General features: G+C 70.6%; 54 protein-coding genes (1 of these 54 only partly in view). 28 read left to right on the plus strand and 26 right to left on the minus strand.

Translation table 11 applies throughout. The features are described 5' to 3' along the window. Positions 1-61 precede the first annotated feature (61 nt). Positions 62-1,321 carry a mannosyltransferase family protein gene (locus ABZ906_RS08695; RefSeq protein WP_361379248.1) on the plus strand — a complete coding sequence of 420 codons (1,260 nt, stop codon included), beginning with the start codon at positions 62-64 and terminating at the stop codon, positions 1,319-1,321. Positions 1,322-1,383: 62 nt separating this feature from the next. Then, positions 1,384-2,895, plus strand: a complete 1,512-nt coding sequence (locus ABZ906_RS08700) for a DUF4246 domain-containing protein (RefSeq protein ID WP_361379251.1) — start codon at positions 1,384-1,386, stop codon at positions 2,893-2,895. Positions 2,896-2,914: 19 nt separating this feature from the next. Here the strand turns inward: ABZ906_RS08700 and ABZ906_RS08705 are convergent, their stop codons facing one another. From ABZ906_RS08705 to ABZ906_RS08715, 3 genes are all read right to left on the minus strand, one after another. Further along, positions 2,915-3,724, minus strand: coding sequence for a hypothetical protein (locus ABZ906_RS08705; protein ID WP_361379254.1), 810 nt, complete (start codon positions 3,722-3,724; stop codon positions 2,915-2,917). Continuing rightward, a complete protein-coding gene (locus ABZ906_RS08710; RefSeq protein WP_361379257.1) occupies positions 3,721-4,089 on the minus strand; it encodes a TraR/DksA C4-type zinc finger protein in 369 nt (122 codons plus the stop codon). Before ABZ906_RS08710 ends, ABZ906_RS08705 begins: the two co-directional genes overlap by 4 nt. A gap of 69 nt (positions 4,090-4,158) precedes the next feature. Beyond that, positions 4,159-4,485 carry a TraR/DksA C4-type zinc finger protein gene (locus ABZ906_RS08715; RefSeq protein WP_361190231.1) on the minus strand — a complete coding sequence of 109 codons (327 nt, stop codon included), beginning with the start codon at positions 4,483-4,485 and terminating at the stop codon, positions 4,159-4,161. A gap of 340 nt (positions 4,486-4,825) precedes the next feature. On the opposite strand from ABZ906_RS08715, the gene ABZ906_RS08720 reads away from it, so the two are divergent. From ABZ906_RS08720 to secD, 3 genes are all read left to right on the plus strand, one after another. Beyond that, positions 4,826-5,779: a HAMP domain-containing sensor histidine kinase gene (locus ABZ906_RS08720; protein ID WP_361379260.1), complete on the plus strand. Its 954-nt coding sequence runs from the start codon at positions 4,826-4,828 to the stop codon at positions 5,777-5,779. Further along, positions 5,776-6,441: a response regulator transcription factor gene (locus ABZ906_RS08725; RefSeq protein WP_361379263.1), complete on the plus strand. Its 666-nt coding sequence runs from the start codon at positions 5,776-5,778 to the stop codon at positions 6,439-6,441. The genes ABZ906_RS08720 and ABZ906_RS08725 overlap by 4 nt, the downstream gene beginning before the upstream one ends. Positions 6,442-7,101: 660 nt before the next feature. Then, positions 7,102-9,327 (plus strand): protein translocase subunit SecD, encoded by a 2,226-nt coding sequence (secD, locus tag ABZ906_RS08730; protein ID WP_361379266.1) that lies wholly within the window; start codon positions 7,102-7,104, stop codon positions 9,325-9,327. Positions 9,328-9,353: 26 nt separating this feature from the next. On the opposite strand, the gene ABZ906_RS08735 is transcribed toward secD, so the two are convergent. Continuing rightward, positions 9,354-10,133 carry an NAD(P)H-dependent oxidoreductase gene (locus tag ABZ906_RS08735; RefSeq protein ID WP_361190244.1) on the minus strand — a complete coding sequence of 260 codons (780 nt, stop codon included), beginning with the start codon at positions 10,131-10,133 and terminating at the stop codon, positions 9,354-9,356. Positions 10,134-10,272: 139 nt separating this feature from the next. Between ABZ906_RS08735 and ABZ906_RS08740 the strand changes: the two genes are divergently transcribed. Both ABZ906_RS08740 and ABZ906_RS08745 read left to right on the plus strand, forming a co-directional pair. Then, positions 10,273-11,130, plus strand: a complete 858-nt coding sequence (locus ABZ906_RS08740) for a helix-turn-helix transcriptional regulator (RefSeq protein ID WP_361379269.1) — start codon at positions 10,273-10,275, stop codon at positions 11,128-11,130. Positions 11,131-11,260: 130 nt separating this feature from the next. Next, entirely contained in the window at positions 11,261-12,301 is a 1,041-nt protein-coding gene (locus ABZ906_RS08745) for a polysaccharide deacetylase family protein (RefSeq protein ID WP_361379272.1), read from the plus strand. A gap of 76 nt (positions 12,302-12,377) precedes the next feature. On the opposite strand, the gene ABZ906_RS08750 is transcribed toward ABZ906_RS08745, so the two are convergent. The 8 genes from ABZ906_RS08750 to ABZ906_RS08785 all read right to left on the minus strand — a co-directional run bounded on the left by ABZ906_RS08750 (position 12,378) and on the right by ABZ906_RS08785 (position 19,345). Then, positions 12,378-13,076 (minus strand): polysaccharide deacetylase family protein, encoded by a 699-nt coding sequence (locus ABZ906_RS08750; RefSeq protein WP_361379275.1) that lies wholly within the window; start codon positions 13,074-13,076, stop codon positions 12,378-12,380. After that, positions 13,073-13,426: a hypothetical protein gene (locus ABZ906_RS08755; protein ID WP_361379278.1), complete on the minus strand. Its 354-nt coding sequence runs from the start codon at positions 13,424-13,426 to the stop codon at positions 13,073-13,075. The genes ABZ906_RS08750 and ABZ906_RS08755 overlap by 4 nt, the downstream gene beginning before the upstream one ends. A 62-nt stretch (positions 13,427-13,488) precedes the next feature. After that, positions 13,489-14,337: a class II fructose-bisphosphate aldolase gene (locus tag ABZ906_RS08760; protein WP_361379281.1), complete on the minus strand. Its 849-nt coding sequence runs from the start codon at positions 14,335-14,337 to the stop codon at positions 13,489-13,491. Positions 14,338-14,383: 46 nt separating this feature from the next. Then, the gene (locus ABZ906_RS08765; RefSeq protein WP_361379284.1) at positions 14,384-15,157 is read right to left on the minus strand and encodes a DeoR/GlpR family DNA-binding transcription regulator; all 774 of its coding nucleotides are present in this window, start codon (positions 15,155-15,157) and stop codon (positions 14,384-14,386) included. Further along, entirely contained in the window at positions 15,147-16,169 is a 1,023-nt protein-coding gene (locus ABZ906_RS08770) for a D-2-hydroxyacid dehydrogenase (RefSeq protein WP_361379287.1), read from the minus strand. Before ABZ906_RS08770 ends, ABZ906_RS08765 begins: the two co-directional genes overlap by 11 nt. After that, positions 16,166-17,017: a carbohydrate ABC transporter permease gene (locus ABZ906_RS08775; protein WP_361379290.1), complete on the minus strand. Its 852-nt coding sequence runs from the start codon at positions 17,015-17,017 to the stop codon at positions 16,166-16,168. The genes ABZ906_RS08770 and ABZ906_RS08775 overlap by 4 nt, the downstream gene beginning before the upstream one ends. Before the next feature lie 43 nt (positions 17,018-17,060). Continuing rightward, positions 17,061-18,014 carry a sugar ABC transporter permease gene (locus ABZ906_RS08780; protein ID WP_361379293.1) on the minus strand — a complete coding sequence of 318 codons (954 nt, stop codon included), beginning with the start codon at positions 18,012-18,014 and terminating at the stop codon, positions 17,061-17,063. Positions 18,015-18,043: 29 nt separating this feature from the next. After that, positions 18,044-19,345 carry a sugar ABC transporter substrate-binding protein gene (locus tag ABZ906_RS08785; protein ID WP_361379300.1) on the minus strand — a complete coding sequence of 434 codons (1,302 nt, stop codon included), beginning with the start codon at positions 19,343-19,345 and terminating at the stop codon, positions 18,044-18,046. A 201-nt stretch (positions 19,346-19,546) separates the two neighbouring features. Here ABZ906_RS08785 and ABZ906_RS08790 point away from each other — a divergent pair, with 201 nt between their 5' ends. Then, a complete protein-coding gene (locus tag ABZ906_RS08790; RefSeq protein ID WP_361379303.1) occupies positions 19,547-19,873 on the plus strand; it encodes a hypothetical protein in 327 nt (108 codons plus the stop codon). 94 nt (positions 19,874-19,967) lie between these two features. Here the strand turns inward: ABZ906_RS08790 and ABZ906_RS08795 are convergent, their stop codons facing one another. Together ABZ906_RS08795 and ABZ906_RS08800 are read right to left on the minus strand one after the other, a co-directional pair. After that, entirely contained in the window at positions 19,968-20,726 is a 759-nt protein-coding gene (locus ABZ906_RS08795) for a DeoR/GlpR family DNA-binding transcription regulator (protein ID WP_361379306.1), read from the minus strand. Between the two features lie 167 nt (positions 20,727-20,893). After that, entirely contained in the window at positions 20,894-21,502 is a 609-nt protein-coding gene (locus tag ABZ906_RS08800; protein ID WP_361379309.1) for a hypothetical protein, read from the minus strand. A 235-nt stretch (positions 21,503-21,737) separates the two neighbouring features. Here ABZ906_RS08800 and ABZ906_RS08805 point away from each other — a divergent pair, with 235 nt between their 5' ends. The 10 genes from ABZ906_RS08805 (at position 21,738) to ABZ906_RS08850 (ending at position 33,204) form a co-directional block, all read left to right on the plus strand. After that, on the plus strand, positions 21,738-22,781 hold the full coding sequence (locus tag ABZ906_RS08805; RefSeq protein WP_361379312.1) for a hypothetical protein: 1,044 nt from the start codon (positions 21,738-21,740) through the stop codon (positions 22,779-22,781). An 81-nt stretch (positions 22,782-22,862) separates the two neighbouring features. Further along, complete coding sequence (locus tag ABZ906_RS08810; protein WP_361379315.1) at positions 22,863-24,065, plus strand: saccharopine dehydrogenase C-terminal domain-containing protein; 1,203 nt, start codon at positions 22,863-22,865, stop codon at positions 24,063-24,065. 84 nt (positions 24,066-24,149) lie between these two features. Next, positions 24,150-25,316, plus strand: a complete 1,167-nt coding sequence (locus tag ABZ906_RS08815) for an SIS domain-containing protein (RefSeq protein WP_361379318.1) — start codon at positions 24,150-24,152, stop codon at positions 25,314-25,316. 53 nt (positions 25,317-25,369) lie between these two features. Then, positions 25,370-26,305 (plus strand): BadF/BadG/BcrA/BcrD ATPase family protein, encoded by a 936-nt coding sequence (locus tag ABZ906_RS08820; RefSeq protein ID WP_361379321.1) that lies wholly within the window; start codon positions 25,370-25,372, stop codon positions 26,303-26,305. Positions 26,306-26,422: 117 nt separating this feature from the next. Continuing rightward, complete coding sequence (locus ABZ906_RS08825) at positions 26,423-27,796, plus strand: hypothetical protein (RefSeq protein WP_361379324.1); 1,374 nt, start codon at positions 26,423-26,425, stop codon at positions 27,794-27,796. Between the two features lie 34 nt (positions 27,797-27,830). Beyond that, the gene (locus ABZ906_RS08830) at positions 27,831-28,679 is read left to right on the plus strand and encodes a fumarylacetoacetate hydrolase family protein (protein WP_361379327.1); all 849 of its coding nucleotides are present in this window, start codon (positions 27,831-27,833) and stop codon (positions 28,677-28,679) included. 87 nt (positions 28,680-28,766) lie between these two features. Continuing rightward, positions 28,767-30,413 carry a dihydroxy-acid dehydratase gene (ilvD, locus tag ABZ906_RS08835; RefSeq protein WP_361379330.1) on the plus strand — a complete coding sequence of 549 codons (1,647 nt, stop codon included), beginning with the start codon at positions 28,767-28,769 and terminating at the stop codon, positions 30,411-30,413. Between the two features lie 156 nt (positions 30,414-30,569). Further along, positions 30,570-31,250, plus strand: coding sequence for a HEAT repeat domain-containing protein (locus tag ABZ906_RS08840; RefSeq protein WP_361379333.1), 681 nt, complete (start codon positions 30,570-30,572; stop codon positions 31,248-31,250). 3 nt (positions 31,251-31,253) lie between these two features. Next, entirely contained in the window at positions 31,254-32,267 is a 1,014-nt protein-coding gene (locus ABZ906_RS08845) for a MerR family transcriptional regulator (RefSeq protein WP_361379336.1), read from the plus strand. A 166-nt stretch (positions 32,268-32,433) separates the two neighbouring features. Beyond that, on the plus strand, positions 32,434-33,204 hold the full coding sequence (locus ABZ906_RS08850) for an oxidoreductase (protein WP_361379339.1): 771 nt from the start codon (positions 32,434-32,436) through the stop codon (positions 33,202-33,204). 42 nt (positions 33,205-33,246) lie between these two features. Here the strand turns inward: ABZ906_RS08850 and ABZ906_RS08855 are convergent, their stop codons facing one another. Both ABZ906_RS08855 and ABZ906_RS08860 read right to left on the minus strand, forming a co-directional pair. Then, complete coding sequence (locus ABZ906_RS08855) at positions 33,247-34,113, minus strand: LysR family transcriptional regulator (RefSeq protein WP_361379342.1); 867 nt, start codon at positions 34,111-34,113, stop codon at positions 33,247-33,249. A 67-nt stretch (positions 34,114-34,180) separates the two neighbouring features. Next, a complete protein-coding gene (locus tag ABZ906_RS08860; protein ID WP_361190306.1) occupies positions 34,181-34,768 on the minus strand; it encodes a helix-turn-helix domain-containing protein in 588 nt (195 codons plus the stop codon). A 71-nt stretch (positions 34,769-34,839) separates the two neighbouring features. Between ABZ906_RS08860 and ABZ906_RS08865 the strand changes: the two genes are divergently transcribed. After that, entirely contained in the window at positions 34,840-35,733 is an 894-nt protein-coding gene (locus tag ABZ906_RS08865) for an NADP-dependent oxidoreductase (RefSeq protein WP_361379345.1), read from the plus strand. 100 nt (positions 35,734-35,833) lie between these two features. On the opposite strand, the gene ABZ906_RS08870 is transcribed toward ABZ906_RS08865, so the two are convergent. From ABZ906_RS08870 to ABZ906_RS08895, 6 genes are all read right to left on the minus strand, one after another. After that, positions 35,834-38,266, minus strand: a complete 2,433-nt coding sequence (locus ABZ906_RS08870) for a beta-L-arabinofuranosidase domain-containing protein (RefSeq protein WP_361379348.1) — start codon at positions 38,264-38,266, stop codon at positions 35,834-35,836. Between the two features lie 205 nt (positions 38,267-38,471). Then, positions 38,472-39,686 carry a D-mannonate dehydratase ManD gene (gene manD, locus ABZ906_RS08875; protein WP_361379351.1) on the minus strand — a complete coding sequence of 405 codons (1,215 nt, stop codon included), beginning with the start codon at positions 39,684-39,686 and terminating at the stop codon, positions 38,472-38,474. Positions 39,687-39,735: 49 nt separating this feature from the next. Continuing rightward, positions 39,736-40,599 (minus strand): carbohydrate ABC transporter permease, encoded by an 864-nt coding sequence (locus ABZ906_RS08880; RefSeq protein WP_361379354.1) that lies wholly within the window; start codon positions 40,597-40,599, stop codon positions 39,736-39,738. Then, entirely contained in the window at positions 40,596-41,555 is a 960-nt protein-coding gene (locus tag ABZ906_RS08885; RefSeq protein WP_361379357.1) for a sugar ABC transporter permease, read from the minus strand. The genes ABZ906_RS08880 and ABZ906_RS08885 overlap by 4 nt, the downstream gene beginning before the upstream one ends. Beyond that, the gene (locus tag ABZ906_RS08890; RefSeq protein ID WP_361379360.1) at positions 41,555-42,871 is read right to left on the minus strand and encodes a sugar ABC transporter substrate-binding protein; all 1,317 of its coding nucleotides are present in this window, start codon (positions 42,869-42,871) and stop codon (positions 41,555-41,557) included. The genes ABZ906_RS08885 and ABZ906_RS08890 overlap by 1 nt, the downstream gene beginning before the upstream one ends. Before the next feature lie 221 nt (positions 42,872-43,092). Then, positions 43,093-43,917: a FadR/GntR family transcriptional regulator gene (locus ABZ906_RS08895; protein WP_361379363.1), complete on the minus strand. Its 825-nt coding sequence runs from the start codon at positions 43,915-43,917 to the stop codon at positions 43,093-43,095. Positions 43,918-44,086: 169 nt separating this feature from the next. Between ABZ906_RS08895 and ABZ906_RS08900 the strand changes: the two genes are divergently transcribed. Both ABZ906_RS08900 and ABZ906_RS08905 read left to right on the plus strand, forming a co-directional pair. Then, positions 44,087-44,647 carry a hypothetical protein gene (locus tag ABZ906_RS08900; RefSeq protein ID WP_361379366.1) on the plus strand — a complete coding sequence of 187 codons (561 nt, stop codon included), beginning with the start codon at positions 44,087-44,089 and terminating at the stop codon, positions 44,645-44,647. A 193-nt stretch (positions 44,648-44,840) separates the two neighbouring features. Further along, the gene (locus ABZ906_RS08905) at positions 44,841-45,629 is read left to right on the plus strand and encodes a hypothetical protein (protein WP_361379369.1); all 789 of its coding nucleotides are present in this window, start codon (positions 44,841-44,843) and stop codon (positions 45,627-45,629) included. Here the strand turns inward: ABZ906_RS08905 and ABZ906_RS08910 are convergent. Continuing rightward, entirely contained in the window at positions 45,599-46,324 is a 726-nt protein-coding gene (locus ABZ906_RS08910; RefSeq protein WP_361379372.1) for a DUF998 domain-containing protein, read from the minus strand. The two genes, ABZ906_RS08905 and ABZ906_RS08910, sit on opposite strands and share 31 nt — an antisense overlap. A gap of 339 nt (positions 46,325-46,663) precedes the next feature. Then, the gene (locus tag ABZ906_RS08915; RefSeq protein WP_361379375.1) at positions 46,664-47,185 is read right to left on the minus strand and encodes a hypothetical protein; all 522 of its coding nucleotides are present in this window, start codon (positions 47,183-47,185) and stop codon (positions 46,664-46,666) included. Positions 47,186-47,344: 159 nt separating this feature from the next. On the opposite strand from ABZ906_RS08915, the gene ABZ906_RS08920 reads away from it, so the two are divergent. Next, entirely contained in the window at positions 47,345-47,965 is a 621-nt protein-coding gene (locus ABZ906_RS08920; RefSeq protein ID WP_361381347.1) for a hypothetical protein, read from the plus strand. A 64-nt stretch (positions 47,966-48,029) separates the two neighbouring features. On the opposite strand, the gene ABZ906_RS08925 is transcribed toward ABZ906_RS08920, so the two are convergent. Beyond that, positions 48,030-48,224 (minus strand): hypothetical protein, encoded by a 195-nt coding sequence (locus ABZ906_RS08925; protein WP_361379378.1) that lies wholly within the window; start codon positions 48,222-48,224, stop codon positions 48,030-48,032. 414 nt (positions 48,225-48,638) lie between these two features. Between ABZ906_RS08925 and ABZ906_RS08930 the strand changes: the two genes are divergently transcribed. From ABZ906_RS08930 to ABZ906_RS08940, 3 genes are all read left to right on the plus strand, one after another. Next, complete coding sequence (locus ABZ906_RS08930) at positions 48,639-49,550, plus strand: LysR family transcriptional regulator (protein ID WP_361379381.1); 912 nt, start codon at positions 48,639-48,641, stop codon at positions 49,548-49,550. Positions 49,551-49,654: 104 nt separating this feature from the next. Continuing rightward, positions 49,655-51,016: a histidinol dehydrogenase gene (gene hisD, locus ABZ906_RS08935; RefSeq protein ID WP_361379384.1), complete on the plus strand. Its 1,362-nt coding sequence runs from the start codon at positions 49,655-49,657 to the stop codon at positions 51,014-51,016. 232 nt (positions 51,017-51,248) lie between these two features. Beyond that, complete coding sequence (locus ABZ906_RS08940; protein WP_361379387.1) at positions 51,249-52,643, plus strand: amino acid permease; 1,395 nt, start codon at positions 51,249-51,251, stop codon at positions 52,641-52,643. An 18-nt stretch (positions 52,644-52,661) separates the two neighbouring features. On the opposite strand, the gene ABZ906_RS08945 is transcribed toward ABZ906_RS08940, so the two are convergent. Beyond that, positions 52,662-53,660 carry a LacI family DNA-binding transcriptional regulator gene (locus tag ABZ906_RS08945; RefSeq protein ID WP_361190348.1) on the minus strand — a complete coding sequence of 333 codons (999 nt, stop codon included), beginning with the start codon at positions 53,658-53,660 and terminating at the stop codon, positions 52,662-52,664. 313 nt (positions 53,661-53,973) lie between these two features. Between ABZ906_RS08945 and ABZ906_RS08950 the strand changes: the two genes are divergently transcribed. From ABZ906_RS08950 to hisD (ABZ906_RS08960), 3 genes are all read left to right on the plus strand, one after another. Further along, entirely contained in the window at positions 53,974-55,113 is a 1,140-nt protein-coding gene (locus ABZ906_RS08950; protein ID WP_361379390.1) for a cupin domain-containing protein, read from the plus strand. Positions 55,114-55,118: 5 nt separating this feature from the next. Further along, a complete protein-coding gene (locus ABZ906_RS08955) occupies positions 55,119-55,859 on the plus strand; it encodes an alpha/beta fold hydrolase (protein ID WP_361379393.1) in 741 nt (246 codons plus the stop codon). A 68-nt stretch (positions 55,860-55,927) separates the two neighbouring features. Continuing rightward, positions 55,928-56,134, plus strand: partial view of a histidinol dehydrogenase gene (hisD, locus tag ABZ906_RS08960; RefSeq protein WP_361379396.1) — the start only. Its footprint extends 1,104 nt past the window's final position; 207 of the gene's 1,311 nt are visible here — the first part of the coding sequence; the start codon lies at positions 55,928-55,930; its stop codon lies beyond the right edge, outside the window.

Here is a 56,134-nt window from a genome sequence, read left to right on the forward strand (position 1 = left end):
GTCGAGCCGCACCGCAGCGTCCTTCCCTGACACCCCGTGACCCGGCGGGCGCCACCGGCCGATGCCGCATGCCCGCACACACCCTGAAGAGTCCCTTATGACCCCTTTTATACCCGCATCGGCCACGCGACCGTACGAGCGCCCGGTCACCCCCGTACAACCCGTGGAAGGCAACAGGCCGTCGCCCTCAGCCCGGCTGTCCCCCGCTGACCGCGAAGTACTGTGGCTGTATCTGCTGACGCGCCTGGCCATCTGGATCACCGCCTACTGCGCCCGCTGGCTCTTCCCCGCCGACCCCGACACCCGGCAGCCCGCCGGCGTCTTCGCTCCCTTCCAGCACTGGGACTGGGCCCACTACGTACACATCGCGCGCGACGGCTACTTCCCCGACGGAGCCGGTCCCGCGCTCGGCGGCTGGGACAACCGGGAGGCCTTCTTCCCCGGCTTTCCGCTCCTGCTGCGCGCCGTCCACGTCGTGGTGCCGCACTGGACCGCGGCCGGACTCCTGATCTCCTTCGCCGCCGGGGCCGTCGCGGTCCTCGCACTGACCCGGATCGCCCGCCTCCACCTGCGGCACCCGTCCGCCGGCCGACGCGCCGCCCAGTTCCTGCTCCTGTCGCCGTGCGCCGTGTTCCTCGCCGTCGGCTACACCGAGGCCCTCTTCCTCGCCCTGGCACTGCCCGCCTGGCTCGCGGCCCAGCGAAACCACTGGCCCCTGGCCGCGACGCTGACGACCCTGGCCTCCACCGTCCGGGTCACCGGGCTCTTCCTGGCCGCGGCCATCGCCCTGCACTTCCTGCTCACCGCCCGCGCCCACCGGCGCTGGACCGCGTTGCCGTGGCTGGCCCTGCCCGCACTCCCGGCGGCCCTCTACAGCTGGTACCTGCACGCACACACCGGTGACTGGATGGCATGGCAGCACGCTCAGGAACGCGGCTGGCACCGCACCTTCCACGCGCCGTGGGAGGCGTGGTCTCGCACCTGGGACGCGGCCTTCTCGCACACCCAAGCCACCGGATACGCCGGTATGTTCCAGGCCGAACTCCTCGCCATGGCCGCGGGTCTCCTCCTGCTCGCCCTGCTGATCCGGCGCCGCCGCTGGCCCGAGGCCCTCTACCTCGCCCTCAACCTCTGGGCGCTCGGCACCTCGTACTGGTACATGTCCATCCCCCGCGCCACCCTCGTGTGGTGGCCGCTGTGGATCGCCCTGACCGCCTGGAGCCTGCGCCGCCCGCGGCTCACCACGATCTTCCTGTGCCTGGGCGTCCCGCTCACGACCCTCGTCACCCTCACCTTCATGACGGGACGCTGGGCCGGCTGAGGTGTCAGTGGGCTGAAGTACGCTTCCCGGCACTGCACTTCAAATGTGAGGACCACGAGAAGTTGACTGATCTGACTGCCTTCCCGCTGCCCTTTTCCGGAGCGGATTCCACCCCTGGTTCCCGCGGAGGGTCCCTCGCGACACCCCGAACTCTGCGCGAGTTGCAGATGATGGAATGCAGCGCCGCGATCCGGGAAAAGCCGTCGTGGTTCGACAAGATGAACGACCCCGAGATCGCCGCCAGATGGACGCGGGAAGCGACCGCGCAGGGCATGACCGAAGCGCAGGTTCGTTATGTCCTCGACGAACTCGCCCACTACGCCGGGCTGCGCGACGCGCGTACGGGCATCGAGGTGTCCGGTGTCGACGGGGTCTGGCAGTCGGACAAGCTGGTCGACGATGAGCTGAGGTCCCGCCTGCGTGAAGCGGTACGGGTGCTGGAAGAGGTCCCCGAAGGAGAGAAGGACTGGCATCCGGGGTCCGCCGGGCAGGTGCTTGACTTGGTTCACCCCTCGCTGTTCTGCCTCGTACGCGAAGTGAGCGGTGCACCCGAGCGGGCCTGGCAATTCACGCCGAATTACTGGTCGAAGCACGAATTCTCGGAGAAGTTCCAGTGGCTGCCCACGGATGTGCGGGTCGGCGACGACGGCGACGTGTCCTTCCTTTCGTACGTCAACAACGTTCACCCCGAGGCCCATCGCGAACTCGCCTCCGTGCTGCCTGCTCTGTTCGCCCGCATGCGCCCGCTGTGGGAGAACGTGCTCACCGATCTGCGCCATCCGCGTCCTCTGCGGATCAAGGCCAATCCCTACTCGTGGTACGAAGGCACTGAGCCGGTCGCACCCGATACCGACGATGACGACGCCCACGACGCCTATGAAAGGGCCATGGACGACTGGTGGGACAACCGCATCCCGGCCGTCCCTGACGCCTCGCCCTTCACCCCGCCCGCCTCACCCGACGACTCAGCCCGCGTCGACCTGCGCGGCCGTCGCCTCCAGGTCATCGTCAAACTCGCCACGATTCACCTCACCCCGGAGAAGCCCGAGTACGAGGGCGGCTCCTGGCATGTCGAGGGAATGCTGAACGAGCGCATCGTCTCGACCGGCATCTACTACTGGGACAACGAGAACATCACGGAAAGCAGGCTGAGTTTCCGCGCGGCCCTCGACGACCCGGATTACGAGCAGAACGACAGCGCCGGCATGAGTGAGGTCTACGGCCTGGACGACGAAGACGCCCTGAACCAGGTCCTCGGATCGGCGCCGACCCCGGCGGGTCGCTGCCTGGCGTTCCCGAACGTCCTGCAGCACCGCGTCGGGCCGTTCCGCCTCAAGGACCCCAGCCGGCCGGGCCACCGAAAGATCCTCGCGTTCTTCCTGGTCGACCCATCGCAGAACATCGTCTCGACCTCCGACATACCGCCGCAGCAGCCGTGGTCCTCCGACACCTCGACCATGACGCTGGAGCAGGCCAAGGCATACCGCGAACAACTCATGCAGGAACGCAAGTTCTTCGTCGACGAGCACAACGAACGGCTTTACGAGCGCGAGTTCTCTCTCTGCGAGCACTGAGCAGGCGACGTCACTGGAGTTACCGGCGTGCGTAACCCATCGCGGAGGGGTGGGTGTGGGCGGACTGCAGGAGTTTCGCCGCGCCGCGGACCGCCGCGGTGTGCGGGGCCGGGACCGTGCGGACGGGGGCGTGCAGTTGGTCGGTGAGCGGGTAGATGATCTCGGGGCGCAGCGCGCCTCCGCCTGCGAGGAGCGGGCCCCGCTGAAGGGCGTCGAGCGTCTGGGAAGTGAGGTCCTGCTCCAGCATGGTGGTCGTCATCGCGACGACCGCCTCGGTGATCCGCGCGGGCGCGGTGCGGCTGTCCAGGTCGCTGGTGCCCAGGGCGGTGTGCCGGGCGTCGAACACCGCGCCGTCGGCGAGGAGCGTGACCTCGGTGAGGTGGGCGCCGATGTCCACGACAAGCAGGGGGTGGGCCAGGTCGGCGTCCGCGGCCATGGCCACGGCGCGCGCGGCGGGGACGGTCAGTACCGAGCGCGGGCGCAGGATTTCGACCGCGGTACGGGCCTCGGCGCGGTAGGCGACGCCGCCCAGTACGGGCGTCGTCAGGATGAGCAGAGGGCGGCCGAAGCGAGGCAGGCGGTTGCCGAGCAGCCGGTCGAGCATGCGGGAGGTTCCGGGGGTGTCGACGATGGTGCCGCGCTGGATGGGGTACGCGGCACCGGCGCCGGGGAACGTGACCGTGGGGACATCGAGGATCATGCGCCGCCCGGACGTCCAGGCCCGGGTGCGGGCACTGCCCAGATCGAGCGCGATACCGGAGCACCGCCGGCACCAGGGCCACGAACGGTGGCGGGTGGCGAAGGCGCCGGGACTGGATGGCGTGGTCACCGGCCGGCCTCCCTGACCTGCTGGCAGCGTGCGCAGTAGCGGGCCTGCGGCACGATCATCAGCCGCTCCCGGGCGATGGGGCTGCGGCACAGGTGACAGGCACCGTAGCTGCCGTGGTCCATCCGCTCGAGAGCTGCTTCGACGTCGGACAGGACCATGCGGGCCGAGGCGGCGAGCTTGACGCGGACCTCGAGCTGGGAGGAGGCCTGCCGAGCGCGCGCCGCGTCGATGCGAGGCGTCGCGGCGCCCGAGAGCTGCTGCAGCTGTTCCTGGCGGAAGAGCCGTTGTTCGTGGAGGTTCTCGCGCAGTGCGGCGAGGATCTCGATGGACAGTGTGGTCTCGCGGTCGATGATCTGGTGGTTCACCGATTCACCCCTTGGGCAGGGCGGGAAGAGGGGGTTGTCAGGGCGGGACGGCGTAGCGGACTTCGGCCGTCAGGCGACTTTGCGCTGGCAGGGAACGCAGAACGGGGCGTACGGCAGGATCTCCAGGCGCTCGACCGGAATGGCTGTGGTGCAGTTCCGGCAGAGGCCGTAACTGCCGTTCCGTACCCGGGTGACGGCGGCCTCGACTTCGTCCAGGACTCGCCGGATGGCTTCTTTCTGCATGGACATCATCTGTTCCTCCGCCTCCGACCCGGCCTCTTCGACGGCCTGCAGCTGTGTGAGGCGGGTGGCGCGCTCGTGTTCGAGGCGCTGGAGGGCCTCATGTGCCGTCAACCGCTCGACGGGGGCTTCGGTCCGGGGCACATCGAGGGACATGGCGGTTCCTTCTTTCAGCGGGTGGGTCGCGCCGGGCAGGTAAGTCGGGAGCCTGGCCGGGAAGTCGGCAGGAGTCGCGGGTTGCGCTCCATGCCTCCACCCTGGCCGCATCGGCGCGTGAATCCCATCGGGCGCGATACCCATCTGTGACGGTCCGGAGATCCGGGACGCCGCAGGTCAGATCCGGGAAATGGGCACTGGAGCCCATCGACGAACCCGCCGGGAGCGGGCAACCTGGACAGCAGTCCGGTCAGAACCAGCGGCTGTGGTTCACGCTCTGGGTGCGCGGTGACCGACAGTAGAGACACAACCGCGTCACACCGAGAAAGGCGTCATCCCGTTGTCCCTGTTCTGGCGGATCTTCGCGCTCAACGCCGTGGTGCTCGGAGGCGCCACGGCACTGCTGCTGTGGGCGCCGGTGACCGTCTCCGTGCCCGTGGTCCTTACCGAGGCCGTCATCCTCGTGGGCGGCCTCGGCGTCATGCTGGTCGCCAACGCGGCTTTGCTGCGCATCGGCCTCGCCCCACTGGACCGGCTCACCCGGCTGATGCACACCGTTGACCTGTTGCGCCCCGGACACCGGCTTCCGGAGCAGGGCAGCGGTGAGACCGCCGAGCTGATCCGTACCTTCAACGCCATGCTCGAACGGCTCGAGCAGGAACGGGCTGCCAGCAGCGCCCGCGTCCTGCTCGCCCAGGAGTCCGAACGGCGCCGCATCGCCCAGGAACTGCACGACGAGGTCGGCCAGACCATGACGGCGGTCCTGCTGTCCCTCAAGCGGGCGTCGGACGAGGCGGACGAACCGCTGCGCGGGGAGCTGCAGCAGGCGCAGGAGATCACCCGGGGGAGCCTGGACGAAGTACGCCGGCTGGTGCGCAGACTACGGCCGGGCGTACTGGACGATCTCGGTCTGATCAGCGCCCTGACATCCCTGACCACGGAGTTCGCCACACACGCGGGGCTGCGTGTGGTGCACCGCTTCGCGAGCAGCCTGCCTCCGCTGGGGCCTCAGGCGGAACTCGTCCTGTACCGCGTCGCGCAGGAAGCCCTGACGAACGCGGCCCGCCACGCCGAGGCCGACCAGGTCGAGGTGAGCCTGGAGCACACCGGCGATGCGGTGGTCCTGTCCGTCGTCGACGACGGCCGCGGTACCGGAGTCGCCCGCGAGGGGGCGGGCATCCGCGGAATGCGGGAGCGGGCCCTGCTGAGCGGGGCCACTCTGGACGTCATCTCCACCCCGCGGGCCGGTACGACGGTCCGGCTGACCGTGCCCCTCCTCAGGAAGCAGCCATGACCCAGCCCCACACATCCGCGATCCGTATCCTCCTCGCCGACGACCACGCGCTGGTACGTCGCGGGGTGCGGCTCATCCTCGACCGGGAGCCGGACCTGGAGGTCGTCGCCGAGGCCGGTGACGGCGCGGAGGCCATCGACCAGGTCCGCGCCCACGAGGTCGACCTGGCGGTGATGGATGTCGCCATGCCCCGGATGACCGGCCTGCAGGCGACCCGCGAACTCCTCGCGCTGAAGCCCGATGTGCGGGTGCTGATGCTCACGATGCACGACAACGAGCAGTACTTCTTTCAGGCGCTGAAGGCCGGCGCCAGCGGATACGTACTGAAGTCCGTGGCCGATCGTGACCTGGTGGCGGCATGCCGGGCCGCCATGCGCGACGAGCCTTTCCTGTATCCGGGCGCGGTCACGGCGCTCATCCGCAAGCACCTCGACCGTGTCCGCCAGGGTGAGGAGCCGCCCGAGCAGGTGCTGACCGCGCGCGAGGAAGAGGTCCTCAAACTCGTTGCCGAGGGCCACTCCTCCAAGGAGATCGCCGAGATGCTCTTCATCAGCATCAAGACCGTCCACCGCCATAGGGAGAACCTGCTGCACAAGCTCGGCATGCGTGACCGCCTCGAACTCACCCGCTACGCGATCCGCGTGGGTCTCATCGAGGCCTGAGCCGCCTGACTGCCCCAAGTCTCCGACCGCTTACTCCCCGGTCGGGGACTTGGGGCTCCGGACTGAATGGGGAGGGAGGGGGATGGCCCGCTTCGCACGCACCGCTTCACGCGTCCGTGGCCCGGCAGCAGCGATGCAGGCCGTCCTGCTCGCCGTCCTCATCGCCTTGCTCGGCCCCTCTGCCCTCAGCGGCGAGCAGCCCCGCGTGCCGAGCGGCACAGTGGCTGCCGCCCATACCGCCGCGTCCGCAGGGAGCGCGCCGCACGCGGATGACTCGGCGGGGAGCACGCCGTACGCGGATGACTCGGCAGGGGGCGAGCCTCACGCGGATGACCCGGCAGGGGACGAGCCTCGCGCACAGAGCGCAGTACCCGGCCTCTCCCCCGTCACCGTGCGAAGTCATCGGGACGCCACCGGGGAGCGTCATGTTCCGCCACTCTCCGCCGTAGGCACGTCACGCGGCACCGCGGTCGGACCGCTCCCCCGCACAGTGGCGCCGCGATCGTCGGCGCCCCCGTCCGCGTCGGCGCACCCGGCACTGGGTCACGGGATGCGCGCGCCGCCCCCGCTCTCCGGCATCTGACGTCTCCCTCTCCTCTCTTGCTCCCTTCTTGACCGCGGTCACTGCTCTGGCCGCGGTGTGCCTGCCGGAGGCCTGCTGTGCACCGATCCACGCGCATCAGAGGGCTGATCGCCCTCGTCGCTGTCGCTCTGTCCCTGTATGTAGCGCTCACCGTCCCCGTCCACCTCGGACTCGATCTCCGGGGCGGCACCCAGATCGTTCTCGAAACCCGTCCCACGGCCGACGGCGATGCCGACGACGAGGCGACGGACCGCACCATGGAGGTGCTGCGCGGCCGTATCGACGCGCTCGGTGTCGCCGAACCCACCATCGCCCGCTCCGGCAGCGACCGGATCGTCGTCGAACTGCCCGGTCTGCAGGATCCGCGAGAGGCGGCCGACGTGCTCGGCCGCACCGCCCAGCTCACCTTCCACCAGGTGCTCGGCGCGGCAGCACCCGACGACAAACCCGGACGACTGCCCGAACGGGCCCGCGAACAGGTGCTGGACGATGAGTCCGGCCGGCCTCTGCGCCTCGAGGCCGCGTCGCTGACCGGGAAGGACGTCGAGAAGGCAGCCGCCCGTCTCGATCAGCAGGGTGGTGCCGGATGGCATGTCACCGTCGACTTCAAGGGCTCGGGCAAGGACGGCTGGGCCCGGCTGACCGGTGAGGCCGCCTGTCATGCGGCCGGGGATCCGGCCCGCAGGGTCGCCATCGTCCTCGACGACAAGATCATCTCTTCGCCGCAGGTCGACCCGTCGGTCGCCTGCCGGTCCGGCATCAGCGGTGGCTCCACCCAGATCACCGGAAGCTTCGACGACAGCGAGGCCAAGGAACTGGCTCTGCTCATCAACGGCGGCGCTCTTCCGGTACCGGTCGAAACGGTCGAGCAGCGCACCGTCGGCCCCACCCTGGGAGCGGAGGCCATCACGGCCAGCGCCTGGGCCGCCGTCATCGGCACCGCCCTGACCTCGCTGTTCATCATCGCCGTCTACCGGATCATGGGCGCGCTCGCCGCCGTGGCCCTGGCTTGCTACGGCCTCATCTCCTACGCCGCCCTCGCAGCGCTCGGCGCCACCCTCACCCTGCCGGGACTCGCCGGGTTCGTCCTGGCCATCGGCATGGCGGTCGACGCCAACGTGCTCGTCTTCGAACGCGCCCGCGAGGAGTACGCAGTTCGTCATCGCCCCACCCCGCGGTCATCGGTGACCGCCGGATTCCGCAGAGCCTTCAGCGCGATCGCCGACTCCAACATCACCACCCTCATCGCCGCCGGCCTGCTGTTCCTCCTCGCCTCCGGCCCCGTGCGCGGGTTCGGCGTCACGCTGGGCATCGGCGTCCTCGCCTCCATGGTCAGCGCCCTGGTCATCACCCGCGCCCTCGCCGACTACGCCGTCTCCCGCCCCGCGCTGCGCCGCCGCCCCCACCTCACGGGCATCGCCCACACCGGAACCGTCCGCGACCGCCTCGGCCGCAGCAATCCGAGCCTGATGCGACACCCGCGCCGGTGGCTGGCCGCCTCGGCGGTCGCCCTCGTCGCGGCCGCCTCCGGTATCGCCGTGCGCGGCCTCGACTTCGGTGTCGAATTCACGGGTGGCCGCCTCATCGAATACACCACCGCCACGCCCGTCGACGCCGACCGGGCGCGCGCCGCGCTCGCCGACGCCGGATTCCCCCGGGCCGTCGTGCAGACCTCCGGCGAGAACCAGCTCAGCGTCCGCACCCACCAGCTGAGCAACGCCCAGGCAGCGACCATCACCGACACCATCAGCGACCTGACGCACCAAACGGACAAGATCCGCGACGAAGCCATCGGGCCCAGCCTCGGCAAGGAGCTGCGCCAAGGCGCCCTCATCGCTCTCGGTGTCGCCCTCGGCGCCCAGCTCATCTATCTCGCGGCACGCTTCCGTTGGCTCCTCGGAACCTCCGCGGTCGCCGCCCTCGCCCACGACGTCGTGATCCTCGTCGGCATCTTCGCCTGGCTCGGCAAGCCCGTCGACGGCGTCTTCCTGGCCGCCCTGCTGACCGTCATCGGCTACTCCGTCAACGACTCCGTCGTCGTCTTCGACCGGATCAGAGAACTCGCCCGCGCCAACCGCGGCAAACCCTTCGCCCGCATCGCCGACCAGGCGCTCCTGCAGACCCTGCCCCGCACCGTCAACACCGGCATGGGCGCCGCCTTCATCCTCACCGCGCTGGCCGTACTCGGCGGCGATTCGCTCACCGACTTCGCCCTGGCCCTGCTCATCGGCCTCGTGGTGGGCACGTACTCCTCGATGTTCACCGCCACACCACTGGCCGTCGAACTACACCGCCGCAGCTGAGGGACGTCCTCGGCGAACCCCCGCGGTCAACTCCGCACGTGCAGCCCGAAACCCGTGCGGCCCGCGGGCTCCAGCCCCTCCTTCAGATGCAGGGAGGGAATCTCGTAGTCACCGAAGTTCTGCTGCCGGAACGCGAGCGGCTCGGTCGTCTCCAGGGTGAGCAGCCGCTGCTCCCAGGCCTTGGCGACGACCGGGTACTCCTCGTGGGTCATCCGGTCGCTGCCGTACAGCACGAACGGCGGCAGCACCTCGATGCCGGGGTAGTAGAGGATGCCGTGCTGGATCGGGAACAGCAGATCGTCGATGGGGCCGTTGATCCCGCGGGCGGCGTAGTGCGACTCCGGACCGCCCGTGGTCACCGACAGCAGGGCCCTGCGGCCCGCGAGGGTTCCTTCGCCGAAGCGCTCGCCGTACTTCGTGTCGCTGTGCTCACCGACGCCGTACGCGAAGTGGAAGGTGAACACCCGGTCCACCCAGCCCTTGAGGATCGCCGGCATCGAGTACCACCACAGCGGGAACTGGAAGATGATCGTGTCCGCCCACAACAGCTTCTCCTGCTCGCCGCGGACGTCCGGTGTGAGCGCCCCGGCGTCGAAGGCCCGGCCCGAGTCCCGCGCCACTTCCAGCGGACTCGATGCGTGCGGGCCGTAGTCGGCCGCGTCCGCGACCGCCTTCCAGTTCATCGCGTACAGATCGCTCACCCGCACCTCGTGCCCGGCGTTCTCCAATGTGGATACCGCGAGGTCCTTCAGCGAGCTGTTGAGCGACTTCGGCTCCGGGTGGGCGTGGACGATCAGCGTCTTCATGAGAACTCCTTCGGATCGGATGCCTTTGAGTCTGGGCACCGCGCCGCCCGGTGTTCAGGGGCGCCGCTTCCGTCGGACCGGACTTCCTGGTAACGGCAGTACCACCTTCGCGCGCCCCGCCGAGGCCATACTGGGAGGCATGGACGATCTCGCGGGCTTCCTGCGGACCCGGCGTTCCCGGGTCGACCCGAAGGCCGTCGGCATCCCCGCCGACAGCCGCCGCCGGGTCGAAGGGCTGCGCCGCGAAGAGGTCGCGCACCTGTCCGGAGTCAGCGTCGATTACTACGTGCGCCTGGAGCAGGGCCGCGCGACCCAGCCCTCCGAACAGGTCCTCGACGCGCTCGCCCGCGTCCTCGGCCTGGACGAGACCGAACGAGAGCACCTCTCCCGGCTCGCCCGGCAGCGCCGTGGGCGCGCGAAGGCGCCGGGCGGGCGTCTTCGGCCGGAGGTTCTGCGCGTCCTCGACCTGGTCACCGACGCACCCGCGCTGATCATGGATCATCGCCTTGACGTGCTCGCCGGCAACCGCCTCGCCGGGCTCCTCTTCGACCGGCCGCTGCCGGGCCTGAACACCGCCCGGCACATCTTCCTCGAGGAGGCGGAGCGCGGTCTCTACGCGGAATGGGAGAGCTGCACCCTCGACGTCGTCGGACACCTGCGGCTGGCCGCCGGCAAGTATCCCGAAGACCCCCGCCTGGCCTCGCTCATCGGCGAGCTGGCGATGGGCAGCGAACGCTTCCGCCGTCTCTGGGCCCGTGCTGACGTGCGGGCCCGCACGCACGGTCGCAAGGTGTACCGGCATCCGCTGGTCGGGCTCCTTGAGTTGCACCAGGAGAACTTCGCGCTGCCCGACGAGTCAGGCATGGAGCTGCTTGTGCTGTCCGCGGCCGCCGGTAGTCCCGCCGCGGACGGGCTGCGCCTGCTGGCGGGGCTTGGTGCAAGGGACGCGGGCAGCGGCGACTTGCTTCCCGCGGTGGAGACGCACGTCCGCGAGTAGCGGAGAGGGTCAGGCGTGCGGCGAGCTCACTCAAGTGAGCAATTTCAGTCAACATCTGCGCGTTATTGCCGCAGCTCGCGCGAACCAGCACAGTGACAGGGTCCGTTGATCTCGGCAGTGAGGATCCGCCATGTCGCACCACCTCCCCGCGTTCACCCCGCACGAGGCTCTGGAGGCCAGCCAGGACCTGGTGACACGGCGCCGGGGCGTGCCGATGTTCGTCTCCCTGCGTTCCGCGCCGTCCTCCGGTGACCCGCACCGCGAGGCCGGCCATCCACCCCGTACGCCCGCACGGCCCGCCGATCTCGAACTCGCCGACACCTTCTCCGCGTTCCGCGACCGGCTCCGAGCGGGCAGCGAGGAGGAGACCGTCATACGTGCGTTGCAGTCCCTCGCCTACGCCGGCCTCGGGCCCGACCGCGTCCCGCCCGGAACGTCGGCGCCGGACGGCCAGGCCCCCGACGCGCACCGGCAGCTGTCCTCCGACCCCGGCATCAGCGCGGACAGCACCGAAGCCGATCTGCGCGCGGGGCACTTCCTGCGCGTGGTGAACTACCACAACACCCCGGCCGGCTGGAAGGACGAGCTGGTCGCCGAACTGCGCGGCTACAAGGAGGACTTCGAGACCGTCGATCTCGCCGATCTCGAGCGATTCGCGCGCACCGGGGTGTGGCACAAGCCGCGCCCCGGACTGCTGCCCGTCTTCTACGAGGGCTACCGGGACAACTTCGACGTCGCCGCGGCCGCATGCGAGGAGGCCGGGGTCATCGGCTGGTTCTTCGTCTGCACCGCCTTCGTGGACACCCCGGTCGAGGCACAGTACGACTACGCACTCGCCCACCGGATCAAGCTCGTGCCCGAGAACCCGCGCGGTGAACGGCTCGCCATGAACTGGGCGGAGATAGGAGATCTGCACCGGCGCGGTCATGTGGTCACCCCGCACACCGCCTCGCACGCCCCTGCCCGCCAGGTGCTCGCGCCGGAGGACATCGAGCGTGAGGTGATCGAGCCGAAGCGGCTGATGGACCGCGCCACCGGCGGTTCCGCGCTGTGCACCGCATGGCTCGAAGGCTCCGCCTGGACCGGCGAATCGGCCGCCGACCAGGCCTTGGTCGAGGCCGGCTACCGCTTCGTGTTCAGCAACACCATGGTGCAGCGGCTGCCCGGCTGACGCGGACGGAGAGAGGGGCGGCACACCCGCGTGCCGCCCCTCTCTCCGTCCCGCTCCATGCCTCTACTCGATGCCTCTACTCGATGTGCTGGATCATCGTGTTCCCGAACTGGTAGCGGTAGCCCGCGTCCCGCAGCGCCGCGTCCACCGTCGGATTCGCTCCGTACGGCGTGCCCCACAGGAACGCCGTGCACGCGGCGTCCTGGCCGGTGACCTCGTCCATCCGGCGCTTGGGCTCGAAGATCTCGCGGTCGAGGTCCGCGCCGGTGAGCAGGGAGGCGGCCTCAGAGTGGTTCGCGGTGTGCGGGGTGACCACGTGGCGCCGGCTGAGCTCCGCGACGTCGTCCCAGGTCATGGCGAGGCGCTCGCCCTTGGCGTTCTCCTGGACCAGGTCGATGTTGTGCGCGTTCGCGTAGTCGTACTGGTCCGCGACCGGCACGTCCAGGAAGGCGGTGCAGATGAAGAACCAGGCGGTCAGGCCCACTTCCTCGGCCAGCGGTGCGGCGACCTCCGCGTTGTTGCGGTAGCCCTCGTAGAAGACCGGGATGACTCCGGGGCGGCTCTTGTGCCAGCGGCCGGTGGACCGGAACTGGTCCAGGTCCTCCAGCGTGACGGCGGAGAAGTGTTCCGCCAGCGTCTTCAACTCGCCGCGGATCTTGTCGGTGTCGGCGTGCGGGGTGTTGTGGTAGTTCACCACGCGCAGGTACTGGCCGGACCTGAGGGCCTGCTCCTGGCCGGAGAAGGACGGAAGGCGGGTCTGAGGGGTCGCGTTCACTGCTGGGTCTCGTCCTTCTGTGCGACACGGTCCTGCTGCTGTGCGGAACGGTCCTGAGGGGTGAAGTGGGCTGCCCCCATGAGCTGGAGGACTTCGATCAGGGCGGGTTCGGCGTCGTCCGGGGCGTCGGGAGCGAGGATGTCCCGGTAGTGGCGCAGGAGCCCGGCGAGTTCCTCGCCCTCGGCGTCGGCCCGAGCCGGTTCCGGGGTCCGGGCGCTGTCGCGCGAGGGGACCTGGAGGGCCAGGAACATGGGGATGCCCTCACGTTCGAGGACCCGCTCCCCCAGTGCGTCGAGCCGGGCTCGGGGGTCGGGTACGGGTTCGTGGCGGCGGGGTGCTGGAGTGGTCACGTACGGGCTCCTGTGACGTCGGTGCTGAGGGGGCTCTTCGTGATCAAGGGATCTTTTCGTGATCAGGGGGCGGCGGGCTCGGGGGCCAGGAGCCGGAGTTGCTGTTCCGTGGCGGCGGCGACCGCGTCGCGGCCCGCCGCGAGATAGCGCCGCGGGTCCACGCCGGTGTAGTCGTCCAAGGCGGTGCGGACGGCGCGGGTGAAGGCCGCGCTCAGATGCGTACCGAAGTTGATCTTCCGCATGCCGTGGGTGATCGCCGATCGGAGGTCCTGGTCCGGCACGCCGGACGAGCCGTGCAGGACGAGCGGTACGTCGACGGCGTCGCGCAGCGCGGCGATGAGGTCCTGGTCGAGCGAGGCGTTGCGTTCGGTCATCGCGTGGGAGCTGCCGACCGCCACGGCCAGTGCGTCGACTCCGGTGGCCCGTACATAGTCGGCCGCTTCGGCGGGGTCGGTGCGCGCGGTGGCGGAGTGGACGCCGTCCTTGCCCCCGATCTCTCCCAGTTCGGCCTCGACCCAGATGCCGTCCTCGTGGAGGCGTGCGGTGACCGCGGCCGTCCTGGCGATGTTCTGTTCGTGGGGCAGCCGGGAGGCGTCGAACATGACCGAGCCGCAGCCCAGTTCCCGTGCCCGCAGCACGAGGTCCTCGTCCTCGACGTGGTCCAGGTGCAGGGCCAGCGGAGCCCCGCTGCCACGGGCGACCGCGGCTGCGGCGGCGAGCAGCGGCGCGGGGTCGTCGCCGTGGTAGCGGACCGCGTTGTGGCTGACGGCGATGATGGCCGGGGAGTTCGCGGCCTCGCATGCCCGGGCGATGGCCTCGGCGTGTTCGAGGGTGACGATGTTGAAGGCGAGGACCGCGGATCCTTCGCGTACGGCGTGGTCCATCAGGCTGGCGGTGGGAACGAGCGGCATGGGGCACCTCTGGGCGGCTGTGGGTTACGGGCGTGGACGATGCGGATCAGGCGCTGACGACCGTGCTGCCGCGGCCCCCGACGGCGCGGCACACGGGGTGTTCGGGTCCCGCGTCGGTGACCAGGGTGGCCACGCGGTCCAGCGGGGTGAGGCGGACCGGTCCGCGGCGGCCGAGCTTGGACTCGTCGGCGAGGACGGTGATGGTGCGGGCCGCCGCGAGGAGGGCGCGGTCCGTCTGGGCCTCGTCGACATGGGCGCCGGTGAGCCCCGCGTCGACGTCGAGCCCGAAGGCGCTGGTGATGATCTGGCCGATCTGCAGTTCGTGCAGCGCGCGCTCGGTCAGGTGGCCCAGGAGGGACTGCTCGCGGTGGCGCAGGACGCCGCCGAGCACGATGACGTCGACGGACGAGGTGGCCGACAGGACCTGGGCGATCGGCAGCGCGTTGGTCACCACGGTGAGGCCGCGGCGCTCCCCGAGGCGGGCGGCGAGGGCTTCGGTCGTCGTGCCGCCGCTGATGAGCACGGTGCTGTGGTCGGGGATCAGCCGCAGCGCGGCCTCGGCGATGCGGCCCTTCTCCTCCAGCTGGGTCGATGCCCGCTGCGGCTGGTCCGGTTCGAAGGCTCCGTCCACCGTGGTGGCGCCGCCGTGGACGCGGCGCAGCATGCCCTGGAGTTCGAGGTCGCGCAGGTCGCGGCGGACCGTGGAGGCGCTGATGCGCAGCAGGTCGGAGAGTTCCTGGACGTTGACCGTGCCGCGGCGGCGCAGCCGGGTGAGCACGGCGTGCCTGCGCTGGGGGGCGAGCAGGTAGTCAGTAGCCACGGGACCGGTCCACCAGGTTGATCAGTTCGCGGTCGGCGAGGAACCTCTCGACGTTCGCGCTGACGAGTTCGAGGGTCTGCTCCTCGTAGTCGGGCGCGAAGCCGGCGACGTGCGGCGTGAGGATGACTCCGGGCTCGTTCCACCAGTGGTGGTCCGCGGGCAGGGGTTCCTCGTCGAAGACGTCGAGCGCGGCGCCCGCGATGCGGCCCGAGCGCAGTCCGGCGCGCAGGGCGTCTTCGTCGACGATGCCGCCGCGGGAGACGTTGACGACCATCGCGCCGTCCTTGAGGGCGTCGAGGGCAGCGGCATCGATCATGCCGCGCGTCTCGTCGGTCAGCGGGCAGGTGACCACGAGATAGTCGCAGCGGCCCAGGAAGGCGTGGAGTTCGTCGGGGGTGTAGAGCTCGGTCGCGTCCGCCGGGTCCGCGGCGGGCGTCCCGAAGAAGTCGCCGGTACGGGTGGCGCGGCCGCGCTTGAGGCCGAGCACGGTCATGCCGAACTGTCCGGCCAGGCGGCCTATTTCGCGGCCGATGCGGCCGTAGCCGACGACGCCGACGGTCGCGCCGCGCAGCCGGCGCGGCATGAGGGTGTTCCAGCGTTCGCCCGGCGAGGGCCACGTGCCGCTGTGCTGCACCTCGACGGCGCGGGGCAGCCGGTGGGCGAGGCCCAGCAGCATCATCATCACGTACTCGGCCATGGGTACGGGCGAGATGCCCCCGATGGAGGTGAGCGGCACGGGGAGGTCCCATACGCCGGTGTCCTTCAGATGGTCGGCGCCGGAGGTGTCGAGCTGGATCCAGCGCAGGTCAGGGGTCGTGCCGGGGGTGGCCGGGAACACGGCGCCGGTGTGCAGGATCTGCGTGCGGCGCCACACCTCGTCGGGCACGTCCGCCGGGGAGACGGCGGGCACCTGGGTGACCGTGAGCCGCGGGTGGCGTGCGCGCAGCTCGTCGAGCCACCAGTCGGGGAAGGAGAGGGTGCTCAGGTAGTGGACGGGGGTCGGAGAGGTCACTTGATTCCCGATCGTGCGAAGCCCTGGACGAAGTACTTCTGGAAGCAGAGGAAGAGAACGACCATGGGCAGTACGGAGAGGAGAGCGAGCGCCATGATGGCGCCGTAGTCGGCGGTGTACTGGCCGTTGACGAACTGCATGCCGACGGCGAGGGTGTACAGCCGCTCGTCCTTGAGGACGGTCAGTGGCCAGGCGAAGTCGTTCCACTGGTAGAGGAACGTCAGCAGGGAAAGCACCGCGATGAGGGGCTTGCACAGCGGCAGGACCACGGTGAAGAAGGTGCGCAGCTGTCCGGCGCCGTCCATCCGCGCGGCCTCGATGACCTCGTCGGGGATGCCGAGCATGAACTGCCGGGCAAGGAAGACCCCGAAGGCGGTGGAGGCCGCGGGGACGATCACGGCCCAGAAGCTGCCGAACATGCCCAGGGCGCTGACGAGTTTGAACTGCGGCACCATCAGCACCTGCACGGGCACGGTCATCGTGCTGAGCAGCAGCAGGAAGAGCAGGTTGCGGCCGCGGAAGCGCATCTTGGCGAAGGCGTAGCCGGCCAGCAGGTTGCAGGAAACCGTGATGAGGACGACCAGGCAGGTGATCACGGTCGAGTTCATCGCCCAGGTCCCCACCGGCAGCCGGAACACACGGCGGAAGTTGTCCAGGGTCGGCGCGCTGGGCCAGAAGCGCAGCTGCGAGGTGTGCAGGTCCGCGATGGGCGAGAAGGCGACCAGGATCATCCAGAACAGGGGCAGGGCCATGGCCAGACCGATGATCACCGCTGCGGCCACGCGCAGCGGGCGGTGGCGGTCGCGTCGTCTCGGAGGTGTCTGACTGGCTGAGGAGGTGACGGACATGAGTGTCCTTCTGGGAGGCGGGAGGGATGCGGCGGGCGCGAGATCAGCCGACCGTGTCCCTGTTGCGGCTGAAGCGCCACTGCAGCGCCGTGAAGATCATGACGATGACGTAGAGGACGATGCCGATGGCGGCGGCGTAGCCCTGCTGGCGTCCTTCGAAGCCGTTGCGGTAGGCGTAGGTGATCATGACGTCGGTGGCGTGTCCCGGCCCGCCGAGGGTCATCACGTAGACGGTGTCGAAGACCTGGAACGAGTAGATGACGTTCATGATGAGCAGGAAGAACGTCGACGGGCCGAGCAGCGGGACGGTGATGTTGCGCAGTCGCTGCCAGGGCCCTGCGCCCTCCACTTCGGCCGCCTCGTACATCTCGGGCGAGATGCCCTGCAGACCGGCCAGGTAGATCACCATGTTGAAGCCGATCCGCATCCACAGCGTGATCAGCACGACGGAGACCATGGCGGTGCTGCCGCTGGTCTGCCACGGCGCCGCGGGCAGTCCGAAGGTGGCGAGCAGCTTGTTGAGCAGGCCGATGTTCTGGTCGAACATCAGGGTGCCGATGAGGGCGGTGGCCACGCCGGAGATGACCATGGGCAGATAGACGAGGGTGCGCCACAGCGGGCGTGCGGGCATCACCTTGTTGAACAGCAGGGCGACGCCGAGCCCGAGCGCCATCTCCACGGGCACGGTCGCCACGCAGAAGACGGCGGTGTTCAGCACCGTGCGCCAGAAGACGGGATCACCGGCCAGCTGGCGGTAGTTGGCGAGGCCCGCCCAGGTGGGTGAGGTGAGTCCGGTGCTGTACTGGAAGCTCAGTACGAGGGCCATGACCAGCGGGACCAGCAGGAAGACCGTGACGAGGACGAGATTGGGGCCGAGCGTGCAGTACGCGATCAGCGTCTCGCGGAAACGCGCGGCTCTGCGTTTTCGCGGGGAGGGCGTTGCGGGCGCCGGGGCGGGCGGGCGCACGTCGCGCGGCGACGAGGCGATGGTGGCCATGGCAACTCCTGTGTGCGGTAGGGAGGGCCTTACGCGGAGGCCAGCGCGGTGCGGGTGGATTCGGCGATGTTGCGCAGGGTCACGTCGGCGGGCTGCCGGTTGACGAAGGCGGCTTCCAGTTCGTCCTGCAGCGCGGAGTTGATGCGGCCGAAGCCGGGCACGGCGACCTGCGCGGTCATGGCCGGGGTGAGCGCGGTGGCCTGTTCCGCGTACACGGGCATCAGGTCGGGGCGCACCGCGTAGTCGAGGGGCTTGTCGAGCAGTGACTTGCGGGTGGGCAGTACGACGCACTGCTCGCAGAAGCGGGCCATGTTCTCCTCTTCGGCGAGGAACTTGAGGAAATCCGCGGCCAGTTCGGGGTTCTCGGTGTCGCGCGTGGCGACGACGGCGTTGCCGCCGAGGTCGGTGGCCGCCTGGCGTCCGCGTGGCTGGAAGGTGACGCCGTACAGGTCCTTCTTCAGTGCCGGGTCGATGGTCGGCAGCAGGAAGTCACCGGCGAAGCTCATGGCGACGGTGCCCGCGGTGAACAGGGCGTCGGGGAACGCGGCGCTCTTGATCGAGCTGTTGGGCGGGACGAAGCCCTGCCGGAAGAAGTCCTGCGTGAAGCGCAGGGCGCGCAACCCGGCCGCGGACTCGATCGCGGGGGCGGTGCGGCTCTCGTCGAGGATGCGTCCGCCCGCCTGCCACAGCCACGTCAGCCAGCGGAACGCGCCGGTCTGCTGCCAGCCGTAGACGAAGGGATAGACGCCGTGCAGCTTCTTGCTCAGTCGTGCGCAGATCTCGGTGAACTCGTCCCACGTCCAGGCCTCGTCCAGGGAGGCGGGCACCGAGGTGATGCCCGCGGTCCGGAACATGTCCTTGCGGTACAGGACCGCCGTGGTGTCGGTGTGGTGCGGGACGGCGTACGGCTTGCCCTCGTGGCAGACGGCCTCCCACAGGGCGGGCAGGAAGGCCTTGCGGTCCTCATCGCCGAGGTAGGGGCTGAGGTCGAGGAGCTGGCCGCTGGCGCTGTACATGCCCAGGTTCGCGTAGTCGCAGCGGAACAGGTCGGGGGCCCGGCCGCCGGCGAGCAGCGCGTCCATATTGGTGTACATCTGCTGGTAGGACTCCATCCGGATCTGCACCCGGATGCCGCTGTGGCGTCGTTCGTACGCGCGGGCCAGTGCCTGGAAGGCCGCGATCTCGGTGTCGGCGCCCCACAGCGAGAAGGTGAGTGTGTCCGCTCCTGCCGAGCCCGTGTTGGAGGGCGAGAAACCGGACCGCCGGGCGAAGCCGACCGCGCCGGCGCCTGCCACGGCGGCGCCAAGGAGCGCTCGTCTGGCGACAGCCATGGTGCACAACCTCCGTCGTCAAGGGGGAGATTCGGCCGCATGGGCCTTGATGACTGCTTTTTAGTCGCCACAACCAAGCTCAGTCAATAACAAGCAAGCCTTGATTTTTATTGCTCATTTTTTCTTGACCGGCTTCAGGGGCGCGCTTAGCCTCGGCCCGGCACCCGCCTCTGCCCCGCGCCATCGAGAAGGAGCACCCGTATGCCCGTGATCCAGGTGACCGCCCCGAAGGACGCCGACCACGAACGCGACGCGGCCCGGCTCAAGCAGTTGTGCGGCCGGGTCGCCGCAGCACTCGGCCTGCCGCCTTCCGGGGTGGTCGCGGTGCTCTGCGAGGCAGTCATGACCAGCACGGGCCAGGGGATCGTGGCGGCCTGGCCGCTGGCGGTCGTGCACGGATCCGACCGGGGCGAGCGTGCGACGCGCCGGGCCCTGGACGCGGCGGGCGAGGCGCTGGCCGAGGGGTGGGGCGTGCCGCGCGAGGAGGTCTGGGTCGAGTGGGCGGGGCTCCGGCCTGCGGGAGCGTGACCGGCTCCACCCAGACCGGTACGACGTCGGCTCAGAGGTGTACGACGTCGGCGCGGACCTATTCGACGTCGGCTCGGACGTGTACGTCGTCCGTTCAGACCTGCACGACGTCGACCCCGGCGGCGCGCAGCGCCCCCAGCTCGTCCTCGGGCGCCGAGCCGTCGGTGATGACCCGGTCAAGCTTGCCGGCCGGAGCGATCCGCACCGGGCCCGAGCGGCCGAACTTCGATCCGTCGACCAGGGCCGTGATCCGCCCCACCCGCGAGAGCAGCCAGCGGTCGGTCTCCGCCTCGTCGACGTGCGCACCGCTGATCCCGGCCGCCGTGATGCCGTAGGCACCCACGAACGCCTCGTCCACCTGTAGTTCTTCCAGTGCCTGGCGCGTCAGGTGACCCAGCAGGGACATCTCGCGGTGGCGCAGATAGCCGCCGAGCACGACGGTGCTGATCTCCTCGAACTGGGCGAGTTCCCCGGCCAGGTGCAGCGAGTTGGTCACGACCGTCAACCGCTCGATCCCGTCGAGCAGCGGCACCATCGCGGCCGTGGTCGTACCGCCCGTGACGAGGATCGTGGCACCGGGAGCGACGTGCTCCACGGCGGCGCCTGCCAGCTTGCTCTTCTCCCAGGACGCGACTCCGCTGCGCTGCGGCCGGTCGGGCTCCTCCGCCTGGACGGCCTCGACCATCGCCCCGCCGTGGGTGCGGTTCAACAGGCCCTGGGCCTGCAGCGCGGACAGGTCCCTGCGGATGGTCGAGGGGCTGACGTCGAGCCGCTCGGCGAGCGTGCCCACATGAGCGACGCCTTCCGCGCGCACCGCGTGAAGCAGCCTCTTCCTTCGCTCGGCGCCCAGCATGGCCTGGTCTCTCTTCCCCTCGGCGTGGACGCGACGACCGGCTCGGTCTCGCCCCGTGACATCGTCGACCGGCGGTGGTCCGCCTGCCGCACCCGGAAGCTTACTGGGGATGCTCATCCCTGCGGGAAGTTGACTCCTCGGCCCAGGGGCGGACGCCGCGCGGGCGCTCACGTGGGTCGCGCCGCCCACGGGCGCAGTGCCCCGAGCACGGTGTCCCGGCCGACCGGCGCGTCCAGCAGGGCGAGGGCGGCGGCGGAGATTTCCTGCGGTGAGTGCCAGCGTGCCGTCCGGCCTTCCCCGTGCCAGCCAAGGACGAGCAGCCTGCCCGCCGCCCCCGAACGGGCTTCGGCGGGAAGGTCGTTGGGGGTCCACGGCTCGATACCGGTGCTGGACCGGCTCGGCGCGGCCCATTCGCTCGTCACGAGGAGGACGAGCGGGCCCGCGACGACGGGCCGCACGAGTTGTGCCAGCTTTCCGGGCGGCACGGCGGGGGCGTAGACCAGGGCGCCGGTCAGCGGTGTGCGCGCGGCGGCGGCGCGCAGGTCCGCGCAGAAGCCGTCCGCCGTGACGTCCGCGGCGAGCGGGGTGACGCGGCCCGGTTGCTCGTCGGCGAGTTCCCGCAGGTCGGGCGCGGAGCGGGCGACGGCCAGCACAGGCACGGCCCGGGTGGTCAGCGCGGTGACGGCGGGGCGCAGAATGCGGGTGGCGCCAATGACCAGGACGTGTGCGGCTTCTGATGTGTGGGGGCGGGGCGCGGGCGGGGGCTGTTCGGTCATCGTCGTGGGCCTCTTCTCTCCGGTGCCGGTGCGGCTCGTACGGGTCGGCTGGCCGGCGCCCGGGGCGGCGTCCGGGGACGCATCCAGGGCGGCAGGAAGCCATCATCGCTCACTGTTGCTCGTTTCTGCTCATTGACGCTTGTTAATGAGAGTGAATAGGGTGCCGTTGTGGCGCTGCCGGCCGAAGGTCCGGAGCAGCGCCGACGTTCTCGTCGCCCGGCCCGCGAGGTGTCCCATGGCTGTTCCCCCTTCCTCCTCTCCCCGGCCCCTGCGTACCGCACCGCCACCCGTCTCCCGGGGCGGCATCGGTCTTGCGCAGGGGCGCTACGGCCTGCGCGGCAACCTCGAACTCGTGCTCTGCGACGACCAGGACGGGCTGTGGGTGCTGTGGTTCAACAGTGACCCGCAGGACACCTCCCCCGAGCCGGGCGGCCCGCCGCCGGGCGAGTGGAGCGGCGCGCTGCGCTTCGCCACCGGTCGGCGTTACGACGAGGTCGGCGTACTCCAGAGCCGCCACGGCCCGCACCACCTCGAACTCCTCGCCCGCTCCGGCGACACGACGCACCGCCTGCGCTGGAGCCCCGAGCAGGCCTTCACCGCCGAACAACCCCCGCCCGGCGCCCCCGCGCGCGCCATCGGCACGACGGAGACCGCGAACGGCACCCTGTGGACCGGCATCCTGGCCAAGGACGGCCGACCGCGGCTCCTGCGAGCGGACGCCTCCGCCTACCCCCGCCTGACCTGGGCCGACGACACTCCGGCGGCCGGACTGCCCACCGACGACCGGTGGACCGCGATGACCCTCGTCGCAGGCCCCGGCACGGACACAGGCGCGGACGCAGGCCCGGGCACGAACGGAGGCTCAGACGCAGATGCCGAGCGCCCCGCAGTCGTGCTGGTGGGCGACCGCGAAGGCGTCTTCCTCTCCCCCACCGGCGAAACGCATCCGCTCCCGGCCGCCGCACTCGCCGCCGCGGTCACCGCGGACGACGGCGTACGGCTGTACCTGTGGTCCGAGGGCCCGTGGCTGGAGGTCCTTGCGCCGGGATCCCCCGGCGGGGCACGCCGCCTGCCGCTCCCGGGATCGGGCGAGGTGACCGCCCTTGCGGCCACCCCCCTCTCCCACGAACCGGACGGCACCGACCTCGTCGTACGCCGTGGCGGGCACCTCTGGCATCTGCGGGACACCGGGCGCGAGGACGCCGCGACCGCCGCCGAACTCACCAGCCGCCTGACGCCCGCACCGGGAAACGGCCCGCATTCCGTTCACCGGGGCTGACCACCGAGCCCTTACGGGTACGACCAAGAATCGCTTTCAGGAACTCTCAAGAACTTTCAGGAAAGAGACCGAGGAATCACCATGCGCATTCTCATCGTCGGCGCCGGAGGCGTGGGGACGGCCGCCGCAAGGATCGCCGCCCGGCGCGACTTCTTCGAGCACTGCGTCATCGCCGATTACGTTCTCGACCGTGCCCTGCGGGCGACCGAGGCCACCGAGGACGCCCGTTTCGTCGCCGCCCGCATCGACGCCTCCGACGAGGAGGCAGTCGCCGGTCTACTGCGCGAGCACCGCTGTGACGTGCTCCTGAACGCGACCGACCCCCGGTTCGTCATGCCGCTGTTCCGTGCGGCGCTGGCCGGTCGCGCCCACTACCTCGACATGGCGATGTCCCTCTCCCGCCCCCACCCCGACCAGCCCTACGCCCGGACCGGCGTCATGCTGGGCGACGAGCAGTTCGCCCTGGCCTCCGAGTGGGAGAGCACCGACCGTCTCGCCCTGGTGGGCATGGGCGTCGAGCCCGGCCTCTCCGACGTGTTCGCCCGTTACGCCGCCGACCGGCTCTTCGACAGCATCGAGGAGATCGGCGTACGCGACGGCGCCAATCTGACCGTCGAGGGCCATGAGTTCGCCCCCTCGTTCTCCATCTGGACGACGATCGAGGAATGCCTGAACCCGCCGGTGGTGTGGGAGAAGGACCGCGGCTGGTTCACCACCGAGCCGTTCTCCGAACCGGAGGTCTTCGACTTCCCCAAGGGGATCGGCGAGGTCGAGTGCGTCAACGTCGAGCACGAAGAGGTCCTGCTCATCCCGCGCTGGGTGGACGCCCGGCGCGTCACCTTCAAGTACGGGCTCGGGCAGGAGTTCATCGACGTCCTGCGCACGCTGCACAAGCTGGGCCTCGACCGCACCGAGAAGATACGCGTCGGCGACGTGGAGGTCTCCCCGCGCGACGTGGTCGCCGCCTGCCTGCCGGACCCGGCAGGACTCGGTGACCGGATGCGCGGCAAGACCTGCGCCGGGACCTGGGTGAAGGGCGTACGCGACGGCGCTCCCCGCGAGGTGTACCTGTACCACGTGGTCGACAACGAGTGGTCGATGGCGGAGTACGGCTCGCAGGCGGTGGTCTGGCAGACCGCGCTCAATCCGGTGGTCGCCCTCGAACTCCTGGCGGGCGGGCAGTGGAAGGGCAGCGGCGTCCTCGGCCCGGAAGCGCTGCCCGCCGAACCCTTCCTCGGCCTTCTGGAGGAGTACGGCGCTCCGTGGGGCATGCGTGAGCAGTAGTCAGAATCCGTCCCCCAAGCCCCGCACGGGCCCACAAACCCATACTGATCCGTACCCGTACCACCCTTGCTTGAAGGAGTTTGCGTGAAGACCGCCGTCCCCGAGACCCCCGATCACTCCGCCGTGCCGCACGGCGGCGCCCACACCCACCGCGAGATCCACCAGCAGCCGCGCCTGTGGGCCGAGATGGCCTCCCGCGTGGCGCAGGAGCGATCGGCCCTCGACGCGTTCCTGGCCCCTCTGCTGGCCGAGGACCGGCTGCGGATCGTCCTCACGGGCGCGGGCACCTCCGCGTACGCGGGACAGATCGTACGGTCGGCGCTGAGGCGAGCCACGGGCCGCACGGTCGAGGCCGTCGCCACGACGGACATCACCGCCGACCCCACCGCATGCTTCGAGGAGCGTGACCGGCCCACCCTGCTGGTGTCCTTCGCGCGCTCCGGCAACAGCCCCGAGAGCATCGCCGCGACCGAGATCGCCGACCAGCTGCTCGACCAGTGCGCGCACCTCCTGATCACCTGCAACGCCGAAGGCTCCCTGGCCGCCCGGCATCAGGACCGTGCCGACTCCTACGTCCTCCTGACGCCGCCGGAGGCGGAGGACCAGGGCTTCGCGATGACCTCAAGCCTGACGTGCATGCTCCTCGGAGCGCTCCACTCGCTGGGCGGCAGTCACATCCGGGGCCTGGACGACTGCGCCGACGCCGCCACGGCCCTGCTGTCCGGCGAGCTGCCCGGCCGGATCGCCGAACTGACCGACCGCGCCCCGGACCGCTTCGTCTACCTGGGAAGCGGCGCCCTTCAGGCCCTGGCCGGCGAGTCCTCGCTCAAGCTGCTCGAACTGACCGGAGGCGCGGTCACCGCGCTCTCGGACTCGTCACTCGGCTTCCGGCACGGCCCCAAGGCGTTCCTCACCCAGCGGACGGCGGCCGTCGTCTATGTGTCGAACGACCCCTACACCCGCCAGTACGACCTGGACATCTTCCGGGAGCTGAGCGCCGGCCTGCCCGCGGGGCAGGTCGTGGCGGTCGCCGCCCGTCCCGACGGTCTCCCGGCCGAACACACCTGGCTGCTCGACGGCATGGCCGACGCCGACGATGCCACCCTGGCACTGCCCGCCGTCCTGTGCGCCCAGCTCGTGGCGCTCGCCGCCTCGCAGGCCTGCGGGATGCGCCCCGACAACCCCTTCCCGGACGGGGAGGTCAACCGGGTCGTCCAGGGCGTCACCATCCACCCCCTGCCCGCGCGGTAAGCCCCACCCGCGGGACACCGGACTCGCCGGACCCACCGGAAGGAAGCAACGCCATGTATCTCGGAGTCGACGGCGGCGGCACGAAGACGGCCTTCGCCGTCGTGGACGCCGCCGGGACGGTGCTCGGCACGGCCGACGAACCGTCCACCGCGCCCGCGCTCGGGGAACACGGCATGCAGACCGCGCGGACCGTGCTGCGCGACGGGATCACCAAGGCCTGCCGACAGGCGGGCACCGACCCCGCGCACCTCAAGCACGCGTTCCTCGGACTGCCCGGCCACGGCGAGTCCGCGTCCCTGACCGAGGCGTTGGACGCGCTGCCCGCGGAGATCCTCGGGCACGACCGGTACACGGCGGGCAACGACATGGTGTGCGGCTGGGCCGGATCGCTCGGCCTCGCCGACGGCATCAACGTCATCAGCGGTACGGGTTCGATGGCGTACGGCGTCCTGCGCCGCCGGGAAGCGCGCACCGGCGGCTGGGGAGAACTCTTCGGCGACGAGGGATCCGCGCACTGGATCGCCGTCCAGGGCCTGAACCTCTTCACGCGCATGAGCGACGGCCGGACGCCGCCCGGCCCGCTCCAGGCGGTGCTGCGGCGCCGTCTGGGGCTCGACGCCGACCTCGACCTCGTCGACGTCATGCTGCTGGGCCGCCCGGACCGCACCACCGTCGCCGCGGTCAGCCGCCACGTCTCCGAGGCCGCGGCCGAGGGCGACGAGAACTGCGCGCGCATCCTCACCCGCGCCGGCGAAGAACTGGCCGCACTCGCCCGCGCCACCCGGCGCGCACTGGGCGCCGCGCCCGACGAGGAGGTTCCCGTCTCCTGGTCGGGCGGGGTGTTCACCGTGCCGCGCGTGCGGGAGGCGTTCACCGGCGCCCTCGCCTCCTTCCCGGAGCCGTACGCCACGCGCCCTCCCCTCACCACTCCCGTCCTCGGCGCGGCCCTGCTCGCCGCCCGCATCGCCGGTGAGCCGCTCCCCCGCTGACCGGTCCGGGCCCCCGCACGCCAACCGGGCTTTCGCCGCTCACACTTCATCCGCTCCGCCGCCCTCCCGCCCTCCGCGCGCGACGGGCCGCCGGACGCACCCCGAAAGGACACGCTCGTGCCAGCCAGCAACCCCGACCGCCGCTCCCTCGTGCTCATCGGCGCCGGCAGCGCCGTCTTCACCCGCGGCCTGCTCGCCGATCTGATCGGCGCGGACGACCTCGGCTCCTGGGAGATCCGACTCGTAGACGTCAACCCCGACGCGCTCTCGGTCACCACCCGCCTCGCCGAGCGCATGGTCGAGGCGCGCGGCGCCGAGAAGCGCATCACCGTACGTTCCTCCACCGACCGGCGCAGCGAACTTCCCGGCGCCGACTACGTCGTGACCTGTGTGGGCGTCGGCGGCCGGCCCGCATGGCAGGAGGACCACGAGATCTGCCAACGGCACGGCGTCTTCCAGCCGGTCGGCGACTCCGTGCTGCCCGGCGGGATCTCCCGGCTGCTGCGCACCACGCCGGTCATGGTCGACATCGCGCACGACATCGTCGAACTCGCCCCGGACGCCTACTTCTTCAACTACAGCAATCCGATGACGGCGAACATCCAGGCCATGACCCGTTACGCGGGCGCCGAGGTCATCGGCCTGTGCCACGGCATGCACCACGTGCAGCGGGAGCTCGCCGCCTTCGCCGGGCTGCCCTTCGAGGAGACGTCGACGCTGTACGCGGGGATCAACCACCTCACGTTCATCTACGACTTCCGGCACAACGGCGAGGACGCCTGGCCCGTCGTGCGCGCACGGATGGAGCGTGAACTCGCCGAGCCGCCCCATCCGGACGACATCGGCGCGATCTGGGAGAACGGCAAGGCCTGGCACAACCCGTTCTCCTGGGAGTTCTTCCGCACTTACGGCGCCTACCCGGCGGCCAACGACCGGCACGTCGTGGAGTTCTTCCCCGAGCGCTGGGCGAGCGGCGACTACTACGGCAAGAAGCTCGGCGTCGACGCCTTCTCCGTACCGGAGATCCTCCAGTGGGGAGAGGAGCGCTACCAGTCGATGCGCACCCAGGCCGAGGGTGACACACCGCTCGACGAGTCCGCGTTCGACCGCTCCACCGGGGAGCAGGAGCAACTCCTGGCGATCATCCGGTCGATCACCTTCGACCGGCGCGAGATGTTCTCGGTGAACGTGCCCAACCGGGGCAGTGTGCCGGGGCTGCCGGACGGGTCGGCCCTGGAGATTCCGGCCGTTGCCACGGCCCGGGGGCTGCGTCAGCTGCGGGTTCCCGACCTGTCCGCGCCGCTGACCGCGATCCTCGCGCGGCGCCTTGCACCGGTGGACCTTGCGGTCGAGGCTGCGATGACGGGAGAGCGCGATCTGGTGGTCGAGGCCGTGATCGCCGACGGCGCGGTCACCGACCGGGACGCGGCCGCCGCCCTCACGGACGACCTGCTGCGGGCCCAGAGCCGCTTCCTGCCCCGCTTCAACTGACCCCCGCCCGCACCAAGACAACTCTGGAGAGACCGTGAAGATTGCCCGAGTGCGGTACGAGGGCCGGGTCCTTGCCGCCCGTGTGGACGGCGACACCGCGTTTCCCGTCGTCGCGGAGGAAGAGCGGCACATGTCCGACGCCGTGCGCGACCTCATCGCGGACGGGACCGCCGAGGAGGTACTGAGTGCCGACGTGGCAGGGGTGCCCCTGGCCGACGTCGAACTGCTCAGCCCGCTCGCCGCCCCCCAGAAGATCATCTGTATCGGCCTCAACTACGCCGACCACATCCGCGAGACCGGCCTCAAGACCCCCGAGGTCCCGCTGGCCTTCGTCAAGACCGCGCACTGCCTGACCGGCCCCGCCGCCACGGTCCGCGTCCCGCGCGGCACCACCGAGCAGCTGGACTGGGAGGCGGAGCTCGCCGTGGTCATCGGCCGTACGGCGCGTGAGGTGAGCGTGGAGGACGCCGCGTCATACGTCTTCGGCTACACCGTGGCCAACGACGTGTCCGCCCGTGACGCCCAGTTCTCCGACGGGCAGTGGTTCCGGGGCAAGAACTTCGACGGCTTCTGCCCGCTCGGCCCCTGGATCACCACCGCCTCCGACGTGCCTGACCCGCAGAGTCTGGCCATCGCCGCCCGCGTCAACGGCCTTACGGTGCAGGACAGTTCCACCAAGGAGATGATTTTCGGCGTGGCCGAGACGATCTCCTATCTGTCCCGGTACATGACCTTGTACCCCGGTGACGTCATCGCCACGGGTACCCCGCACGGCGTCGGCATGGGCCGCGATCCGCAGCTGTGGCTGCGGGACGGGGACACCGTGGAGGTCGAGGTCGAGGGCCTCGGCCTGTTGCGCAACCCGATCCACGTGACCGACTGAGACACCTCAATGACGGGCGGCGGCAGAATCTGCCGCTCCCCACCTGCACGCCCGTACGTCCTTACGTCTTCACGCCGAAGGAGCCGCATGAACATCGCCGATGATCCCGACCGCGCACCGGCCCGCTCGCACCTGTACGCGATGGGTCTGAGCGAGGAGGAGATGCGGCGTCCCACCGTCGGCATCGCCTCGACCTGGACCGGGACGATGCCCTGCAATCTGACGCACCGTGACCTGGCACGCCATGTGGCCACGGGAGTGCGCCGGGCGGGCGGGACACCCATGGAGTTCAACACCATCGCCGTCTCCGACAACCTGACGATGGGCACGCCCGGCATGCGGGCCTCGCTCGTCAGCCGGGAGGTCATCGCCGACTCGATCGAACTCATGGGTAGGGCCCATCAGTTCGACGCCATGGTCTGCATCGTCGGCTGCGACAAGACGGTGCCCGCCGCCATGATGGCCATGGCGCGCCTCGACATCCCCTCCGTGCTCCTCTACAGCGGCAGCATGATGCCGGGGACGTGGCGCGGGCGCGAGGTGACCATCCAGGACATGTGGGAGGCCCTGGGCGAGCGGTCCGTCGGCCGGGTCAGCCAGGAGGACGTGGACGACCTCGCCCGGCACGCCTGCCCGGGCGCCGGAACCTGCGCGGCGCAGTACACCGCGAACACGATGGGCACCGTCGCGGACTTCCTGGGCCTCGCTCCGTTCGGCGTCGGAGACATCCCCGCCACGGTCGTGGAGAAGACGGCCGCGGCCGAGCAGGTCGGCGAACTCGCCCTCGACGTCCTCTCCCGTGACCTGCGGCCGTCCGCGATCCTCACGGAGGACGCCTTCCACAACGCGATCGTCTCCGTGGCCGCGATGGGCGGCTCCACCAATGCCGTCCTGCATCTCCTCGCCATCGCCCGTGAGGCCGGGATCGACCTCGCCATCGACACGATCGGCACGGTGTGCCGTGCGGTGCCGATCATCACCGCGCTCAAACCGTCCGGGCCCTACACGGCGGCCGATCTCTGGCGGGCCGGCGGCACCTCGCTGGTGGCGGCCCGACTGCTGGAAGCGGGCGTGCTGCGCGACTCGGTCACCCTGGTCGACGGCCGCTCACCGGCGGACGTCGCCGCCGACGCCGTCGCCACGGAGGGGCAGGAGGTGGTGAGGGAGGTGAAGTCGCCCGTCAAGGCGCCGGGCGCACTTGCGATCCTGCGCGGGTCGCTCGCTCCGGACGGCTGTGTCCTGAAGCTGGGTGGGCGCCCCGACTTCGTCCGCCAGGGCCCTGCGCGGGTCTTCGACTCCGAGGAGGAGTGCTTCGAGGCCATCCAGGGCGGCCGGATCACGGAGGGCGATGTGGTGATCGTCCGCTACGAGGGTCCGGCCGGCGGCCCCGGCATGCGGGAGATGCTGTCGATCACCGGCGCCCTGGTGGGCCAGGGCCTGGGTGATTCGGTCACCTTGGTCACCGACGGCCGCTTCAGCGGTGTCTCGCGCGGCCTCGTGATCGGCCACGTCGCCCCGGAGGCGTGGCACGGCGGCCCCATCGCGCTCGTGGCGGACGGCGACACGGTCGTCGTGGACTCCGCGCGCAACACGCTCGACCTCGATGTCCCGGACGCGGAACTGGCCGAGCGCCGGGCGCGCTGGACACGCCCGGAGCGCCCTCTCGAGCGGGGCGTCCTCAGCAAGTACGCGGCCATCGTCGGCTCGGCATCGGACGGCGCCGTCACGGTGTGACGCGATCCCGCCTTCCACCTCGGGGGGCTCACCGCGCCGAGCGGTGAGACCCCCCAGGCGCGCGTGCACGGCGCGGCAGCAGGGCCCTGTTGTCCTTGCCGCGTTGACCTTGACACGGTGACAAGGTCTTCACTGCTCGCCAAGGAGGTGGTCTCCATGACGATCACAAGACACGACGAGCAGGACCAGCAAGCACTCCAGGCACTCCAGGCGCTGGAGGACGACCGCGCGTCGGTGCGGCTGCGGGCCGCGCTGGCGGTCGGCACGACGCCTGACCCGCGCTTCGTCGACAAGCTCGTCGAGCGATGCGCCGTCGAGCCCGAGTTCTACGTCCGCGACATGCTGACCTGGGCGCTCACCCGCCACCCGGTGTCCATGACGCTGCCCGCGCTGGTCCGCGAGGTCCGCTCGGAGCGGGCGCAGGCCAGGAGCCAGGCCCTGCACACCCTGTCCAAGATCGGGGACCCGCGGGCGTGGCCGGCGATCACGCGGGCGCTGCTCACCGACACGGACGACGAGGTAGCCCGCAGCGCCTGGCGGGTCGCGGTCCTGCTCGTCCCGGACGGCGAGGAGCCCGCGCTGGCCACGACGCTGGCAACGCAGCTCGGGCGCGGTGAGCGGGAGACGCAACTGAGCCTCAGCCGGGCCCTGGTCGCGCTGGGCGAAGTGATCGCGCCGGCCCTGCATACGGCGAGCGCGAACCCCGACCCGCGCGTGCGCACGCACGCGCTCGCCACGCAACGGCTGCTGCGCGACCCGGACACCGGGTTCGAGTTCGCCGTCGAGGAGGCCAAGCGCGTCGTGGCCCTCGGCGGGTCCGGCCGCGAGGGACAATAGGGCGTGTTGATCGGTGAGGTGGCGCGACGGTCCGGGGTCAGTGCCCGCATGCTCAGGCATTACGAGTCGCTCGGCCTGGTACGGCCCTCAGGCCGGAGCGGCTCGGGATACCGGGAGTACTCCGCAGCGGACATCCGGCGGATCTTCCACGTCGAGAGCCTGCGGTCGCTGGGCCTTTCGCTGCGGGAGATCGGGCGCGCCCTCGACGACTCCGGCTTCACGCCGTCGGCGCTCGTCGGCGACCTCATCGCGCAGACGCGCGAACGCATCGCCGCCGAAACCGAGTTGCTCACGCGGCTGCGTCGCATCGACGCCGCGGACCCGACCGGCTGGGAGGATGTCCTCCAGGTCGTGGCGCTGCTCCAGGCCCTGGGCTCGAAGAACGCAGACGCCCGCCAGCGTGCCGCGCTCTCCTCGGGCGACGAGGTGCCCGTGCCGGTGGAGGCCCTGGTCGAGGCCGCGCTCGGCGAGGCGGACCCGAACGTCGCCGGTGCCCTTCGATGGGCCCTCGCGCGATCCGGCGAGGAAGCCGCGGCACTGCTTGCGGAGGGCCTAGATTCACCGGTGACAGCCGTACGCGAACGCGCCGTTCAGTCCCTCGCCGAAATGCCCGGCGACGAGGCCGCCGCACGGCTGCGGAAGGCCTTGGTCCACCCCGACGCCGTGGTGCGCGGGTATGCGGCGCTGACACTGGGAACACGCGGAGAGGCCGACGCGGTTCCGACGCTCGTCGAGATGATCGTGGAGGGACGGAACGACACCGACGCGGCCGACGCCCTGAGCGTCCTGGCCGGCGACACCACGCGGGCGGAATACATCGCAACCAGCCTCGTCGAACGCCTCGCCCACGCCACCACAGAGGCGCCCGCCCGCAGACGTCTGACCCAGGCGCTGGCAGGCATCCCCGGGGCGAGGACGTCACGTGCCCTCGTGGAGCTGTCGCACGACCAGGACCGTGCCGTGGCGGTGACGGCGACGTACCTGCTTCAGCTGCGCGAGGCAGAGCGACCGACATAGGAGTTTCCTATGGCGCCTGCTGACTTTTCGTCTTTGCCCCGCTCTCTTTTCCGTACGTACCGTGAAACAGCTCGCCGAAGGGCCGCGTTTTCCAAGGGAATTCGCTCTGCGCACGCCGCCCTTCTTCCGCCCAGCGGGTATGTACGCAACCGAGAGGACCAGTGGCATGACCACGTACGGAAACGGCTCAGAGAAGAAGGAATTCGCGGGAAAGCGGGCCCTTGTCACCGGCGGTTCTCGCGGAATCGGAGCGGCCCTCGTGCGCCAACTCCTGGACGCGGGGGCCGAGGTGCTCACGACCGCCAGGGCGGCGACGAGCACGGTGCCGCAGGGGGCCGCCTTCGTGGAGGCCGACGTTCGGACGCGGGCCGGCGCGGAGGCGCTGGCCGCGACCGCGCGGGAGATGCTCGGCGGGGTGGACCTCCTGGTGCACAACGCGGGCGGCGCACGGCCGCACAAGAGCGCTTCGGCCATCCCCGACGAGGAGTGGCAGGACGCTCTCGACCTGAACTTCCTCGCGTCGGTGCGCCTTGACTCGCTGCTCGCGCCGGGGATGCGGGAGCAGCGCTCCGGGGTGATCGTGCACGTCTCCTCGGCCGCGAACCCTCTCACTCCCCCGCCGTTCCTGCACTACACGGCGGCGAAGGCGGCGCTGGAGAACTACAGCCGGGGACTGGCCGCGGAGTTGGCCCCCCACGGGGTGCGGGTCAACACCGTCTCTCCCGGCAGGACCGCCACCCCCGGCGGCGAGGCGACGCGCGAGCAGTGGGCACTCCTGGACTCGGGACCGGGCCAGGACACCACCGCTCCCCCGCTGGGGCGCGACGGCCGGCCCGACGACATCGCCGACGCGGTGCTGTTCCTCATGTCCGAGCGGGCGAGTTGGCTGACCGGAAGCAATCTGGTCGTGGACGGCGGTGAATTCACCAGGGGCTGACGGCGACGGAATTCCCGCGCCGCAATTCCGGGCGAGGGGAATTCACCACTTCTCCGCACGCAGCAGTTCCAGCAGGGCCGTCTCCGCCGGGCCCGCGTCCTGCCGCAGCACGGCGATGACGGGCTGGGACACGGCCGGGAACACCGGGCGTACGAGGTGTTCGTGGCCCTGCGGTACCGCGGAGGCCGGGACGAGCGTCGCCCCGAGGCCGTGCGCGGCCCAGCGCACGGCCGTTGCCGTCTGGGAGACGCGGGCGGCGGTGGTCGGGGTCAGGTCGTTGTCCCGCAGCACGGTCAGGAGCACGGCGTCCAGCGCACTGTCCCGGTCGAACCTCACCCAGGGCTCCCCCTCCAGTTCGCGCAGCTCGATCCGGTCGGCGGCGAGTTGCGGGTGCCCGGCGGCGAGGACCACGACGAACTCCTCGTCACCGAGGTGGTGGGCGTCGTCGGGGCTCTGCTCGCACCGCGCCATCAGGGCGAGGTCCAGTACACCCCGGCGGCCCAGCTGTTCCAGCTCGGCGGAGCTCGGCTCCTCGAAGACGCTGACCTCGAGGCGTGGATAGCGGCGGCGCAGCGCGCCGAGGGCACCGGGCAACTGCCGTGTGCCGAAGCCCATCTGCACCGAGACCACCAGCTCGCCCACCAGTTCTTCGGCGCCGGCCTGTGCCGTGGCCCTGGCCCGCCGTGACGCTCTCACCGCGACCTCCGCCTCCCGCAGGAACGCGCGGCCGACCACGGTGGGCACCAGGCCGGTCGGCGTGCGGGCGAAGAGCTTGACGCCCAGTTCGCGCTCCAGGCCGCGGATCTGCTGGGACACCGACGGCTGGGCGACGTGCAGCAGTTCCGCCGCGGCCGTCACCGAGCCCTCTTCGGCCACGGCCAGGGCGTACTCGTACTGACGAAGGCTCATCGCTCCCCTCCCCTCTCAGCGCTGGACCGCGTCCTGGGGCGATGCGCCGGGGGACCGCCCGCCGGACTCACGCGCGCCCGGCGGGTGAGGCGACCTCCCAGGCCGCCTCGATCATCTCGAAGACCTCGTCCACCACGGCCTGCGGATCATTCGCCTCACGGGCCAGCGAGAAGGCGTCGATCGTGAACCGTGCGACGGCCCGGCAGGACGTCGCGTCCGCGGGCAGGCCGAGGTCGGCGGCGATGGCCGCTGCCAGTGACGTGGCGTGGCGCAGCCGCATCGCCTCCTCGTACTGCCGCAGGGCGGGTGATGCGTCGATCATGCGCCAGAGGGGGTCCGCGCCCTCCGCCGTGCAGTGGCGCACCAGGGCCCGGACTTCGTGGCGCAGCGCGGGGATGAGCGGATCGTGCGGCGCCCGGTCGGTGACGGCCCGCGTGAGGCGTTGCTCGAAGTCTTCGTCCAGCTCGAACACCAGGGCCTCTTTGGAGGCGAAATGGGAGAAGACCGTGGTGACGGCGACGTCCGCTTCCGCGGCCACGTCGCGAATGCCCACCGCGTCATACCCGCGTTCCAGGAAGAGCTCCAGGGCGGTATCGGCGATCTTCTGGCGGGTCGCGGCCTTCTTGCGCTCACGGCGTCCGGACGGCTCGGTCATGCCCTGGACGCTACCAGGTACAAAACCCTAACCGTTTTGGAACACTAACCGTTAGTGTTACGTTCGGCGGCATGAAGAGAGTGAGCTTCGCCGAGTTCGGCGGCCCCGACGTTCTGCAACTCATCGAAGCCGAGGAGCCCCACGCGGGCCCCGGCCAGATACGCATCGCCGTGCGGGCGGCGGGCGTGAACCCCGTCGACTGGCGGATCCGCGAGGGCCAGGTCCTGGGAGCCCATCCGACCGAGCTGCCCTCCGGGGTCGGCCTTGATGCCTCCGGGGTGGTGGACGAGGTCGGCGAGGGAGTCGAGGGGGTCGCGATCGGCGACCATGTGTTCGGCGAAGGCCACGGCACCTATGCCGAGTTCGCCGTACTGGGGGCCTGGGCCCGTATGCCCGAGGGGCTGACGTTCGAGGAGGCGGCCGGCTACCCCTCCGTGATGGAGACCGCGCTGCGCATCATCCGCGAGGTCGGTGTGCGGCCCGGCCAGACGCTGCTGGTCAGCGGCGCGTCCGGGGGCGTCGGCTCGGCGGTGCTTCAGGTCGCCCGCGAGCGCGGCATCTCGGTGATCGGCACGGCAGGCGCCGCGAACCAGGACTATCTGCGGGGCCTGGGCGCCATCGCCACGACGTACGGCGAGGGTCTGGTCGAGCGGGTGCGGCGGCTCGGCCCGGTCGACGCCGCTCTCGATCTGGCCGGTACCGGCGTGATCCGCGAACTCGTCGAACTGACCGGGGATCCGCAGAAGGTCGTCTCCACCGCCGATCTCACCGCGCCCGACTTCGGCGCCCGCTTCTCCGGCGTGGCCGGGAGCATGCCCGACGCGCTCGCCGAGACCGTCGCCCTCATCTCACGAGGGAGGCTGCACATCCCGGTCGAGAAGTCGTACGCGCTCGCCGACGCCGCGGCGGCACACGTCGACAGCCAGGCCGGGCACACGCGCGGTCGCCGGGTCCTGATCGTCTGACCGGCTCGTCTCCGTCGAACGCGATCGCGGGGAGTTCACGCAGCGGTCGGTGCCGCCCGGCCACCAGGGCGCGGGCGGCATCGACGACATGAGGCAGGCGTCAGACCAGCCGCCACAGATGGTCCGCCGTGCCGTTGTCCTCGAACTGCACGACCTGCGCGCTGTTGGACGTGGACATGCCGTCCACCCCGAGGACCTTGCCGCTGTGCACATTGCGGAGCAGGAACCAGCCGTCGCCCTTGTCGACCTGCTCCCAGCGCAGATGTGCGGCTCCGCTGTCGGTGAACTGCACGGACTTGGCGGAGTTGGCCGTTGACGCGCCTTCGATTCCGAGGACCTTGCCGCTGTGGCCGTTGCGCAGGGTGTAGCGGCCCTCGCCCCGGTCGATGAGCTGCCATGCGTGGTCGCCCGTACCGGAGTTGTCGAACTGGACCACGCGTCCGCCGTCGTCCAGGGACATGCCGTCGACCGCGAGGATCTTGCCGCTGTGCCGGTTCTCGATCCGGCGGTAGCGCGGCTCGGGCGTCCAGGGGCGGCCGTCGGGGCTCGCCGTGGGGAACGCGGTGACGCGCAGGCGGGCCGCGCCCATGGGGATGAGGGTCACCTCCTCTTCCGCGCCGGTGGCCCGGGCCGGGCTCTGCTGGAGCGGGGCCACCACGTGCTCGTCGTCCGCGACCCACTGCTCCAGGCGCCGGGCGCGGGCCCGGATGCGCACCGGGACGTCCTCGTGCGTGAAGGGGTCGCCGGTCAGCGGGCCGGAGTCGGCGCTGAAGGCGAGATCGTCCTGCGGGTCGGGGGCCAGTGCGTAGTTCCACGGGGTGGTCGCGTGCACCGCCTGGTGCGGGAAGGCGTCCGTGCCCGCGTACCGCTCGTAGGACTCCCCGATGCGCAGGGAGTAGGTGAGGGGGCCGCGGTCGACGCTGACCGCGCCGCTCTTCCAGGTGCGCACCTTCGTGGCCTGCGGCAGTCGCAGCGTGACACGGTCGCCGTTACGCCAGGTCCGCTCGATCTCGGCGAACGCCGGGCCGTCGGCCGGAGCCTGCACCCGGCGTCCGTTGACGGCGAGCTGCGGGCTCTCGCACCAGCCGGGTATGCGCAGCCTCAGCGGGAAGCGCACCGCCTTGTCCAGGGCCAGCGTGAGGGTGACGGTCTCCTTGAAGGGGTAGTCGGTGTCCTCGGTGATCGTGACGGAGGTGCCGTCGGCGACCTTCGCCGTGACCCGGCACGGCGCGTACATCGCCGCCGCGAGGCCGCGGTCGGGCGTCGCGAGCCACAGCTCCTCGGTGAAGTAGGGCCAGCCCATGCCGTAGTTGTGCGGGCAGCAGCGGTACTGGTCGACGCCGGGCTGGAAGGACTGCATCGCGAAGCCGTTCTGGAACTGCCCCTGCGTCTTGCGGGTGTTGTCGAGGTCGATGCTGTTGGCGCTGGTGACGTAGTGGATGCCCGATCCGGCGGGGTCGGTCGACGCGGGCAGCATGTTGAAGGCCAGCTCCTCGCACAGATCGGCCCAGACCGGGTCGCCGGTGATGCGGGTAAGGAGTTCGTGGCTGGCCATGAACTCGACGGTGCCGCAGGTCTCGAAGCCCTGGCGGGGGTCGCTGAAGCCGGGGCGTGCGTTCTCGTCCCCGGCGAAGCCGCCGCCGGGGAACTGGCCGTAGGTGCCGATCGCGGTCGCGTAGTTGCGGTACGTCGCCCGGGTGTGGTCGGCCTTGCCCGAGCGCAGCGCGTACTGGGCGGGCTCGCGGAAGCCCTGCGCCACGTTGACGTTGTGCCAGTCGGCGACGCCGCCGGCCCAGTCCACGCCGTGGGTGTGCATCTTGTCGGTGAGGTCGAGCAGGAAGCTCTCGCGGGTGCGGTTGTAGAGCCAGAAGGCGACGTCCAGGCCGTCGCCCCAGCGCTTGGAGACCCAGCTGGAGTCGAACGCGCCCGGGCCCTGGGCGTTCATGAAGCGCATGAAACGCAGGATGAACGGCTCGATGCGCTTGTCCCCGGTGAACTCCTCGTGGGAGCGCAGCGCCTGGAGGAGCGGCAGGTAGGGCCAGAAGTCGGGTCCGCCGTTGAGCGAGGTGCGCAGTCTTCTCGGGCCGAAGAAGCCGTCCGCTTCCTGGGTGGCGAGGATCGCGTCGATCCAGCGGCGGCTCTCCGCCAGGGCGGTGCGATCCCCGGTGAGGGCGGCGAGGTCGACGTATCCGCGCAGCCAGTACGTCACTTCCTCCCAGCCCACCTTGTCCGGGTGCACCCAGCCGGAGTCGTCGAACTTGAGGAAGTGGGAGATCTCCGCGTACCGCCCGAACAGGCCGCCGAGCAGGAGGTCGAGCTGTCCGCGCAGCCAGCCGCGTGCGGTGACGCTGCCCAGCGGGAGCTTCTGGAAGGCGGTGGGGGCCAGCGGTGCGGCGCTGGGTCCGTAGAGGCCGCCGCGCGCCGGGGTCGCCGCGTGCGCGGTGGGGCCGGTGAGGGCGGTCATCCCGCCGGTCGCTCCGAGGGTGATGGCGCCGGAGCGCAGGAGGAAGTGGCGTCGGCCGAGCTGCGTCATGAGTACCGTCCCGTCGTTGTCCGTATGCGCTGGTGGCAGCCGTGCAGACTGCTTTACAACGTTGGAAAACCGTGGTGTGCGAGAGCTCAACAGCGTGGGAATCAGGAACAGTTGGCATCCCAGCACCCGGTGACGGGATTGTCCAGGGGGCAGGAAGGGACGGGAGGGAGGGAGGGACGGAGCCGGCCGCCCCTCCCCCGGCCGCTCACCAGTCGTGCACGGTGCCGTCCTGGAGCCGGTTGACCGGCAGATAGGCCGCTTCGTAGGGGTGGGCGGCCGCAAGCTCCTCGTCCAGTTCCACGCCGATGCCGGGAGCCTCGCCCGGGTGCAGGTGGCCGTCGGCGAACGTGTAGGCGTGCCGGAAGACCTCGTCGGTGAGGGAGGTGTGGCCCGAGTACTCCTGGATCCCGAAGTTGTGCACGGCGAGGTCCAGGTGCAGGGCTGCCGCCATCCCCACCGGGGAGATGTCCTCGGGGCCGTGCACCGCGCTCTTGATCTGGTACTGCGCGGCGAAGTCGAAGAGCTTGCGCAGCGGTGTGACGCCCCCGAAGTGGGTGACCGCGGAGCGCACGTAGTCGATCAACTGCTCGGTGATCAGGGCCTGGTAGTCGTGCACGGTGTTGAACACCTCGCCGATGGCCAGCGGCGTGGTGGTGTTGCGGCGCACGAGGCGCAGGGCCTCCTGGTTCTCGGCCGGGGTGCAGTCCTCCAGCCAGAACGGGCGGTATGGCTCCAGGTCCTTGCCGAGCCGGGCCGCCTGTATCGGGCTCAGGCGGTGGTGTGCGTCGTGCAGCAGCGGGAGTTCGGCGCCGAACTCGGCGCGGACCGCCTCGAAGACGGTGGGCGTGTGGCGCAGGTAGGCGTCGGTGTCCCAGTCCTCCACCAGGGGGCGGGCCTGCTGGTGCAGGACGGGATCGCCGTCGTCGTCGGTGCTGTGCACGCCGTAGACGGCCTTCAGGCCGGGGATGCCCGACTGGACGCGCACCGCCTGGTAGCCCTCGGCGAGCCTGGCCCGTACGGAGTCGAGGAGCTCGGGGATGTCGCGGCCGTTGGCGTGCCCGTAGGTGCGCACGCGCTCGCGGCTCGCGCCGCCGAGGAGCTGGTAGAGCGGCAGTCCCGCGGCCTTCGCCTTGATGTCCCACAGGGCGACGTCGACGGCGGCGATCGCGGCCATGGTGACCGGGCCGCGCCGCCAGTAGGCCCCGCGGTACAGGTACTGCCAGGTGTCCTCGATGCGGTGGGGGTCGCGGCCTATGAGCAGGGGCGCGACGTGGTCGGTCAGATAGCTGACGACGGCGAGTTCCCGGCCGTTGAGGGTGGCGTCGCCGAGTCCGGTGAGGCCGTCGTCGGTCGTCAGCTTCAGGGTGACGAAGTTGCGGCCCGGGCTGGTGACGACGACCTTCGCGTCGACGATCTTCATACAGGAGCTCTTTCCGGTGCAGGGGGTGGTGAGGGTGAGGGGGGCTCGCTCAACCCTTGGTGGCGCCCGAGGTCAGGCCCGCCACCAGGTACTTCTGTCCGACGACGGCGGCGATGACGACGGGGACGGTGATGAGGGTGGCGGCGGCCATGAGACCGCCCCAGTCGGTGCTCGCGTACGAGATGAAGTTGAAGAGGGTCACCGGCACGGTCTGGGTGCGGTCGTCGGCGAAGACCAGGGCGAACATGAAGTTGTTCCAGCTGAAGACGAACGCGAGGAGCGAGGCGGTCGCGGTGCCGGGTGCGGCCAGGGGCAGCGAGATGCGCCAGAAGGCGCCGAACGCGCTCAGTCCGTCTGTGCGGGCGGCTTCTTCGAGCTCGACCGGAAGGCCGGCGAAGAAGCTGATCATGATCCACATGATGAGCGGCACGGAGACGAACATGTGGCTGAGCACCAGGACGGTGTAGGAGCCGACGAGCCCCATCTGCGCGAACAGGTAGTACCAGGGCACGAGCAGCGAGATCGCGGGCACGATGCGGGCGACGAGGATCAGCGAGCCGGTGCGGTGCATCCCGAACCGGCCCACGGCCCACGCGGCGGGTACGGCGATGACGGCGGAGAGCACCGTGGACACCACCCCCACCAGGAGGGAGTTGCCCATGGAGCGCACGATCTGCCCGGCCTCCACGATGCTGCGGAAGTTGTCCAGGGTGGGCGTGAACCACAGTCCCACGCTCGGGTCGGTGACCTGCACGTTGGTCTTGAACGCGGCGGCGAACATCCACACCAGCGGCAACGCGAAGACCAGGGTGACCAGGGTGATGGCCGTGCCGCGCAGCCAGGTCCACTTCCGCCGTCCGCGGGCGGCGGGCGTGACGGACCGTCGGGCGGCAGGGGTGGCGGTGGCACTCATGCGGACTTCCTTCCGCCGCGGCGGCGCAGCAGGACCACGACACCGATGATGAACAGCGTGAACAGGACCAGGACGGCGGCGGCCAGGCCGTACTCCTGGTAGTCGAAGGTCAGGCCGTAGGCGTAGACGTTGAGTGTCTCGGCCTCGAAGTCGGAGCCGCCGCCCGCGCCCTTGGTGGCGTAGAGGATGTCGAAGGTCTTCAGCGCGTCGACGGCGCGCAGGACCAGAGCCGTGGCGAGCGTGGGGCCGAGCATCGGCAGGATGACGTGGCGGAAGCGCTGCCAGGCGTTCGCGCCGTCGACGAGCGCGGCTTCCTCGGGCTCCTCGGGCAGCGTGGTCAGGCCCGCGAGCAGCAGCAGCGTCATCATCGGCGTCCACTGCCATACGTCGATGAGCATCAGCATCGGCAGGGACTGGCTCACCGAGCCGAGGAACTCCTGGCGGGGCAGGCCGATGCCTTCCAGCAGGTGGTTGGCGATGCCGTTCGTGGGGTCGAGGATCAGCAGCCACAGGACGCCGATGGCGACGGGGGTGGCGAGCAGCGGGATGATCAGGACGGTGCGCACCAGGCGCATGCCGCGGAACGGCTTGCGCATGAGCATCGCGAGGGCGAGGCCGAGTACGGTCTCCAGGACCACGGCGCCGACGGTGAAGACGAGGGTGCGTCGGGCGGCGGGCCAGAAGCGGCGGGCATCGCCCAGGGCGTCGGTGAAGTTCCGCAGTCCGATGTGCCGCTTGTCGGCGTTCACCGCGCCGAAGGCGTCGGTCAGGCTCAGGTCGAGCGTGAAGGCCAGCGGGAAGACGATCATCAGGCCGACGAAGAGCAGCGCCGGGGCCAGCATCGTCCACTTCAGGCGCCGGTTGGCCTGCTCGAAGGTGCGCGGCGGCCGGGTGCGTTTGCCGGGCGCAGCGGGCGGGGTGTCGGCGCGGGCCGGGGAGACCTCGGTGGCGGCCATCAGGACTCCTTGTGGCGGTTGTCGCGGACGAGGAAATCGGCGAACTCCGCGTCGGCGTCGCGCGCGACGGGCGGTACGGACTCGCCGAGGATCGCCGCGACCAGCGGGCGGCCGACGATGTCCCTGGCCCGGCCCACCTGGAGGACCCGCGGCCGGTCGTAGCCGAGACCGCGTTCGGCGTTGATCCGCATGGACTCGGCGAGGTCCTTCGGGAAGGCGGCGAGGGTGCGGGGGTCGTCCCATACGGAGCTGCGGGCGCCGGGGATGCCGTCGGACTGGAGGGCGGCGGACATGTCCGGTCCCGCGGCCCACCTGATGAACTCCCAGGCGTCGTCGCGCAGGAGGGAGAACTTGTTGATGCCCAGGCTCCAGGACGGGATGTTGTGCGGCTTGGCGCCGGCCGGGCCCGCGGGGAAGGGCGCGAAGCCCACCGACTCGCGCACGCCCTCGGTCGCGACCTTCGGGTCGAGGAAGCTGCTGTAGACGGCGTCGGCGTCTATGTAGAACGCGGCCTTGCCCTGCGCGAAGATCGGCATGGCCTGTTCGAGGCTCATGTTGGTCGCTCCCGGCGGCCCCGCCCTGCCGAGCAGCCCGCCGTAGTACTGGTAGGCGGCCAGTGCCTCGCGGCTGCCGATGCCGGACTTGCCGTCGACGAGGAAGTCACCGCCGTACGAGTACAGGAAGCTGGACCACTGGGACACCGCGCCGCTGCGCTGCCCGCGGCCGACGTAGCCGTAGAACCCCTTCTTCTTGTCCGTCAGTTCCAGCGCGGAGGACATCAGGGCGTCCAGGGTGCGCGGCGGTCCTTCGACGAGGTCTTTGCGGTAGTAGAGCGTGGGGCGTTCGGTCACCACCGGGACGCTCAGGACCTTGCCGCCGGCCACGGAGGCCTCGCGCGGCGCCTTCTGGAAGTCCGCCCAGGCGAACTCCTTGTCGCCCTCGACCCGGTCGGTGAGGTCGGCGAGCCAGTCGTTGTGCGCGAAGACCAGCTGCTCCTGCAGTGCGCGCACCATCATGACGTCCACGTCGGTGCCCGAAGCGTTGAGCTTGACGTTGTAGCTGCTCGACAGCTGGTCGGCGGTGAGCAGGGTCATCGAGACCCGGCGCCCGATCCGCTCCTCGAACTCCTTGGTCCGCCGCTTGATCGCCTGCGACCACACGTGGTTGATCGCCATGATCCGCAACGGGCTGTCGGCCGGGGCCTTGGCGCCCTGCGGCGAACAGGCGCTCAGCGCGCCCGCGCCGACGGCGCCCGCCGCCCCTGCGGCCAGCCTGCCGAAGGAGCGCCGGCTCAACAGCTGGCTCCTCGTGGACATCGTTGTCCTCGTCTCTGTGATGGGTGTTCCCGTGTCTGCCCTGGTGGGTTTCTGCGTCTCCCGAACCACTGGTCCAACTGGTAGGACCAGTTAAGTCTGACGGGACCGTAGCAGGATGCGAACGCTCCCGAACAGCCCCTGGGGGAAAGATCCACGCAACGGAACGATCACGCCCGGCCGGCGTGAAGGGGCAGGCGCGGAGGGGCGACCGCGAAGGGCAGCTACTCCCCCGCCCGGCTGCCAGCCCGCCTGGCCTCCGTCTGGCCGAGGAGCGTCTCGATGTGGTTGCGCGCCATGATGTCCACCTGCACGTCGAGGTCCGCCCCGTACGTGCGCAGGCCGAGCATGAGGTGCTCGCGCATCCGCATGGCCGCCAGTTCCTCGTCCCGCGCCTCGATCGCCTCGAAGATCTCCGGGTGGTGCGGCACGCCCGGCTCCCCGATCGAGGGGTCGGAGTTCGAGCGCAGCATCATCTCGAGCATCATCCCGCTGATCGACGACAGCATGATCCGCAGTACGGGATTCTTGCTCGCCACCGCGATCGCGTCATGGAACTCCATGTCCGCCTGCGCCTTGACCACGACATCCGTGGCCGACTCCAGGGCGTCCCGCGCGCCGCGCATCACGGCGATGTCCTCGTCCGTGGCGTGCCGGGTCGCCAGGCGGACCATCTCGACCTCCAACGGCAGTCGCGCCTCGATGAGTTGACGGACCGTGGGACGACCGGCGCGGTACAGCGCGTCGTACCCCCTGGCCTGTCCCGAGCTCTGCTCGCGCACGAAGGAGCCCCGGCCCGGCGCGACCTCGATGAGGTGCTGCGCCTCTAGCCGCCGCAACACCTCGCGCACGACATTGCGACTGGAGCCGAACTGCGCCGCCAGCTCGCGCTCGGAGGGCAGCTTGGCCCCGACCTCGATCTCGCCGGACCGGATCTCGTGTTCCAGCTGACGCGCGATCCGCTCCGTCAGCAGGCCGCGCTCGGCGGGTTCGGAGAGACGACCCGACGGCGCGGATTCAGGCGGAGGCGAGGAAGCGGACGGCTGCATCCTCGCAGCGTACAACCCACCCCAAAGCGTTGATCACCGCGCGGGGTGCGCGCTCCCCGTGATGCCGCACGGTGGATGTGCCGACCGATGCCCCACACGCGGCGGTAGCCCTGCTCGGCGGCGGCTCGCGGGTACAGTCCCCGCGAGCCGATCGGAGCCGGGGGGCAGCGTGGACAACTCAGTCAGCCAGATCGTGATCGCGGTGCTCGGCATCGGCGGCACACTCGCCGCCGCCCTCATCACCCAGCGCAGCGCCGACCGCGCCCGGGCCCGCGAACTGGAGCACACCAGGCAACTCCAGCAGGACGAGCGCGAGTACAACACCCGCCAGGCCCGGCTCGAGGCGCGGCGCACGTGCTACGCCACCCTCAGCGCCGGTACGCGCGACCTGGCGAACGTCATGACGCGGGTCCTGCACGCACTGGAGGGCGATGAGGTGACCGAGGAGCTGCGGTCGGATCTGGGGCGGGCCCGCCGTGAGCACCGTATGCGTCACGCCGAGGCACAGATGGTGCTGCCCGACACGGTGGCGACGGCGGCCGGCATGGCCAACCGCAACCTCGGCGATCTCTACGGCCTGCTCATGCGTCTCGACGCGGGCACCACGCGGCAGGGCGAGGACCTGGCAGCCGCACGGGAGAGCCTGGCCGCGCTGTGGGATCCCCTGTGGACGATGCGCCACATCATGCGGGTCGACCTCGGCATCACGGACCCCGACCGGAGCCCCTAGAGGCCCCGTACGCATCTCCTGGCCGCCCCCCTTTGGCGATCTTGCAAGCGGCGGCCGACTGCGTGTAGGAAACCCGTGACGGAACTGCCCGTCAGCCAACAGCCCCGCTTCGGAAGACAACGCGGTGGTGATACGAGAGGACCCACCGAGCGTGAACAGCACGGCGAGAAGGGGCGCCCTGACCGGGTGGCGTGTGAGACCGGCCCTGAGCACGGCCGCGCTCGTACTGGTCCTCGGCGCCGGACTGGCGGCCGACCGCGCCTTCTTCCCCTACGACAGCACCGCGTCGTCCGGTCCGGTCGACTGCGACGCGGTGGCGGAAGACAGCCTCCTGCGCGCCAGGGCCGACCTGGCCTCCAAAGCTGTCACGCCGCAGAGCGGTATCACCGATCTCGTCATACAGGCCGTGCCGGCCGAGTGCCATGACGAGCTGCGCCGTGTGGACGCCGTCATGGCGGAGGAGCGCAGGAAGCAGGTGACCTGGGATGTGCGGCTCGACCGAAGCCGTTTCTACGTCGTCGAGCAGGGTCCCGAGCCCGTGCTTCCGGAACCGGACTACCTCGCCGAGAAGTTGACGCGCCACCCCGGTCAGATCACCGTCGTCAGCCGGGTGCGGAACCACACGGCCCGCGTGACACTGAGGATCGCCGAGCGCGCCGCCGCCCCGGAGGAAGACGGCTGGCAGCTCCTGTCGGCATCCGAGTACCGCCCGGTCCGCCAGGGCGTGATGTCCGTCAGTGACGGCGGATATCCCATGCCGGGTCTGTCCGCGGGCAGAGACTTCAAGCCGTCGAAGCTGCACCTCGACCCGTCCAGGGTCTACCGCGTCCACATCTACGCGCACGGCCTCGGCGACTCGGCCGACCGCCGTGCGGCCGCCACCGAGGCCGAGGCCGAGGCCGCCGTCGAGGCCGAGGACTGGACGAAGTCGATGTCGGGCGCGGACGGGTATTACGTGCTCTTCGTGCCGCTCGACACGTAGGAGGCCTGGCGGGTCAGCCCCACCGGGCGAGTCGGCCCGGCCTGGCGGGTCAGCCCCAGGACACCGGCCGCGAGCGCCCACACCAGGAGGGGGAACGCGGCGACCCTTTCCATGCCTCCCATGCCGAGCCCGAGGTAGTGGCGGGAGAGGAACAGTCCAAGGGCCACGAGCGCGACCACCCCCAACAGGCTGGTCGCCCGGCGCAGCGGACGGGGAACGGCCCCCGAGTAGCCAAGTCCCGCCAGGCAAAGGCCGATGTTGCCCAGGCCCATGATGAGCAGAGCACCCAGGACATGCTGGTTCTCGTTCACGTCCGCAGGGAAAAGGCCCGCCAGGATAAAACCGACTCCGCCGGCGGCCAGCAGCAAGCGGGCCGCTGTCGCGGACCCGCCTCTGCGCCACAGCCCTGCACCGGTCAGGGCCACCCCCACGACGAGCAGCGCCCCCAGGACCACGAACGCCCCGTTCATCAGGCCGTGTTCGGGAGAGCACACATAGCGGGCCTCGGGATCCGCCTGAAGGGCGCAGTGCACATTGCCCAGGTCACTGATGTTGTACCGCACCCAGCTGTACGGTTTCGCCCAGGCCGATTCGACGATCCCGTGGACGACGAAGAACTGCACGACACCCGCGATCCACGCCGCGTACCCGATCCGGGCCCGCCATTTCGCACCCTCTGTGCGCTCATTTTCCATGCATACAGCGGATCATGGAGCGCTCTGTCCCAGCACTCCGACGGTCCCCCGGACCCAGGGTGGGGAAAGCCCCACGGGGAAAGCTCCCGACCTGCCTGAGCGCCGCCTTCACCTCCGACATCGCCCTCCACGCGGACGAGTGGGACACGGGCACCGCGCTGGTCGCCCACGGCTTCGGGGTGACCCTCGTGCCGCGCCTCGCCCGACTGCGCGAGGACTCACCGGCGCTGCGGGAGGTGCAAGCAGCTTGGCGACGGATACGCTCCGTTCGCTCGCCCAGCCGCAGACGGCGCCGCATCCTCCAGCGGCAGCCGCCACGGGACCGAACGCCTCAGATGCCTACTTCACCTTCCCTTCCCAGTGCCGGCCATCGTGATCAAGGTCAGGTACCACTTCGAGGTCGACCTTGTTCAACTGGTCACGCGGGACGTCGAACGCGAACTCGGCTGTGCCGTTCGCGTCCGGTGACACACTGCCCTCTATGCCGACGTCGAGATTCTGCGGGATGTCAAAAATCCGGGCACAAGTCTCCCCGTCCTCACCGGACTTCACGTACACCGACATCAGTGCGGCGTTGAAGGCCTCATCGGTGCCGTTGTGGACCTTGATGCGCCACTTCACGGCCTGATTCTTCGCCTCGTGCCCGGCGGCGGTGTCCGAGGGCGTGAATTTCTTCGGCTTCCCTGTGGTGACGGTCAGGCCGTCGTCCCACTTCTTCGTGTCTCCCCAGGAGCCCGCCTCGTCAGCTGTCGGTGGCAGCGAGGGCGCGGCCACGGCCATGCTGCTGCCGGCTCCCAGGAGGCATGCAGTCATCGCGGCGACCGACAGGCGGGCGACCGCGGAGGTGCGTATGCCGTTCATACCTCCAGGATCCGCCCGGCCCGGGGCTCGGTCGACCGGAGCAGTACCCGCCTCGTGGCCGTTCGGAGGCCGAGGCCGGGAGACACGACAAGTCGGCCCCCACGGGAAATGGTGATGCGTTCGCGGCGTCTCGCGGGCGACACTGAAGCCGTGCTGATCATGGACGCCGTAGTGGAGACTCATGGGACCAGAGACTTCGCTCTGTGGCCCGTCGCCGAGCCACCCGCAGGCTCTCTCCTGCCCCTGTCCGGCGACCTCTCACCGCACGAGCTCGGCACTGCGATGGCGGTCCTGACCAGCTACAACAAGGGACGTCGCGAGCGCGGAGCCGCCGATCCCGAGAACTGCGTGGAGCAGGTCCGTCGCCTGGTGACGACGGAGTGCGTCGTCGCTCCCGGCGGCCTGCGTCTCCGGGACACCGCTACCGGAGTCACCGCACTGCCCGGGTGCTGCAACGGTCTGGAGAACTGGCGGGACTGGCTCGAATTGCTGGACGGCGGAGAGCCGTGGCTGGGCCACGATCCCACGCCGGGCATGGAGCACGTCGGGGCAACCGTCCGCTTGTGGCCCGATGGGGATGACCGTCAGGGGCTCCCCATCTCTCTGCCGCTTGCTCAACTACCGTTGCTGCTGGAGTCAGTTCAGGAGCAGCTCGTCGCATTCCTGGCGTCTGTCGAAGCATGGGCTACTCAGTACGCCCCGCCCTTGGCCACTGCGATGGTGGCAAAACTCGGCGAAGACCTGGCCATCAGCGCACCCCTGCATGGGGACCGGGCCTGAGCCGCAGCGGCCTGCGGGGGTGTGCGGCACGTTGCGTCCACCTGAGATCCGGACGGGGCGGGTTTCAGGTGGGGTTGCCGGGGGTTGGGGTCCGGCCGACGAGGTAGACCCGGTTACGGAGTTCCGTCTCGGCCCAGTCCAGGTCAACTCGCAGGTCGAGCCAGACCCGGTCCTCGCGGTTGCCCGGCTGGTCGAGTCGGACGGCGACCCGGGAGAACACGCCCTGGAGAATCTCCCGCTTGCGTCCGGGGCTGGTCACGGACCAGCCACAGTGTCGTCGTAGCTGAGAGACAGTCCGCGATGGCCGTGTGGCTGTGGGCGTCCTGTGCCCGGGGCAAAGCGGCCGGGTCGCGGGTGGCCAGGTTCGACGGGCGCCCGGGTCCGAGCCCTGTGATCGTCCACCGTTCACCGCCCTCCCGCCTGATTCGGCCCTCAGTGTCCAGAGGCGCCACTCCCCCGGACCGAAGCCATACCGCCATACCGGAAAGCAGGGCACGCCCGCCCGATTGGCGGGACTTCTCCGCATTGCCGCGCGCCCCCGCCTACCTCGGCGCCGGCGCCGCCTCGTCAGTTCCTAGGGTGCAGGTATGCACCCGACCAGCTTCCTCCCCGCCCCCGCACGCAGTAACAGCCACAGCCGCCTCTCGGCGCTCCTCCGGATGGACCGCCCGGCATGACTCTCAATCAGCTGCGGGCCTTCGTCGAAGCCGAACGGCTCGGTTCCTTCACCGCTGCCGCGCAGGCCATGGACATCGCCCAGGCATCCGCCTCCGAGCTGGTCCGCCGCCTGGAGACGGAGCTCGACGCGGAGCTGTTCCAGCGCGGCAGCCGCACCCTGACACTGACCGCGGCGGGGCGCGAACTGCTGCCGTACGCCCAGGAGTCGGTGGCGGCGGCCGACAGCGGGACGCGGGCCGTGCACTCCCTAGGATCGCTGGGCGGCGGCACCGCCACCTTCGGAGTGCTGCGCAACGCCGACTATTACCTGCTCTCCAACCTCGTCCAGATGTTCCACGCCCGGTATCCGGCCGTACGCGTGCGGCTCGTGGGCCAGAACTCGGCCGAGACCGCCCTGGCCGTCGCGGCGGGGCAGATCGAAGCGGGCCTCGTCATTCTGCCCATCGACGACGAAGGGCTCGCCATCACGCCCCTCATGCGGGACGAGGTGTTCTTCGTCAGCGCGAGCGCCGAGCGCACCAGCGCCCCCGTGACCATCGAGGCGTTCTCCCGCGCGCCGCTCGTCCTGTACGACGCGCACTACGGCTGGAAGGACCCGACCCGGCGCCAGCTCGCCGAACGCGCCCAGCTCGCCGGAGCCCGTATCGATCCCCTGATCGAGCTCGAACACGTGGAAGCCGCACTGAAGTTGGCGGCGGCGGGCGTCGGCGACACTATCGCGAGCCGGGCGGTCATCGACAGTCCCACCTTCCCCGCCGGACTGCACACCGCGCCCTTCGCCGAACCCCTCTACGACACCATCGCGCTCGTCAGACGCCGCGGCCACCCCCTCTCCCGCGCCACCCGCGAACTCGCCCGCCTCGCCGAGGACACCCTCCGGGAGATCGGCAGCGGGCTGCTGGCCTGACACGGGGGCCCGCAAAGACCAGAAAGACCTACAGGAAAACCCTGTGCCAGCCGCAGGAATCGCCCCTCTAGTCCTGTGGCACAGCCGCGTCTACCGTCCCGCATATGCAGATCACGCACGACGAACAGAAGACCCTCGCTCCCTTCCAGTGGCTGAAGAAGCCGGAGGTCGACGGTCCCCCCGCCCAGCGCGACCCCAAGGTGGTCGAGCGCGTCTCCCAGATGCTGAAGGAGATCGAGACCAAGGGCATGGACGCCGTCCGCGCCTACGGCAAGGAGCTTGACGGCTGGTCCGGCGAGCTCGAGATCGGGGCGAATGAGCTCAAGAAGTCGGGCGACGCCCTGCCCGCCGACGTCCGTACCGCCCTGGAGATGGGCTACGAGCGCACGCACCGCTTCGCCTCCGCGCAGCGCGAGCACCTGACCGACTTCGAGATCGAGCTCGCCCCCGGAGTGGCGGGCGGACAGCGCTACGTCCCGGTGTCGCGGGTCGGCGCCTACCTCCCCGCAGGCCGCTTCCCGCTCCTGGCCAGCGCCTTCATGACCGTGGGCGTCGCCAAGACGGCCGGCGTGCCCACCGTGGTGGCGTGCACCCCGCCGTCGGGCGAGCACGGCGCCCACCCGGCCGTGCTCTATGGCGCCTACCTCTCCCGCGCCGACCGTGTCTTCGCCGTCGGCGGTGTCCAGGCCCTGGGCGCGATGGCGTTCGGCCTCCTGGGCGAGGCCCCCGTCGACATGCTGGTCGGTGCGGGCAACGCCTTCGTCACGGAGGCCAAGCGGCAGCTCTTCGGGCAGGTCGGCATCGACCTGCTCGCGGGCCCCTCCGAGGTGGCCGTCATCGCCGACGACACCGCCGACCCGGTCTGGGTCGCCGCGGACCTGCTGGGCCAGGCCGAGCACGGCCCGAACTCCCCGGCCGCACTGATCACCACCTCGGAGAAGTTGGGCCGGGCGGTCGTCGCCGAGATGGACCGGCAGCTCGAAACCCTCGCCACCCGCGACATCGCAGGCCCGGCCTGGCGCGACTTCGGCTCTGTCGTCGTCGTGCGCGACCGGGACCAGGCCGTCGCCGTGTCGGACATCCTGGGCCCCGAGCACCTGGAGATCCAGACGGAGGACGACGACTTCTACCTGCAGAACCTCGCCAACTACGGCTCGGTCTTCCTGGGCCCGTGGTCCACCGTCGCCTACTCCGACAAGGGCATCGCCGGCACGAACCATGTGCTGCCGACCGGCAAGACGGCCCGCTACAACGCGGGGCTCTCCGTCTCCCGCTTCCTCAAGCCGCTCACGTACCAGCGGGCGGTCAAGGAGGGTACGGCGTCTCTGGCACCCGCCGTCGAACGGATCTCCGCCTTCGAGGGCCTCGCCGCCCACGGTGCGACCGCCACGATCCGGATCGACCGGATCGGCCGCACCTCCGGAGCGTTCGACGCGATCCCGGAAGCGCTGCGCGAGCAGCTCTGATCCCGGACCCCGCCCCCGACCGGCCCCGTCCCCGGCCGGCCCCGCCCCCGTACCGCATCGGGCCGGGGGTGGGGGGTCCCGGCGCCGGGAGCACCGCGCTCCGTCCGCGACCGGCGCCCGGGCCGACGCCGGTGTCGAACGCCCGGGCCGCCCCCGGTCGAACGCCCGGGACGAGTGAGTACCGTCCTGTACCTGGGGCACCCCGCGCCCCCACTCCCCCGAGGATCTCCCCATGCACCACCCCACGCTCGAACCGGCGCCCCCGACCGCGGGCCCCGCGCTCCAACAGGGCCTCAAGGGCCGTCAGATCACCATGATCTCCATCGGCGGCGTGATCGGAGCCGGCCTGTTCGTCGGCTCGTCGACCGCCGTCGCGGCCGCCGGTCCTGCCGTTCTGATCTCCTTCCTGCTGGCCGCCGCCCTGGTGGTGCTCGTCATGCAGATGCTCGGGGAGATGGCCGTCGCCAACCCCGACACCGGCTCGTTCTCCACCTACGCGGACCGCGCCCTGGGCCGGTGGGCCGGGTTCTCCATCGGCTGGCTCTACTGGTGGTTCTACATCCTGGTCATTCCCATCGAGGCCATCGCCGCGGGCGAGGTCATCGCGGGTCTTACGTCGGTGCCGAGCTGGATTCCGGCGCTCGCCATGATCGCCCTGCTCGCGGGCAGCAATCTGCTCGCCGTCCGCAACTACGGCGAGTTCGAGTACTGGTTCGCCCTCCTGAAGGTCGTCGCGATCATCGCCTTCCTCGTGCTGGGCGCGCTCGCGATCTTCGGGGTCCTGCCCGGCTCGGACGCCCGGGGCGTCTCGCATCTGTGGAGCGAGGGCGGGTTCGCGCCCAACGGCGGGATCGCCGTGCTCGCCGGACTGCTCACGGCGATGTTCAGCTTCCAGGGCAGCGAGATCGTCACGATCGCCGCCGCCGAGTCCGAGGAGCCGAAGAAGAACATCAAGAAGGCCGTCCGTGCCGTCGTGTGGCGCCTGGGACTCTTCTACGTCGGCTCGATCTTCGTCGTGGTCAGCCTGGTGCCGTGGAACTCCGACGCTCTTGCCGACGGCTCCTACCAGGCGGTCCTCGACCGGATGAACATCCCGGGCGCCGGGCTGATCATGGACGTGGTGCTCGTCGTGGCGGTGAGCAGCTGTCTCAACTCGGCCATCTACACCGCCTCGCGCATGGCGTTCTCCCTCGCCCGCCGCCAGGACGCCCCCGCGGCCCTCGCCGCCACATCGGCGGCCGGTGTGCCCCGTAACGCGGTGCTCGCCTCGACCGTCATCGGCGTCGCCGCGGTGATCGCCAACTACCTTCTGCCGAGCGTCTTCACATACCTCATCGCGTCCAGCGGAGCCATCGCGCTGATGATGTACATGGTCATCGCCATCACCCAGTACGCGACGCGGCGCAAGGAGCCGCAGGCGGGCGAGGTGCGGATGTGGGCGTTCCCCTATCTGACCCTCGCCACGATCGCCTTCATCGCCGGGGTGCTCGTACTGATGGCGGTGCTGCCCGGTCACCGTCTCGAACTGTGGCTCTCCCTGGCCCTGGCCGCGGTCCTGGTCACCGTGGGCGTGCTGCGGCAGCGGCGGCACGGCGACCGGCCGGCCGTGGCGGCCGGTCAGGGGTGAGGCGTCAGGGATGAGGCGTCAGGGGAGCCGGGCGTGCGTGGCCCGCGGCACGAACTCGGTCGGCAGGACGAGGCGTTCGCCGTCGGGGTCGGCGTCGCCGTCGATGCGCCGTACGAGCAGGCGCGCCGCCTGACGCGAGAGGTCCCGCAGGTCGTGGCGGACCGTGGTCAGCCGGAACACCTCCCAGGACGCCATGGGCAGGTCGTCGAAGCCGATCACGGTCAGATCGTCGGGGACCCGGACACCGGCCGCGAGGGCCGCGTTCAGGGCACCGATGGCGACCACGTCGTTGCCGCAGAAGACCGCCGTGGGGGTCTGCGCCGCGTCGAGCAGCCGGGGCAGCGCCTGGTAGCCGGTCTCGTACTCGAAGGCGCCGCGCGCCACCCGGTCCTCGGGCAGTCCGATGCCCGCGTCGGCCAGGGCGAGGCGGAAGCCCAGCTCGCGGTCGCGTCCGGTCGTCGTGTTCGCCGCGCCGAAGATGCCGGCGATCCGCCGGTGTCCGAGCTCGGCGAGCGTGTGGGCGACCAGGCGTCCGCCGCCCTCGTTGTCGACCACGGAGGCATAGTCGCCGCGGCGGCCCGTCTCGCGGTTGAGGAAGACGTAGGGCATGCCGCGGCGGTCGAGCTGCGCCGGCAGGGCGGAGTCGGTGGTGGCCGTCGCGAGCACCACGCCGTCCAGGGACTGGTCGAGGAGCTTCTCCTCGGCCACCGCCTCGTCGGAGCGTTCGGTCAGGAGCATCATCCGGTAGCCCAGGGCCTGGAGCTCGTCGTGCAGAGGGGCGATGACATGCGGATAGAAGGGGTTCGTCAGGTCGGTGACGATCACTCCGATCCGCCGGGTGGACCGGGTCGACAGGGTGCGGCCCGCTTCGCTGGGCACGTAGTTCAGTGCCTGTGCCGCCTGGCGGACCTTCTCGCGGGTCGCCGCGGACACCCGGCGGTCGTCCCTCAGGGCGCGGGAGACGGTCGGCTGCGATACGCCGGCCAGCCTCGCCACGTCGTGACTCGTGATCGCCATCGGCCCTCTCCTCGTCGACCGGTGCGCCATCCCGGCGTCCGGTTCTTCAGTATACGTATGTTGCGCAGGCCCGGACGGGTGGGCATGCGCGATGCACGTACGCGATCGCGACCCGCGCCACAGCCCCGGGGAGCGGCAGCGGTCCGCACGACCCGCAAGCGGTCAGGCGGTCACGCCTGCACACCTCCTCGCAGTGCTCTGACGCAAGTCCCGCGCACCCTACGCCCGCAACCCGCACCACGTGACCCCTTGACATCACAGAACGCAGGGCCTGTCATGGGAATGCATACGTATTCCATTCGAGGGAGCAGCCATGCCTGACGTCGTCGTGTCCACCGCCGAGCTGGGGCGCCGCACGGTCCGCCGCAGCGACTTCGTCTCCTGCAACCAGGCCTTCATCGACTGCCGTACGCCGGGCTCGGACCGGAAGGAGAACTACGCGATGATCGGGCCCGGCGTCTCGCAGGCCGCAGGTCAGCACGTCAACCTGCGCCTGCCGCACGGCTACAACATCGGTGCGGCCGCCATGCCCCACGGCATCACCAACAATCTCCACCTGCACTACACGGCCGAGGTGTTCGTCTGCACCGAGGGCGAGTACCTCCTGCGCTGGGGCGCCGACGGCACCGAGGGGGAACTGACGCTCAAGGCCGGGGACATCGCCTCCATCCCCACCTGGATCTTCCGCGGCTTCACCAACACCGGTCCGGACGACGGCTGGATGTTCACCGTCCTCGGCCACGACCACACGGGCGGCATCATCTGGGGTCCTTCGGTGCTGCGCGAGGCCGAGGGCCACGGCCTGTACCTGACCGCCGACAACCAGCTGATCGACACGGTCGCCGGTGACGAGATCCCGCCCGGCACCGAGCTGACCGAGCCGATGACCCGCGAGTACATCGACCGCCTTCGCCACTACGGCGTCGACGACATGAAGCGCCGGGTGGCGGCCGGCGACGAACTGGCCTGGTCCGAGCGGCCCTTCCTCGACAGCACCCTGCCGGGCGGCGGCGTCCGGCTGAGCTGCGTCATCGGTTACGGCATGACCGAGGACCTGCACCAGGAGCCCCGGATCTTCAACCCGCACGGCCACAACGTCGCCTGGCTGCGCGCCGAACCGGGTCAGGGCGTCTCCCTGCACCGCCAGCAGGAGACGCAGACGCTGATCGTCAAGGACGGCCTGTGGGAGGTCACCCTCAACCGCACCGACCCCGTCTCCGTACGGCTGGGCCCGCGCGACATGCTCTCCGTGCCGCAGGACGCCTGGCGCACCCTGCGCAACGTCGGCGACGAGCGCGGCGACGTCATGGTCGTCAACTCGGGTGACGGCCGCGTCCGCCTGGAGTGGGACGAGGAAGTCTCCAAGGCCGCCGCCGACGCGGGCCTGGGCATCGACCACAACGGTTACGTGGCCCCCTACGCCCTGCTCCCCCGCTCCGCGCGCCGCTGGTGACCGCCATGCCCCGCACCCAAGCGCCGCGACCGCTGCCGCTGGTGGTGGTCCCCGGCATGCTGTGCGGCCCGGACCTGTGGGCGGAGGTGGACTTCCCCGAAGGCCACCCGGTCCTGCACCTCGAACTGGCGAAGCCGGACATCGGGGCCCTGGCCGACGACCTGCTGTCCCGTGTGTCCGGCCCGTTCGCCGTGGTCGGGCTCAGCCTGGGCGCCATCGTCGCGTTCGAGGCGCTGCGACGCTCCCCGGAGCGGGTCGCCGGACTCTGCGTCATGTCGACGAACGCGGGCGCGCCGCGCCCCGGGCAGTACGCGGCCTGGCGTGCGATGGACGGCCTGATCGGCGACGGGCGGTTCGCGGACGTCGTCGAACAGACCCTGCCCGGCATGTTCCCCACTCCCCGTCCGCCGAGCGGACCGGCGGAGCGCTACCGGCGCATGGCACACGCCGTGGGCCCCCGGGCCGCGCGCGCCCAACTGGCCGCCCAGTCGACTCGCCGGGACGCGATCGACGCACTGCGCGGCGCCCGGTGTCCGGCCGTGGTCCTGTCCGGGACCCGGGACGCGCTGTGCCCGCCGGACTTCCACCGGGCCATCGCGGATGCGCTGCCGGATGCCGAACTGCGCGAGGTCCCGGACGCGGGCCATCTCCTGCCCTGGCAGCAGCCCTCCGCGGTCTCCGGCGCGCTGCGCGACCTGCTCGGGCGGGTGCGTCAACCGGGTCCTGCGGTGCTCCCGACGCCCTGACGCCTGAACCTCCAGCCCTCCAGAACCCAAAGCCCAGAACCCCCAGAACCCCTGAGAAAAGAGCCGTCATGCCTCGATTCCTCAAGTCCCCCGTCCCCGCCGGCACGGTCAGCGCCGCCCGCGCCGATGTCGCGGACCGCGTCAGCGCCATCCTCGACGACATCCGCGAGCGGGGTGACGAAGCGGTCCGCCAGTACTCCGAGAAGTTCGACGGCTGGAGCCCGGAGTCCTTCCGGCTCTCCCCGGACGAGATCAGGAAGATCGTCGCCGATGTG

This window comes from Streptomyces sp. NPDC046925 (assembly GCF_040644915.1).
Lineage (GTDB): Bacteria > Actinomycetota > Actinomycetes > Streptomycetales > Streptomycetaceae > Streptomyces.

What these genes read in the sequence shown, in the direction of transcription:
- ABZ906_RS08695 (WP_361379248.1), top strand. Translation starts at nt 62, where the DNA reads ATGCCGCATGCCCGCACACACCCTGAAGAGTCCCTTATGACCCCTTTT.
- ABZ906_RS08715 (WP_361190231.1), bottom strand. Translation starts at nt 4,485, where the DNA reads ATGTCCCTCGATGTGCCCCGGACCGAAGCCCCCGTCGAGCGGTTGACG.
- ABZ906_RS08725 (WP_361379263.1), top strand. Translation starts at nt 5,776, where the DNA reads ATGACCCAGCCCCACACATCCGCGATCCGTATCCTCCTCGCCGACGAC.
- ABZ906_RS08735 (WP_361190244.1), bottom strand. Translation starts at nt 10,133, where the DNA reads ATGAAGACGCTGATCGTCCACGCCCACCCGGAGCCGAAGTCGCTCAAC.
- ABZ906_RS08740 (WP_361379269.1), top strand. Translation starts at nt 10,273, where the DNA reads ATGGACGATCTCGCGGGCTTCCTGCGGACCCGGCGTTCCCGGGTCGAC.
- ABZ906_RS08745 (WP_361379272.1), top strand. Translation starts at nt 11,261, where the DNA reads ATGTCGCACCACCTCCCCGCGTTCACCCCGCACGAGGCTCTGGAGGCC.
- ABZ906_RS08760 (WP_361379281.1), bottom strand. Translation starts at nt 14,337, where the DNA reads ATGCCGCTCGTTCCCACCGCCAGCCTGATGGACCACGCCGTACGCGAA.
- ABZ906_RS08775 (WP_361379290.1), bottom strand. Translation starts at nt 17,017, where the DNA reads ATGTCCGTCACCTCCTCAGCCAGTCAGACACCTCCGAGACGACGCGAC.
- ABZ906_RS08780 (WP_361379293.1), bottom strand. Translation starts at nt 18,014, where the DNA reads ATGGCCACCATCGCCTCGTCGCCGCGCGACGTGCGCCCGCCCGCCCCG.
- ABZ906_RS08785 (WP_361379300.1), bottom strand. Translation starts at nt 19,345, where the DNA reads ATGGCTGTCGCCAGACGAGCGCTCCTTGGCGCCGCCGTGGCAGGCGCC.
- ABZ906_RS08790 (WP_361379303.1), top strand. Translation starts at nt 19,547, where the DNA reads ATGCCCGTGATCCAGGTGACCGCCCCGAAGGACGCCGACCACGAACGC.
- ABZ906_RS08795 (WP_361379306.1), bottom strand. Translation starts at nt 20,726, where the DNA reads ATGCTGGGCGCCGAGCGAAGGAAGAGGCTGCTTCACGCGGTGCGCGCG.
- ABZ906_RS08800 (WP_361379309.1), bottom strand. Translation starts at nt 21,502, where the DNA reads ATGACCGAACAGCCCCCGCCCGCGCCCCGCCCCCACACATCAGAAGCC.
- ABZ906_RS08805 (WP_361379312.1), top strand. Translation starts at nt 21,738, where the DNA reads ATGGCTGTTCCCCCTTCCTCCTCTCCCCGGCCCCTGCGTACCGCACCG.
- ABZ906_RS08810 (WP_361379315.1), top strand. Translation starts at nt 22,863, where the DNA reads ATGCGCATTCTCATCGTCGGCGCCGGAGGCGTGGGGACGGCCGCCGCA.
- ABZ906_RS08820 (WP_361379321.1), top strand. Translation starts at nt 25,370, where the DNA reads ATGTATCTCGGAGTCGACGGCGGCGGCACGAAGACGGCCTTCGCCGTC.
- ilvD (WP_361379330.1), top strand. Translation starts at nt 28,767, where the DNA reads ATGAACATCGCCGATGATCCCGACCGCGCACCGGCCCGCTCGCACCTG.
- ABZ906_RS08840 (WP_361379333.1), top strand. Translation starts at nt 30,570, where the DNA reads ATGACGATCACAAGACACGACGAGCAGGACCAGCAAGCACTCCAGGCA.
- ABZ906_RS08850 (WP_361379339.1), top strand. Translation starts at nt 32,434, where the DNA reads ATGACCACGTACGGAAACGGCTCAGAGAAGAAGGAATTCGCGGGAAAG.
- ABZ906_RS08855 (WP_361379342.1), bottom strand. Translation starts at nt 34,113, where the DNA reads ATGAGCCTTCGTCAGTACGAGTACGCCCTGGCCGTGGCCGAAGAGGGC.
- ABZ906_RS08860 (WP_361190306.1), bottom strand. Translation starts at nt 34,768, where the DNA reads ATGACCGAGCCGTCCGGACGCCGTGAGCGCAAGAAGGCCGCGACCCGC.
- ABZ906_RS08865 (WP_361379345.1), top strand. Translation starts at nt 34,840, where the DNA reads ATGAAGAGAGTGAGCTTCGCCGAGTTCGGCGGCCCCGACGTTCTGCAA.
- ABZ906_RS08870 (WP_361379348.1), bottom strand. Translation starts at nt 38,266, where the DNA reads ATGACGCAGCTCGGCCGACGCCACTTCCTCCTGCGCTCCGGCGCCATC.
- manD (WP_361379351.1), bottom strand. Translation starts at nt 39,686, where the DNA reads ATGAAGATCGTCGACGCGAAGGTCGTCGTCACCAGCCCGGGCCGCAAC.
- ABZ906_RS08880 (WP_361379354.1), bottom strand. Translation starts at nt 40,599, where the DNA reads ATGAGTGCCACCGCCACCCCTGCCGCCCGACGGTCCGTCACGCCCGCC.
- ABZ906_RS08885 (WP_361379357.1), bottom strand. Translation starts at nt 41,555, where the DNA reads ATGGCCGCCACCGAGGTCTCCCCGGCCCGCGCCGACACCCCGCCCGCT.
- ABZ906_RS08890 (WP_361379360.1), bottom strand. Translation starts at nt 42,871, where the DNA reads ATGTCCACGAGGAGCCAGCTGTTGAGCCGGCGCTCCTTCGGCAGGCTG.
- ABZ906_RS08895 (WP_361379363.1), bottom strand. Translation starts at nt 43,917, where the DNA reads ATGCAGCCGTCCGCTTCCTCGCCTCCGCCTGAATCCGCGCCGTCGGGT.
- ABZ906_RS08910 (WP_361379372.1), bottom strand. Translation starts at nt 46,324, where the DNA reads ATGGAAAATGAGCGCACAGAGGGTGCGAAATGGCGGGCCCGGATCGGG.
- ABZ906_RS08915 (WP_361379375.1), bottom strand. Translation starts at nt 47,185, where the DNA reads ATGAACGGCATACGCACCTCCGCGGTCGCCCGCCTGTCGGTCGCCGCG.
- ABZ906_RS08920 (WP_361381347.1), top strand. Translation starts at nt 47,345, where the DNA reads ATGGACGCCGTAGTGGAGACTCATGGGACCAGAGACTTCGCTCTGTGG.
- ABZ906_RS08930 (WP_361379381.1), top strand. Translation starts at nt 48,639, where the DNA reads ATGACTCTCAATCAGCTGCGGGCCTTCGTCGAAGCCGAACGGCTCGGT.
- hisD (WP_361379384.1), top strand. Translation starts at nt 49,655, where the DNA reads ATGCAGATCACGCACGACGAACAGAAGACCCTCGCTCCCTTCCAGTGG.
- ABZ906_RS08940 (WP_361379387.1), top strand. Translation starts at nt 51,249, where the DNA reads ATGCACCACCCCACGCTCGAACCGGCGCCCCCGACCGCGGGCCCCGCG.
- ABZ906_RS08945 (WP_361190348.1), bottom strand. Translation starts at nt 53,660, where the DNA reads ATGGCGATCACGAGTCACGACGTGGCGAGGCTGGCCGGCGTATCGCAG.
- ABZ906_RS08950 (WP_361379390.1), top strand. Translation starts at nt 53,974, where the DNA reads ATGCCTGACGTCGTCGTGTCCACCGCCGAGCTGGGGCGCCGCACGGTC.
- ABZ906_RS08955 (WP_361379393.1), top strand. Translation starts at nt 55,119, where the DNA reads ATGCCCCGCACCCAAGCGCCGCGACCGCTGCCGCTGGTGGTGGTCCCC.